Raw genomic sequence first — 57,671 nt, 5'->3', positions numbered from 1 at the left:
ACATCGTATGCCTGCAGCCATTTGCGTGCCTGCCGAATCATGTAACGGGAAAGGGCATGATGAAAGCACTCAGAAAGATGAATCCAAAGGCTAATATTGCTGCTATCGACTACGATCCGGGCGCCAGTGATGTAAATCAGCTGAACCGGATTAAGCTGATGATGGCGACGGCTCATAAGAATATGGAAAAGTAGATATAACGAGAGTAACAAGAAGTGTCTGCTAAGTGGTGATTCTGCTGGGCAGACACTTTAGCGTAAAAGCTTTATATAAGAGTTTTAAAAGAAAAGGACATAGAATCAAGATGAATCTCATATGCTTGATCCTATGTCTTTTTTTATTTAGAATTAATTTTTGGAAGGTACGTAGTTTTACTGCATCATTATTCAATGCAATTTTATATTTAATTAATATATGTGATTTATTTGTGATTTTTAGAATGAAAGTTTGACAATCAGAAAATAAACGGTTAAAGTATAAGGGAGAAATATTAGAAAAGCCTAAAATTAACAAAAATTTTAGGCGGCAGGATTAAAGTTAATTGGACTGCTTCGGGAACAGTAATAGACGGGATTCTTACACAATTAAAGGTAAGAAACATTCCGGTAGTTTATGTAGATCGTTTTAACAATCCTTCAGGGAGTGGAACGACCGATCATGATATTGTAGTATATGGTTATGACAGCAATAATAATCTAATTGCGCATTTTGGATGGGATGGAAAAACTCATATAAAATGTAGCAGTCCTGCAGCAGCAGCATTTATTGCCTCGGCTTGTGCAATTACATATTATTGAGGGCTTTAGAAAATGGATAAATTAAATGCAAGACGCATTATCGCCATCGTATTATCACCTTTTATTATTTGGGGTGCACTACGGCTTGGCGAAAAAGGTTTGGAGTATCTGGGAAGACCCAGCGGATTATCAGAGCGTGAAGTTGTGGAGTACAGTCCGTTTTTGATTGGAAAGCAGATTCAGTTTCCTTTAGAGAATTTTCAAATTACATGTTGCCCGTCAGAGTATCATTTTGGTGCAGATGCAGGCATCGATGAAGTAATTGGGCTAATCAGGAAGCAGCCTCATGTGATAGATGTTGCCTCCTTAGGCAGCTGGAATGATGGCTCTAATCGATACCTGATTACAATGCAGTGCTTGGGTGGAGTGACTTATTTGGAACTCATCGATTTTCAGAAGTCTGTTGATATGGGGGAGTGGTATCATCCTTACCGCAGCAAGCATAGTTATGCCCTCTTTGATTGTTCTGTGACATTAGAGAAAGATGAAGAATATTATTACATTTTGTTTCCGCAAATTCGCAAGAATGAAAGCGGGGATGATTTGCTAAGTGGTGCGGATTTGAAAGTGGATACAGCTTGCTTGATACAAAAACCTGAAAATTCTTCTGAGCAGAGTTTGTTTGATTTTCTCTTGCAGTTCTATAAGGATTCCGCCCTTTATGAGGTTTCCTCATACACTGATGATGAAATCATTGTTAGTTTTGATGAGAATGCGCTGAAAAATAATCCGAGTACGATACCGGAACAAGATAGTACAATGGATTCTGTTTATAAAGGCGCTTTTAAAATATCTGTGGATGAGGTAGTGGAAAAAATTACCATAACATTATTATAAAGAGAATAGTAAGATATTTTCGAAAAAAACAGATCTAATAACTTTTCAGGGATTTAACCTTTGTGTTAGGCATAAACTTAATGGAGATCTTAGATGGAAAAAAAGGTATAGAGCTAAGCGGTATATCATATGCTTGACTCTATATCTTTTCTTTGTATAAGGAAAGCCATCAGATAAGCAAGTGGTTTATTATTTGTAGAATTCTTTTTCTGAATCTGACAAAATGAAACCACCATTTAGTTTAGAGCGTTTTTGTTTTACCTTCATCAAATGGAAGGGCGTGTCTGTACCCTCTTAAGAAATTTAAAGAGCAGACACTTTTTTTAGTTTGAATTCATATGTTGAAAGGAAGACATTATCTTAGGAGGACAGAGATGGAAGAAAGTTTGAAACAGCACTATCCCTTTGTAAATCCGCCGCTACCTTACGCCTATGATGCACTGGAACCTTTTATTGATGAAGAAACCATGCGTCTGCATCACGACGCACATTTACAGACCTACGTGGATCATCTCAATATCATCATCAAACAGTATCCTGCGCTGCACAATTGGACTCTGGAACAGCTAATCAAATGGAATGACAATTTACCCATAGAAATTCAGGACAGCGTGCGCAATAATGCGGGCGGCGTTTACAATCACATTCTGTATTTCAGTCGTCTAGCACCGCCGGAAACAGCAGTCTGGCCCAGCGGAGAGTTTCTTTTGCTGCTGGAAAGAAGGTTCGGTGGCTTTCAGCAGTTTAAAGAGGCGTTTAAGAAAGCTGCAATGTCGGTATTCGGTTCGGGTTATGCATTTCTTGTAGCGAATCGAGACGGTCTGCTTGAGATTGTCACCACTGCCAATCAGGATAATCCGTTGGAAATAGGCTATTATCCTATTCTTGTACTGGATGTTTGGGAACATGCTTACTATCTGAAGCATCATAATAAAAGGGATGGGTATATAGATGATTGGTTCAATCGTCTTAGCTTTTAACTCCTTGCGGCAGCAGCAATAGGGAGATAAATTTCAAAAATGCGTTGAAAATCCTTTTATAGTGTAGTATACTGTTTAAGTTGAAAATTTCTAAAGATAAAGATAGGAGGTGTCTCCATGGGAAGACACGGTACAATTGCCGGAAGAAAGGCGGCACAGGATTCTAAGCGAGCAGCTATGTTCACCAAATATGCTAAGGCTATTACAGTAGCAGCAAAAGACGGTGGAGATCCTGAATACAATGCAGGTCTTAGAGTGGCAATCGAAAAAGCAAAGGCAATCAGTATGCCTAATGATAATATCCAGAGAGCGATTAAAAAGGGTACAGGAGAACTGGGCGGCGCTTCTTACGAAGAACTTTCCTTTGAAGGCTACGGTCCCGGTGGTGTAGCAATCATTGTTGATTGTCTGACTGACAACACCAACCGTTCCACTTCCTTTGTTCGTTCCACATTTGATAAGCACGGTGGAAATTTAGGTACTCCAGGCTGTGTATCTTACATGTTCTCAAGAAAAGGCGTTCTTATTATCGAAAAAACAGACGGAATCGACGAAGACGCTCTGATGGAAGCAGCATTAGAAGCTGGTGCAGACGACATGGTAACAGAAGAAGACAGCTTTACTGTTTACACTGAACCATCTGCATACGCAGACGTATATCAGGCATTGGCAAGCGCAGGCTATGAATTTGTAGAATCTGACGTAGAATTTGTTCCATCTATGGAAAGCGCGCCGACCGAAGAGCACGATATCAAGAAGCTGAGAAAGCTTATCGACATCTTAGAAGATAACGATGACGTACAGAAGGTACATACCAACTGCGGTATTGATTTGTACGAAGAATAAACGAATAGAATGTAGAAAAACCCTCTTTGCATGTGCAGAGGGTTTTTCTTGTAAATGCCGTATGTAGCATTTATTGCGTATGGCGACTCTTAACCTAAATTACGTTGTTTTTCAAAAAATGTATAAGAAATTTTTTTGTGAATAATGTGCGACTTGCATTATGCGTAAGATTAAAGGTAAACATTGAAAAAACATACGTAAAATGCAAGAATCTCTGTTGGATTCAGAGATAAAGAACGGTTATAGATCGCTTGAGAAGTGTGATATGGAATTCACTTATACACTTTTTTAGCATTTTCTAATTTTGGGTTAAGATTTCGAGATTTTCTTATACATTTTTTTGCCCTAAATTGATTTTAAGTTAAGTTACTGTGCTTTTAGGCGAAAACCTGGTAAATCTGCGAAAAACATCTTGCCCCCACATTGCATTCCGTTTAAAATATTACTATCACCAGATAGAGAGGAACGTGAAGTCAGCGTTATGAATAAAGAAGAAATCAGAACTTTTGCGATAGAGGAATATCATAGATGGCAGCAGGCGGCTGAGCACTTCGGCGATATAGAGCTTCTTTCGGAGCTTGCACAGCTTGCAGAAGAAGAGGAAGAAGTCATTGACTCCTTTTGTGCCAGCCTTCGTTTTGGAACATCTGGCATTCGGGGCATACTGGGAGCAGGCACTAACCGTATGAATGAGTATGTGGTGCGAAGGGCTACCCAAGGGCTTTCCAATTATTTGAATAAAGTCACTGAACGCCCTAAAGTGGTCATCGCCTATGACACCAGAAGAAAATCCAGAATTTTTGCGGAGGAAACCGCAAAAGTTCTTAGAGGAAACGGCATAGAGGTGTGGCTTTTTTCGGAGCTTGCAACGGTGTCGCTGCTTTCCTATACCATTAAAGAACTGGGCTGCACTATGGGAATTATGATTACAGCCAGTCACAATCCGAAAATTTTCAATGGTTATAAGGTATATAACAGCAACGGTTATCAGATTGTGGGCAGCGTGCCCGAAGAGATTTTGAGAGAAATCGATAAACTGGATTATTTCGGTGAAATTGCTTCGTCAGACGAAGGCATTCAGCTGGTGCCCAGAAGGGTATCAGAAAGCTTTATTGAAAAAATCATTTCCATGTGCCCAGCTGATATTGAAGAAATTAAGGAAAGTGATCTGAAACTTGTTTATACGCCGCTCAACGGCACAGGCAATGTTTACGTCAGGAAGGTACTGCAGGCCATCGGGCAGAAAGATACCGTCATTGTAGCGGCGCAGGAAATGCCTGATGAGAATTTTACCACCTGTCCGGCGCCGAATCCGGAGAAAATCACCGCTTATTCGGAAGGCTTCAGAACCATGGATCAGGTTGGCGGTGATTTGATTGTAGCAACAGATCCTGATTGTGATCGAGTAGGTGTTTGCATCTACCATGATGGCATGAAGGTGCTGCTGACGGGAAATCAGCTGGGGGTTTTAATGCTAGATTATCTTTGCAGCGTAAAACCGCCGAAAGCAGGACAGTTTATCATCAAGAGCATTGTGACGACGCCGCTTGCTGAGCGAGTTGCAGAAAAACATGGACTGAAAGTGATTAACACCTTGACTGGTTTTAAGTATATCGGAGAGATTATTACAAAGCTGGAGCAGGAGGGCAGAACAGAGGACTATTATTTCGGTTTTGAAGAAAGCAATGGCTACCTGATGGATCCTTTTATCAGAGATAAAGATGGCGTCAGCAGCGCTATGCTTTGTGCCTGTCTGGCCGCCTATTATAAAAAGCAAGGACTTGATCTTGTAGACAGGCTCCATCAGATTTATGAGGAACATGGGCTCTGCATCGACAAGACTGTCAATTATTTCTTTGAGGGGCCTTATGGGAAGCTTTCCATGGAACAGGTCATGGAGTATTTTCGCACTGAGATAGGGGATACTATCGCAGGATACAGAATCAAAGAAAAGATAGATTTCCTTGGAGAAACAGGACTGCCAAAATCCAATGTGATCCGTTTCTGTTTAGAAAATGGAACCCAGTGTATCATCAGACCTTCTGGTACAGAAGCCAAGATAAAAGTTTACTATTTTGAGACCGGGCAGGCTGCTGAACTGGAAAAGTATATAAAAAACACCGTAGAAAGTTTCAAAGACCGCTAAATCAATGGACAAACGGGTTGTTTTATGATAAAATAATTGAATGTTCAAGGAAATATTAATTCATCAAGGAGTAAATATACATGGAAAAACTAGGTTTAAATCAAATCAGACAGATGTTCAGAGATTTTTATGTAAGCAAGGGTCACTATGCAGCAGGCAGTGCGTCACTGATTCCGAAGAACGATAAATCACTTTTAATTATCAACTCCGGTATGGCGCCGCTGAAGCCTTACTTTGCAGGAGTGGAAACACCTCCCTCCAAGAGAATGACCACTTGTCAGAAATGTATCAGAACTGGCGATATTGATAACGTAGGCATTACTTCCAGACATGGTACATTCTTTGAAATGCTGGGGAACTTTTCCTTCGGCGACTATTTCAAAGAAGAATCCCTGCATTGGGGCTGGGAGTTCATCACAGAACATTTAAAAATGCCGGTTGACAGAATCTGGGCAACCGTTTATCAGGATGATGACCAGGCTGTAGAGATTTGGAAGAAAATCGGTGTTCCGGAAGAAAGAATCGTCCGTCTTGGCAAGGAAGACAACTTCTGGGAAATCGGATTGGGACCATGTGGACCTTGCTCCGAGATTTATTTTGATAGAGGAGAGGAATACGGCTGCGGTAAGCCCGACTGCAAACCAGGCTGTGACTGCGACAGATATCTGGAATTCTGGAATCATGTATTTACACAGTTTTCTAAAGAAGAAGACGGCAGTTACAGCGATCTGGAACATCCGAATATCGATACCGGCATGGGGCTTGAGAGAATGGCATGTATTATGCAGGGTGTAGATTCCATCTTTGATGTAGATACGATCCGCCACATCTTAAACGGCGTTGTAGAAAAGTCCGGCGTCAAGTACGAGGACGGTGCTGCAAAGACTGACGTTTCCATTCGTATCATTACAGACCACCTCCGCTCCATGGTATTTATGATTGCTGACGGAATTATTCCTTCTAACGAAGGCAGAGGATATGTGCTGAGAAGACTCATCAGAAGAGCAGCAAGACATGGTAAGATTTTGGGAATCGAAGGCAAGTTCCTCGTGGAGCTTTCAAACAGAGTTATCGAAGTGTCCGGCGAGGCCTATCCGGAGCTTGTAGAAAAGAAAGACTATATCCAGAAGATTATTTCTGTAGAAGAAGAAAAATTTGCTTCTACCATTGACCAGGGAACCTCAATTATCCTGGAATACGTGGAAGAATTAAAGAAAGAAAATAAAACAGTTTTAGAAGGCGAGAAGGTATTTAAACTTTACGATACTTTTGGATTCCCATTGGAACTGACTGAAGAAATTCTGGCGGAAGCTGGCTGCACAGCTGATGTGGATGGCTTTAACGCAAACATGAAGAAACAGAAAGAAATGGCAAGAGCCGGCAGAAAATCCACCGAGGAAGAAGCGTGGAAAGAAGCCGAAGCTGCTGTAAACGTGCCGGAAACAGTATTTACCGGCTACACAGAAACAGAAGACGAAGCAAAGGTTCTTGCAATCTATATAGACGGCAAAGAAGCTCAAACCGCCGAAACCTACCAGAATGCGGTGGTATATTTGGACAAAACACCGTTCTATGCTGAAGGCGGCGGACAGGCTTCCGATAACGGAATTATGTCAACCGATAAATGCTGCGCAAAAGTGACTGCTGTTGAAAAATCACAAGGCATTTTTGCACATAAGGTGCTCATCGAGGGCGGGAGCCTTTCCAAAGGAGATACTGTTTCCTGCGGTGTTAATGTGTTTAAGCGTAATGCAACGGCTAGAAACCACACTGCAACACATCTGCTGCAGAAAGCACTCAGAGATGTGGTTGGAGCCCATGTAGAACAGGCAGGCTCCTCCGTCAATGAAAACGCGCTTCGTTTTGACTTTACGCACTTTGAGGGAGTAACACCTGAACAGCTTGCGCAGGTTGAGCTGTTAGTCAACGAAAGGATTACCGAATTTCTGCCTGTGACGACTGTGGAAACTTCTATGAAAGAGGCACAGGAAATGGGTGCAATGGCGCTGTTCGGCGAGAAATATGGCGATAAAGTCAGAGTGGTAAACTGCGGTGACTTTAGCATTGAGCTTTGTGGCGGCACTCACGTTGCAAATACCGGACAGATCGGCGTGTTTAAGATCGTCAGTGAAACAGGCGTAGCCTCAGGTGTTCGCAGAATCGAAGCCGTAACTGGTACAGGTGTTCTCTTAAAAGCTATGGAAGCCGAAGAAACCGTAAAACAAATTGCCGAGAACCTAAAGTCAAATCCAGCAGCTGTGGTACAGAAATCAGCTTCCATTATAGAAGAACTGAAGGACACCAAGAAGGAGTTGGAAGACTTCAAGAAAGCTGCCATGGGCAGTGAAGTTGATGATATGGTAAAAGAAGCTAAAGAAATCGGCGGTATAAAACTGGTAACCAAAGAATTCAAAGATTATAACATCAACGATTTGAGAAATCTGTCTGACGATATCAAAGCGCAGCACAAGGGCATTGTTATGGTATTCGCCACAGTCAATGGTCCGAAAGTTACCTTCCTGGTATCCATTACCGACGACTTGCTTGCGAAAGGACTTCACGCCGGCAATATGATTAAACAGATTGCGGCAGCCTGCGGCGGAGGTGGCGGCGGTAAAGCCGACATGGCGCAGGCGGGAGCAAAAGATCCGACAAAAATTTCTGCTGCATTTAAGGTTGCAGAAGAACTTTTATCATAGTATACTATAAGTACGAGCCGTACTAGCCACATGAAGGAGGTCATAATTCATGGAAAGAAAGACAATTATGTTTGACGCAGCAAAGACTCAGCAGAGAACTACCAAAGAAGTACTGGAGACGGTTTATGCTGCTTTAGAAGAGAGAGGGTATAATGGAATCGACCAGATGGTTGGATACATTCTTTCTGGTGACCCATCCTACATTACAAGTCACAATAATGCGAGAACCATGATCAGCCGCATTGACAGAGATGACTTGGTAGAAGAGATTCTGAGAGACTACTTGAGAAAGTAATATAGAAGCATCGGCAGGATTATTTTCCCTGCCGATGTTCCTTTTGAGAGGTAAATCACATGAGAAAAATAGCCCTTGATGTGGGAGATAAGACAGTAGGTATTGCATTAAGCGACGCCCTTGGTATTACAGCGCAGGGTCTGATGACCTTGGAGAGGGTAGGCATTCGCAAGGACACCGGCAAAATTTTAGATTTAGTAAAAGAGTATGAGTGCGACACCATCGTCATCGGACTGCCGAAGAAGCTTGACGGTACCGACAGCATTCAGACAGAAAAAGTTTACGAGTTTCGTACCATGCTGGAGAATAAAATGCGCAGCACCGGAATGAAGAATATACAGGTCGTGTGGCAAGACGAAAGACTGACTACGGTCATGGCAGAAAAAGTCTTAATCGAGGCGGACGTTAGCCGCAGCAAGAGAAAAAAGGTCATTGATAAACAGGCTGCAGTGATTATTATGCAGAGTTATCTTGACCGTCTTGCAACAGAAAAGCGATTAGAAGAAAATGATAACAATTCTTTTGGAGGTTAAAATACATGAAAAAAATCGGAATCATCATGGGAAGCGACAGCGATCTTCCTGTAGTTGAGAAAGCAATGACGACTTTGGACGAATTTGATGTGCCTTACGAAGTTCACGTATATTCCGCCCATAGAACGCCGTCAGAAGTCAAAGAGTTTACGCAAAATGCCAGATCAAACGGATTTGGCGCAATTATTGCAGCAGCAGGAAAGGCAGCTCATCTGGCAGGCGCCATTGCAGCCAGCACAACCCTTCCTGTTATCGGAATTCCGGTAAAGTCATCTACACTGGACGGACTGGATGCACTCCTGTCTACGGTACAGATGCCGGGTGGTATTCCTGTTGCAACCGTAGCTATTGATGGTGCCCAGAATGCGGCACTTCTTGCTATTCAAATGCTTGGCATAGAGGATAGTGAAATTGCAGCAAAGCTTGACATCCAAAGAAAAGAAGCTGCTAATAAGGTTCTTTCTAAAAATGCAGCAATTGAAGAAAAGTATAATAAATAATGAATTTTAGATAGGAAGAAGATGAAACAAATGACAATTGAAAAAAAAGAACAGCTCTATGAAGGAAAAGCAAAAAAAGTATTTGCAACCAATGATGAAAATCTTTGCATTGTATCCTACAAAGACGATGCTACCGCTTTTAACGGACTAAAAAAAGGCACCATTACAGGAAAAGGTGCTATTAACAATAGAATGTCCAATTTCCTGATGAAAATGTTAGAGGAAAAGGGCATTCCGACCCACTTTGTAGAAGAATTAAGTGATAGAGAAACCGTTGTAAAGAAGGTTTCTATCGTACCCCTTGAAGTCATCGCAAGAAACATTGCGGCAGGCTCTCTTGCAAAAAGACTCGGCGTTGAAGAAGGCTATCCAATGAAACGCACAGTCTTAGAGTTCAGCTATAAGAACGACGATCTGGGCGATCCAATGGTAAACGACTATCACATTCTCGCTATGGAGTTTGCTACAGAGGAAGAACTTGAAACCATCAAGAAAATGGCCCTCGACATCAACGCTATTTTGAGAGAATATCTGGCAGCGGACGGAATCGATTTAATCGACTTCAAGCTGGAATTTGGTAAAACAGCAGATGGCTCCATCGTACTTGCCGATGAGATTTCACCGGATACTTGTAGATTCTGGGACAGCAAAACCCACGAAAAGCTGGATAAAGATAGATTTAGAAGAGATATGGGCGGCGTTGAAGACGCTTACCAGGAAGTATTTAAGAGAATTTTAGAGGAGAAATAAGAATGGGAAAAAGTTTCAGCGAAAGCTACAAAGAAGCCGGTGTTGATATTACTGCGGGTTACAAAGCAGTAGAACTGATGAAAGAGCATGTGGCGAAGACCATGGTATTTGGCAATGTACCCGATGATATTGGCGGTTTTGGCGGCCTCTTTGAACTGGACGTGAAAGGAATGGAGCGCCCGGTGCTGGTAAGCGGTACTGACGGTGTAGGTACCAAACTGAAGATGGCATTTTTGATGGACAAACACGACACAGTGGGCATTGACTGTGTTGCAATGTGTGTCAACGATATTCTTTGCGTTGGTGCAAAACCTCTGTTCTTCCTTGATTATATTGCAGTTGGAAAGAATTATCCGGAAAAGGTTGCGCAGATTGTAAGCGGCGTTGCAGAAGGCTGCATACAGTCGGAGGCAGCCCTTATCGGCGGTGAAACTGCTGAGATGCCGGGCTTTTATCCGGAAGACGAATACGATCTTGCCGGTTTTGCCGTAGGCGTTGTGGACAAGTCAAAGGTACTGAAAAAAGAAACCGTAGAAGAGGGCGATGTCATTATCGGACTTCCTTCCTCTGGCGTGCATTCTAATGGATTTTCTCTGGTAAGAAAAGTGCTGGATGTAGAGAATGAAGATATTAAGACTCCGGTTGCTGAACTTGGCGGCAAGTCCATCGGCGAGACCCTTCTGACACCGACCAAAATTTATGTAAAGCCAATGCTGAAGCTTTTTGATGAAGTGACCGTAAAGGCTGCTGCCCACATCACTGGCGGCGGATTCTACGAAAACATTCCAAGAAGTCTGCCGAAAGGTTATGGCGCCAAGATAAAAAAGGAAAATGTAAGAGTTCTGCCAATTTTCAAGCTCATCGCAGAAAAGGGCAGCATTCCTGAAAGAGATATGTTCAACACCTTTAATATGGGCGTGGGCATGACTGTTATCGTTTCTGCAAAGGACGCAGACAAAGCGCTGGAAGTGCTGCACGCTGCAGGTGAAGACGCATATATCCTCGGCGAGGTTGTAAAGAGTGAGGAAGGCGTAGAATTATGCTAAAGACAAAGATTGCTGTGCTGGTTTCTGGCGGCGGCACCAATCTGCAAGCTTTGATAGATGCTCAGAAAAGCGGCATTTTACACAGCGGTGAAATTGTGCTGGTCGCCAGCAACAAAGAAAACGCATATGCCCTAAAACGTGCACAGGAAAACGGGATTAAGGCGGTTTTTGCGATAGACGAGGAAGCGCTTCTCAAAATCATGGAAGCTGAAGGCATTGAACTGGTCATTCTTGCAGGATTTTTAAAGATCCTCAGCAGCGAATTTATTTCTGCTTATGAAAATAGAATCATCAATATTCATCCGTCATTGATTCCCTCGTTTTGCGGTAAAGGCGCTTATGGTCTGCATGTCCATGAAATGGCGCTTTCCTACGGTGTAAAACTTACAGGTGCTACGGTGCATTTTGTCAATGAAGTGCCTGACGGCGGTCAGATTATTGCCCAAAAAGCGGTTGAGATTCTGGAGGGTGATACGCCGGAGATTTTGCAAAGACGTGTTATGGAACAGGCGGAATGGGTGCTGCTTCCACAAGCAGCCGAAATGATTAGTGAAAAAATAGCGAAAGGAAAGAAATAGATGAACGTTTACGAAACTAAAACCATGAAAGCTGCTGTCAAAGGGAATTCCTATGTTGGCAGAGGCATCGTTCTCGGAAAGTCTAAAGATGGAAAAAAGGCTGTCAGCGCTTATTTCATCATGGGAAGAAGTGAAAACAGCAGAAACAGAATCTTCCTTGACGAAGGGGAAAATGTGATGATTAAACCCTTTGATGAATCTAAGGTGGAAGACCCGTCTCTGATTATTTATTATCCGATGCGTAAACATGAGAACAAGCTGATTGTAACTAATGGTGATCAGACCGACACGATTTACGAATTTTTAAAAGAGGGCAAATCCTTTGAGGAAGCACTGGATACCAGATGTTTTGAGCCGGACGGTCCAAACTGGACGCCGAGAATCAGTGGTATGTTTACATTTGGCGAAAAACTGACTTATAAGATGAGTATTTTAAAGAGCGCAGATGCTGAAGGCTCAGCTTGTAACCGCTATTATTTCAACTATGACGCTCTTTGCGGTTTGGGACATTTTATCCATACATATGTGCAGGACGGAAATCCGATTCCAACTTTCCAGGGAGAGCCTGAACGCGTTGAAATTCCAGATGATATCGACGCATTTACAAAGGAAATCTGGGATAACCTTGATGAAAATAATAAAATTTCCCTTTATGTAAGATATATTGATCTTGAAACTGGTGCAGCTGAAAACCGCATGATCAACAAAAACGCATAACCCTTTTAGAACAGATAGATAGAATGGAGCAATTGCAATGAAAGAATTTGAACTGAAATATGGATGTAATCCCAACCAGAAGCCTGCAAAGATTTACATGGCTGACGGAAGTGAACTGCCTCTTGAAATTTTAAACGGCAGACCGGGATATATCAATTTTTTAGATGCTTTTAACAGCTGGCAGCTTGTGAAGGAACTGAAGGAAGCCCTGGGTATGCCGGCAGCTACCTCTTTTAAACATGTCAGCCCTACATCTGCTGCTGTAGGCGTTCCGATGAGTGAAACGCTGAAAAAAGCCTGCTTTGTAGATGATATTGAAGGACTTGACGATTCACCTATTGCAACAGCCTATGCAAGAGCGAGGGGTACCGACAGAATGTCCTCCTTCGGCGACTGGGTTGCTTTAAGTGATACCTGCGATGCTGTGACTGCAACGATTTTAAAGAGAGAGGTTTCCGATGGAATTATTGCGCCGGATTATACAGAAGAAGCGCTAGAAATTCTAAAAGGTAAGAAGAAGGGCGCTTACAATATCATCAAAATTGATTCTGATTATGTACCGGCACAGCAGGAAACCAAACAGGTCTACGGTGTAACCTTTGAGCAGGGCAGAAACGATTACAAGATTACGCCGGAGCAGTTGACAAATATTGTTACTGAAAATAAGACTTTAACCGAGGAAGCAAAGCGCGACCTTATTATCGCGCTGATTACGCTAAAATATACTCAGTCCAATTCCGTAGCCTATGCAAAAGATGGACAGGCAATCGGTGTTGGCGCAGGTCAGCAGTCCAGAATCCACTGCACCAGACTTGCAGGGAACAAAGCTGATTTCTGGCATCTAAGGCAGGCTGACAAGGTAATCAACCTGCCGTTCCGTGAAGATGTAGGCAGAGCTGTTCGTGACAACACCATTGACGTATATCTGGGAGATGAATACGAAGATGTGCTGGCAGATGGCGCTTGGGAAACCCTCTTCACTGAAAAGCCAGAACCATTTACAAAGAAAGAGCAGCGTGCTTATCTTGACACTGTTACAGGAGTAGCCCTCGGCAGTGACGCATTCTTCCCGTTCGGAGATAATATCGAGCGAGCAAAGAAGAGCGGCGTATCCTATATCGCAGAACCGGGCGGCAGCGTTCGTGACGATCAAGTTATCGAAACCTGCGACAAATACGGCATGGTTACCGTATTCACTGGCATGAGACTGTTTCATCACTAATGGTTCTGCCCCGCAAGTGTATGTGGATACATGCACGAGTGGCAAGGCAGACCTTATGCTGGCGTTCTCCGGCTTTAGCCGGCTAAGAACGCGTCGTATAATGGAGTTGCTCCAATTTACGGAGTAAATTGATGAGAACTCCTTATGCTTTAAATCCCCAAGAGAACGAGCAAATTGCGAAGTTCGATTGGAAGGATTTAGTCGTATAATGGAGTTATACCCAGAAAGGACAAGGTATCAAATAATGAAAGTTATGGTTGTTGGCGGCGGCGGAAGAGAGCACGCCATCATCAAAAAAATAAAAAAGAGTCCAAAAGTATCCGAAATTTATGCGCTGCCGGGTAATGGCGGTATTGCGTCCGATGCGACGTGCGTAGATATCGGTGCTAAAGATCTTGAAAATATAGTAAAATTCGCAAAGGAAAATGCCATTGAATTTGCTGTGGTTGCGCCGGATGACCCGCTGGTTTTAGGTCTTGTAGACCTTTTAAAGGCAGAAGGCATTCCTTGCTTTGGACCTGATAAAAAAGCAGCTATCATCGAAGGCAGCAAGGCTTTTTCCAAGGATTTAATGAAGAAATATCAGATTCCAACCGCTGCTTATGAAACCTTTACAGAGATGGAAAATGCCCTTGCATATCTGAACACCTGCAAGATTCCAGTGGTTGTAAAGGCGGACGGTCTGGCGCTGGGCAAAGGCGTTATTATTGCTGAAACCTTGGAAACAGCAAAACAGGCAGTCAAAGACATGATGGAAGATAAAGTCTTCGGCGACAGCGGCAATAAGGTTGTCATTGAAGAATTTCTTACAGGTCCTGAAGTTTCTGTCCTTTCCTTCACAGACGGCAAAACACTGGTTCCTATGGTATCTTCCATGGACCACAAGAGAGCCTTAGACGGCGATAAAGGACTGAATACCGGCGGTATGGGAACCGTAGCGCCGAATCCTTATTATACCGAAGAAATCGCAGAGCGCTGCATGAAAGAAATTTTCCTGCCGACCATGGAAGCGATGAACAAAGAGGGAAGATCTTTCAGCGGCTGCCTTTATTTCGGTCTGATGATTACAGAAGATGGACCGAAGGTCATCGAATACAACTGCCGCTTTGGCGATCCTGAAACCCAAGTTGTGCTGCCGCTTCTCGATAGTGACCTATTTGAGATTATGGAACATGTTGCTGCAGGAACTTTGGCAGAGGCAAATGTCAACTTTGCAGACGATGCGGCATGCTGTGTGGTTATGGCGTCGGAAGGCTATCCTGTCAGCTATGAGAAAGGCTTTGAGATTAAAATCGACGATGTAGAGGATGTTTACATTGCCGGCGCAAAGCTGTCTGCGGATGGCAGACTACTTACAAACGGCGGACGTGTTCTGGGTGTTACCGAAAGAGGCGCAGACATTGCAGAAGCCATCGAAAAAGCATATAACTCCGTAAAAAGAGTTACCTTTGACAATGCGTTTTATAGAAACGATATCGGCGCAAAGGCGTTGGCTGCATTAAATGAAAAATAGTAAAACAAAGTAGGGAGAATTATGGTTTATAGAATATATGTTGAAAAGAAAAAAGCTTTCGCCCATGAAGCAGCGTCTTTAAAAAACGATATCGTAAAACTGCTGCAGATTCAGAATTTGCAGGATTTGCGGATTGTAAACCGCTATGACGTTGAAAACTTGGACAGAGAACTATTTGACTATGCTGTAAGCACTGTGTTTTCTGAGCCGCAGGTAGACGACACCTTTGAAACCTTGGATTTTGCAGGGGCGGATCATGTTTTCGCGGTAGAATTCCTGCCGGGACAGTTTGACCAGAGAGCAAATTCTGCTGCGGAATGTATCCAGATTATTTCAAAAGGCGAAAGACCGGCAGTCAGAACCGCTAAAGTGTACCTGCTGCAAGGTTCTTTGACCGAGGCAGAACTTGCTGAAATTAAGAAGTATGTCATCAACCCGGTGGAAGCGAGAGAAGCGACCTTGGAAAACTTTGACACCCTGAAAGTGGACTACGAAATTCCGACAGAAGTTGCGGTTTTAAACGGCTTCAATGAACTTGACGAAGCTGGACTTTTGGAATTTCTAAAAGACTACGGACTTGCCATGGATTTGGGCGATTTAAAATTCTGTCAGGAGTACTTTAAAAGTGAAGACAGAAATCCGACTATTACGGAAATCAGGGTAATCGATACTTACTGGTCCGATCACTGCAGACATACCACCTTCAACACAACGATTGACAGTGTCAAGTTTGAAGATCCTGCAGTGCAGGAAACCTATGAAGAATACATCAAAACCCGTGAGGAACTAGGCAGAACCAAGCCGATTAATCTGATGGATATCGGCACTATTGCCGCAAAATACCTGAAAAAGCACGGCTTACTGGATAAACTGGACGAATCTGAAGAAATCAACGCCTGCACCGTAAAGATCGATGTAGATGTCGACGGCGGAACAGAAAAGTGGCTGCTTTTATTTAAGAACGAAACTCACAACCATCCGACTGAGATCGAGCCTTTTGGCGGTGCTGCAACCTGTGTTGGCGGTGCCATCAGAGACCCGCTTTCAGGAAGAAGCTATGTATATTCTGCTATGCGTGTTACTGGTGCAGCTGACCCGTTAAAGCCAGTTTCTGAAACTATGGAAGGAAAACTTCCGCAGAGAAAGATCGTAACAACTGCTGCCAACGGATACAGTTCCTACGGCAACCAGATTGGGCTTGCTACAGGGCAGGTAGATGAACTTTATCACCCAGGCTACGTGGCTAAGAGAATGGAAATCGGTGCAGTAATTGCTGCAGCGCCTGCTGAAAACGTACGCAGAGAGAGACCTGTTGATACTGACAGAGTTATTCTCTTGGGCGGAAAAACCGGTCGTGACGGCTGCGGTGGTGCAACCGGCTCCTCCAAGTCCCACACAACTGAATCTTTGGAAAGCTGCGGCGCTGAGGTACAGAAGGGTAATGCACCGGAAGAAAGAAAGCTGCAGAGACTCTTTAGAAATCCGGAGGCTTCCAAACTGATTAAGCGCTGTAACGACTTTGGCGCAGGTGGAGTATCTGTTGCTATCGGAGAACTGGCTGATGGTCTTGAGATTAACCTGAACGCAGTGCCGAAGAAATACGATGGTCTTGACGGAACTGAGCTTGCCATCAGTGAATCTCAGGAAAGAATGGCTGTTGTCGTTGCTGAAAGTGATGTAGAGCGTTTCTGTGAACTGGCTGTTTCTGAAAATCTGGAAGCCACAGTTGTAGCAGAGGTAAAGGAAAATCCATATTTAAAGATTTTCTGGAACGATAAGCCGATTGTAAATATTTCCAGAGCTTTTCTTGACACCAACGGTGCAGAAAAACACATTGATATTGAAATCCCAATGCACGAGAACTTTGAAAAAAAAGTCAGCGGTGACTTTGTGCAAACATATAAGGCTCTGGCAGGAGACTTAAACGTCTGCTCTAAAAGAGGCTTATCCGAGCGTTTTGACTCCACCATCGGCGCAGGCACTGTCTTAATGCCCTTTGGCGGTATTAGACAAAGAACGCCGAATCAGGCAATGGTAAACTTGATTTCTGTAGAAAAGGGACACACTGACACCTGCTCACTGATGTCCTGGGGCTATAACCCGTATATTGCAGAGGCAAGCCCTTATCACAGTGCGTATCTGGCAGTGGTGGAATCCGTATCCAAACTGATTGCTGCTGGCGCATCCTTTGAGGATGTATACCTTTCCTTCCAGGAATACTTTGAAAAGCCGATGAGAGATGCGATGCGGTGGGGCAAACCGATGGCTGCAGTTCTGGGCGCATTCAAAGCGCAGAAGGAGCTGGGCGTGGCGGCGATTGGCGGTAAAGACTCCATGAGCGGAACCTTTGAAAACATCGACGTTCCACCAACGCTAGTATCTTTTGCAGTTACTACAGGTAATGTTAAAACGATAATTTCTCCGGAGTTCAAACAGGTAGACAATAATATTATTATGTTTACTCCGGAAAAAGACAAAGAAGGTCTCCCAAAGGCTGAAAGTCTGAAAGAAATTTACGAAACGGTCCACAGACTTATCTCAGACGGTAAAATTGTCAGCGCTTACACACCAGGATTTGGTGGTGTTGCGGAAGCCATATTGAAAATGGCTATGGGTAATGATATCGGTTTTGCCTATGATTCTGTGGATATGGAAACCATCTTCGGCTATCAGTACGGCGGCTTTGTTGCCGAACTGGAAGGAGAAGTTGAAATCTCTGCAGACGGATTTTCTGTGATTACCCTTGGTAAAACGACAGCAGAAAAGACCATCACTTATGGCGCTGAATCTCTTGCGCTTACTGATCTTTGTAAGATTTATGAGGATAAGCTGGAGTCTATTTACACTTGCAACATTGAAACTGAAAGCAGCAAGCTTGAAACTTTCCGTTATGAGGCTACAGAAAGACCTCATGCTAAGGTAAAGGTTGATGTGCCAAAGGTATTGATTCCGGTATTTCCAGGCACCAACTGTGAATATGACTCTGCAAAGGCATTCCGTGACGCTGGCGCAGAGGCTGAGATTTTCGTTGTAAACAACCTGACTGCTGCTTCTATTGCAAAATCCGTAGAAGATTTCGCCGCAAAGGTGCGTGAATCCCAGATTATCTTTATTCCGGGCGGTTTCTCCGGCGGCGATGAACCGGACGGTTCCGGAAAGTTTATCACTGCATTCTTTAGAAATCAGGAAGTAAAGGAGGCCGTGACCGATTTACTGAACAACAGAGACGGTTTAATGCTGGGTATCTGCAATGGATTCCAGGCGCTAATCAAACTGGGACTTGTACCTTATGGCAAAATCATCGATACCGATGAAAACTGCCCGACACTGACTTTCAACGAAATCAGCCGCCACCAGTCTAAACTGGTCAGAACAAGAATTGCTTCCAATAAGTCTCCATGGCTTGCAAATACAACACCTGATCAGATTTATACCGTTCCGATTTCCCACGGTGAGGGAAGATTTATCGCTTCAGAAACGCTAATTCGTGACCTTGCTGAAAACGGTCAGATTATCACCCAGTATGTGGATCTTGAAGGAAACGTTACTTCGGATATTCAGTACAATCCAAATGGTTCTTACTTCGCTATCGAAGGTATCACTTCACCTGACGGCAGAGTACTGGGCAAGATGGGACACTCCGAAAGAATCGGTGCAAATCTTTACAAAAACGTGCCGGGTGACTTCGACATGGGTATGTTCTGCGCTGCTGTAGAATATTTTAAGTAAAATATGAATAGGTTAAATTAGAGTTAGAATTAGCCTCCGCCTGCCAAAAGCTTTCGGAGGCTGATTTTTATAAAGAAAGAGAGGTTTTATATATGGATACAAGGTATCAAGTTGTTATGAGCCAAGTTATGCTGCCGCATCAAGCCAATGTAGCAGGCAATGTACACGGTGGTGAAATTATGAAATTTATGGATACAGCAGCAGGAGCTTGCGCTATGAAATATGCAAGAAGTAACTGTGTTACAGCTAGAGTGGACGAACTGATTTTCCACCTGCCGATTTTTGTCGGGGCACTGGTAACCTGCACTGCAACCATTGCATACGTAGGAAACACTTCTATGGACGTTTACGTGCGCGTAGATTCTGAAGACATGGAATCCGGAAATGGTCCAGAAAAAGCTCTGTGTGCTCATTTTACTATGGTTTCCATGAACAAAGCCGGAAGACCTCAGAAAGTGCCTGCATACATACCGGAAACGGAAGAAGAAAAAATACTTTGGGAAGAAGCCGCAGCGAAAGTGAAGGCTAGAAAAAGATAAAATCTCATACGCAAATTTTAATCATATTTGCCTGTCCTACTCATATAGTATTAGAGAAAGGACAGGTATTTTTTATGAATCATTTTGAGAAAGTGTTTCAATGCTTTCCTGTAGAAGTCCAGCGGCAGATTGGCGGGCTTGCATCGGAAATACAGGAGGAAATCAACGAAATTCGAGTGTACCGGGGAAAACCGGTACAGCTTTACGCAGGGAAAAATCAGTACTTGCTGAAGGGCTATATCACCGGCGGACAAATTCACAGTCTCTTAAATAATCTGATGAAATTTTCCTATTATGCTTACGAAGATGATATCGCAAAAGGCTTCATTACTATTGATGGCGGACATCGGGTGGGTCTTTGCGGCAAAGCAGTGGTGGAGGATGGGAAGGTTACTCTGATTCGTGATATCAGTTCTCTCAACATTCGTTATTCCAGAGAGATTATAGGCTGCAGCGACAAAATCATGCCTTACGTCTTTAATGAACAGGGGAATCTTTGCAATCTGCTCATTGTCTCGCCTCCAGGCTGTGGTAAGACTACATTGCTCCGGGATTTAGCAAGAAATATCAGTCTGCAGGGTATTAAGGTCGGTATTTGTGATGAGCGCTCTGAAATTGCTGGTATGTCCGGCGGCATCAGCGCTTATACTTTTGGAAATGCGGTGGATGTGCTGGATGGCTGTCCAAAGGCATCGGCTATGCAGATGATGGTTCGTGCCATGTCTCCTCAGCTTCTCATTACAGATGAAATCGGAACAAAGGCAGACGCAGACGCAATCAGAAGCTGCAGCGGAAGCGGTGTAAAGGTAATCTGTTCCATGCACGGAAGCTGCATGGAGGATTTGAAAAAAACAGGAGTTTGGGAAATTGTTGAAGGGAATTCTTTTGATTACATTATATTTCTCACAGATCAGCCAGTTATCGGAACAGTAAAGGAGATTTGCCATGGTTAAGATAATTGGACTATTTCTGGGCGTCATAGGCTGTGGTGCAATCGGACTGTTAAAAGCACGAGATATCAAAGATCGAAAACAGCTGCTTCTTGAATTCAAAAGCCTGCTTCTCCACATTTCCACAGAAATCAGCTATTTTAAGGAACCGCTTCCGCAGATTTTTGAGCGTCTGTCGGCGGAAAACGAAGGCGCATGTGGGCTCCTTCTGAGAAATTGCCTGACCAGCTATTTGACAAGCGGCAGAGACATGGGAGAACTTTGGAAAGATTCGGTGGATTTCGTATATGAAAGTCTTCCTGTTACTGAGCAGGATGTAGTACTCATGAAGAAATGCGCAGATTTTCTTGGACAAAGCGATTTCAAGAGGCAGCAGGAGCACTTTCTGCTTTTACACAGGCAGCTTGATGAGCAGATTGAGGAGGCGCAGAGGTGGATTGATTCTAAAGGGAAAATGTATGAAAGACTGGGTTTTTCGGCAGGTCTTGTAATCGCCATTGCACTGATATAGATATAAAACAAAGGGGGAAAAGACATTGGAAATCAGTATTATTTTCAAAATTGCAGGTATCGGCATTTGTATAGCGCTGGTGAATCAGATTCTGGTTAAGGCAGGAAAGGATGAAATGGCAATGATGACAACGCTTGCTGGTGTAATCATTGTGCTGGTAATTATCGTCAAAATGCTGGCAGAATTCTTTGAAACGATGAAAGTCTTTATGGAATTTTAGTGATGGAAATATTAAAAATTGCCATGCTTGCGCTTCTTGCAGTGGCACTGATTACACTGGTAAAGAGCTATAAGCCGGAGTTTGGGATTTACGTGGTCATCGCATGCAGTATTTTGATTCTCTATTTTATGATTGACAGCTTGAAATATGCTGTGGCGTATGTATCGGGGCTGTACGAGAAACTGGAATACGGAAAAGGATATTTTCCCATTATTATAAAGGTTCTCGTCATTGCTTACGTTACCGAATTCACTTCGCAGCTTTGCAAAGATGCGGGGGAGACATCGATCGGCGCAAAGGTAGAACTGGCGGGAAAGGTGATTATCTTTTGTGTTGCGATTCCGGTATTTGTGTCGATTATCAGTCTGGTGGAGGAACTGTTATAAACTATGGAATTTGATGAAATTTTAAAGGAACAGATGAAAAAAATCGTCGATGAGAAGCAGACTGACTCGCTTTCTGATTATGCCAGCGGTCTATCCGGGGGAATTTCTGATTACTTTACGCTGGATAAAATCGTAGACGCAACACTAAATGGGGAGAGCATTTTTAGTTCAGAGGATATGATTTCCAGTTTAAAGGCGCTGTTTCTCTATGAATTAAAGGCGGCACTGGTGGTGGGTGTGGAAATACTGACCGTCTGCATCGTCATCGGTCTTCTTAAAAATCTATCTGGCTCCTTTGGAAAAAAAGGTGTCACGGAGATTGCAAGTCTTGTCTGCAGCATCGTCATCATCGGTCTTGCTGTCAGCAATTTTCAGACCATCTACCAGATGACCATTGACGCGATTGCAACGATTACATACACGATGGAGCTTTTGCTCCCAGTGCTCATAACCATACTCATTTCCATGGGACAGGTGACGGGTGGAACAATTATGAGTCCGTTGATATTGACTGCGATTACGATTTTTGAATCGATTCTAAAGAACATCGTGCTGCCGGCACTGTTTCTATCGACGGTACTCAGTTTGCTCAATTGTTTAACAGAAAAAGATTACGTAAACCATTTATCTAAATTTCTGAGACAGGCGGCGCTCTTTGTGACCGGACTGGTGCTGACGCTAATGTCGGGAATTGTCGCTGTGCAGGGGCTTATTACACAGACTTCGGACAGCCTGATTATGGGAACGGCAAAATATTCCTTGGATGCGTTTATTCCCATCGTCGGTGGGTTTACTGCAGACACTGTGGAGCTTTTTATCAAGTGCATGGGATCAATTAAAGGAATTGTAGGGATTTTTGGAATTCTCCTCATTGTATCCCTTATGCTGATTCCTATACTAAAAATCATGGCAATTTCTGTCATATATAAAGTGACGGCGCTGCTGATTGAACCGGTCGCCTCAAAGAAAATTGCCGCAGGGGTTTCAGACATTGGCACGTGTCTTGTTACCATGGGCGCTATCGTGTTCTTTGCATCACTTTTGTTTATCATTTTTATTACATCCATTATTCGTCTCGGAGGCAGCATATGAGCGTGATTACAGCATGGGTCAAAGACATTTTCATCGTAATTTTAGCGATTACCTTTCTGGAGATTTTGCTGCCAGAAAGTTCCATGGCAAAGTATCTGAAGTTTATTTTTTCTATCATCGTACTGGCGACAATTTTATCACCGCTGGCAAGTTTTTTGGAATAAATAGACAGATAAAAAATATTTTTTAAGAGAGGGTATTATGTTTGAGAAGCTAAAAATCACAAAAGATACCATAGTCAAGATCATTACGCTTTTGCTTATCGCCTCGGTATTTCTTTTGACTATGAGCGTTTTAACTGATGACAACGACAGCAGAAAGCAGGTGACCGATGACGATGGCGCCACAGAAACCATGCTGTGCAGCTTTTTATCGGAAATCAAAGGAGTGGGTGATGTCAATGTGATGATGGAGTACGATGAGAATCGTGCGGTAACCGGAGTGATCGTAACTGCTGAGGGTGCAAGTGACCCCGTAGTAAAAAATGATATTGTAAAAGGGGTAGCAACCTTATTTGATTTGCCGGTTTCCAGCGTAATGGTATTTGAAAAAAGTCAGGAGGATTGAGAAAGATGAAAAAGAAATTTAAACTAGATTTAAAAGGATTTTTTAATAAGAAAGAAAATGTGGCAGTTGCCGCTTTAGCCTTGGTATTTTGTGCAGGACTTGTTGTGACGGAAGTCAAAGCCAACAATATTCCACTTCACGACGGAGATGTTCTTGTGGACAGCCGCAACATTGCACAGGTTGAGGAGGATTCAAGTTCTGAAAGCAGTACTGATGGAGACAGTGAAAAGACTGAAAAAACTGCAGGGGATGACGTGAATGAGGAAGATGGCGAAGGAGATGCCGCTACAAAGGGCAATACCTTTGCGGAAAAAAGAGCAAAACTAGATCTTGAAAGAAATGAACTGATTGCAGGCTATGACAGCACCATCAAGAATTCCACTAACGACGCAGAGAAGAATAACGCGGTGGCAAACAAAGAAAAACTGACCAAATATATGGAACAGGAGGTTTCTATTGAAAGTCTGATTAGCAGCAAAAATCTGCCGGAATGCCTTGTTATCATCACAGAAAGCACCATCACCGTTACTGTCGATGAGCAGGAACTGACACAAAACACTGTAGCGAAAATCTGCAATATTGTCATGGCAGAAACAGGCAGAGGTGCCGATAAGATTATTATTCAAAGTAACTACTAAAGCATTTTCCAAATAATAGCAAATACTTATATAAATAATATAAATAAAATCAAAAAGCCACACCAAGACAATGTGGCTTTTTTACATAGCTGAATCCATAAGATGTGTTTGAGAGAGGCAAATCATTTGGGTAGGCAAAAAAGGATTTTAACCTGCCTTAAGATTTTCCTTCAAAAATGTATAAATCTATAGTCAATATCGTTGGTGTAACTTGCATAATCCGCAAGATATGTGAATTTGCATACGGTAATTTTACGTAAATGGAAAGTTTTATCACTAAAATGGGCTCAATTGACCCGATTATCACAACAAACTTATACATTTTTCTCAGATTCTTAGATTTTCGGTTAAGTTTTAAAGAATTTCTTATACATTTTTCTAATGTAATTCTCGTATAAGTTAAACCCTGCTATTTTCATCTAAAGCGCATGCAAACCAGGGGGTTTGTGCAATCTTAATTTCGCAAGTATGCCTGTGGTTTTCTTTCCCCGAAACATTGCGAAGGTCTCTGAATAATGATATAATGAATGCAGAGATTTATACCGGCGCTGCCGATGACAAATTTTGAATGAATAGAGGTTACGTATGCAGGAAGAAAATATTGGCACCGTTAAGATTTCTGACGATGTGATTACAGCTTGTGCGGCCAGCGCCGCTTTGCAGATTGAAGGCGTATGTCAGCTTGCCGGAGGTTTTACAGATAATCTTTCCATCAATATTTTGGGAAAAGAGCCGGAAGGCAAAGGGATTAAGCTGTCCCGCGACGAAGAAGGAATTTCTCTGGACGTTTACGTCATCGTAGCGTACAGAGTCAAGATACCTCAGCTTGCCTGGGATATTCAGAGCCATGTCAAGAGCGAGATTGAATCAGTCACAGGTCTGAAAGTAAAAGAAGTAAACATACATGTACAGGGCGTGAGCCTGCCCGGAGAGGAAGATAAGAACTAGATGACAAGAACAGAAGCCAGAGAATTTATGATGCAGGTTTTTTTTCAGATGGAAGCCTGTGGAGATTTTGATGTAAACAGTAGAACTGATTTCATGAGTCAGGAGAAGATCAGAGACCAGAAGGAATACTGCAATGAGCTACATTCGCTGCTATGCAACAAAAAAGACGAAGTTGACGATTTACTTAGAAAGTACAGCACAAAATGGAAAATCGAAAGAATGCCAAAGACCGACCTTGCGGTGCTGCGTCTTGCAGTATGCGAGATGCGCTATGGTAAAGTTCCTGCGGCAGTATCCATCAATGAGGCTGTAGACTTAGCGAAAAAATATGGAACCGATGATTCAGGAAAATATGTCAACGGCATTTTGGGAAGAATTGCAGAGGAACTGGCAGCAGAACCTGCTGCAGTGTCTTACGAGGAAGAACATGCGTAAGCTGTCTCTTGGCATTGACACCAGCAATTATAAGACTTCTGTAGCCCTGACAGACCATAGCGGCGAAATTTTATCCAATCTGCAGCAGTATCTGACTGTAAAGAAAGGTGAGCGGGGGCTGAGGCAGTCGGCGGCGCTTTTTCAGCATGTGCAGAATCTGCCGCATCTCCTTGAAGAAACCTTTGAAACTTTAGCAAAGCTGCGCCGGGAAGAAGAAGCAGAAATTGCCTGCATCAGCGTGTCGGAAAAGCCAAGACCTGTAGATGGCTCCTATATGCCTTGCTTTTTGGCGGGGCTTTCTACAGCAAAATCCATCGCAGCGGCTCTTGGCGTGCCGTGTTATACCTTTTCCCATCAGGAAGGGCATATCGAAGCAGCGCGCTGGCGTTCGCCGCTTGCAGAGGCGAATCGCTTTATTTCTTTTCATTTTTCCGGCGGCACCACGGAGGCGCTGCTGGTGAGCGAAGATGGAATTTCCATCGTAGGTGGTTCAAAGGATTTAGCCTTTGGGCAAGTGCTGGACAGGGTAGGCGTTGCACTGGGCATGGAATTTCCATGTGGTCAGTCTTTGGACGAAATAGCAGTGGCAGCACAGGCTGCCGACGGACAGGTTAAGGATAATTTCCTGCCTAAAATCAAATGTGAAGAAGGATATATCAATCTTTCGGGCATAGAGACAAGATGCCAGAGAAGCCTTACAGAAACAGCGCCGGAAGTTCTGATTCCTATGTTGTTTCAAAGAATTTCTGAGGCGATTTGTGATATGAGTCTATATCTTGTAAACACCTATCAGACGGAAAGCATTCTCTTTGCTGGCGGTGTTTCAGCAAGCAGTCTGATACGAAAAAATTTAGAAACAAAGCTTTCAAAGATGCAGATTCACTTCGGTGAACCAGCGCTTTGTACCGACAATGCGGCAGGCATTGCGCTCCTTGGAGGAAAGAAACAATGGCTTTAAAACCGGTAACTGTTTCACAACTGAATGAATATATTTCCCGGGTAATCGGCACGGATCCGCTTCTTGGCGCTGTAGTAGTGAAAGGTGAAATTTCCAATTTGAAGTATCACGGCAGCGGACATGTGTACTTTTCCATTATAGACGCGACGAGCAAAATCAACTGTTTTTTACCACGGGATTACGCCATGAGCTTGCATTATCCACTGGAAGACGGCATGGAAGTGACCTTGACCGGCAGTGTCAGTGTCTTTAAAAAGAATGGCACTTATTCTCTCTACGTAAAAATCGTGGAGGTTTCAGGGGAGGGAAACCTTGCTATCGCCTTTGAAAAGATGAAAGAAAAGCTGAGCAAGGAAGGACTCTTTGACCAGTCCCACAAGAAACCTATACCAAAGTATCCGAACAAAATCGGCATTGTAACTTCTGCCACGGGAGCGGCGGTCAAGGATATTCTCAAAATCTTAAAAGGCCGCAATCACCTTGTCGATGTGATGATCTTTCCGGTGCTTGTGCAGGGAGAGGCGGCTTCTGCGGATATTGCCGCTATGCTTGACTATATCAATGAGAATTTTGATGATATCGATACACTGATTGTAGGAAGGGGCGGCGGCTCTGCCGATGACCTTTGGGCATTTAACGAGGAAAACGTGGCGAGAGCCATTTATCGCTCGGAAATTCCTATTATCTCTGCTGTGGGACACGAAATAGACTTCACCATAGCTGATCTTGTGGCGGATTTGCGGGCTGAGACTCCGACCGCAGCGGCGCAGCTTGTTGTACCCGATACGGAGCAAATGCGAAAGCAAATGGAAGATTTAAAGGAACATCTCTACATTCAGCTTTCCAACAAGCTGATGTATCACAGGCTGCTCATCGACAATCTGGCAAAGGAGATGAAAAACTGCTTAAATGGGCAGATTGCCAAGCTGGAGAATGAGCTTACACAGTCCAAACTGCTTCTTGAGGAGAACAATCCAACGCAGATTCTGGAAAATGGCTACAGCGTCCTTACAGATGAGGATGGTAAAGTCATTTCCGCAATCAGCCAGCTTTGCGAAAAGCAAGAATATAAAATTACCCTGCAGGACGGTTTTGCCAAATGCAGGATTACAGAAATAGGAGGAAACCAGCGATGAATCAGGGGAATTTTGAAAAGGCGTTGCGTGAACTGCAGACTATGGCAGAAAAAATCAAATCTCAAGAGACAAGCCTTGAAGAAGCCATTTCCTGTTATGAGGAAGGCATGAAGTATTACAAAACCTGCAGCGATATTTTGGAACAAGCGAAACAGAAAATCGAAACCTTTGAAGGAGAGGTGTAACCCATGATGCGAGAAAATTATGATGAATACAAAGAAATGATTAACGAGTACCTATTGGATTTTATGCCGAGCATTGACACCAAGAGCAGCGTTCTCTATGACTCAATGAAGTATTCCTTGATGGCTGGCGGAAAGCGGATACGGTCTGTGCTGCTTTTAGCTGCCTGTGAGTTTGCAGGTGGAAACGCAAAAGACGCATTGCCTTATGCCTGCGCTATCGAGTACATTCACACCTATTCCTTAATTCATGACGATTTGCCGGCTATGGATAACGATGATTTACGCCGCGGCATTCCGACCAATCACAAGGTCTTTGGCGACGGCATTGCGGTACTTGCCGGGGACGGTCTTCTGACCACTGCTTTTGAAATTATGAGCAAGGACATGTTCTTGTTCTTTGATAATATGAAGGAGTTAAAAAAACGTATCAACGCATCCTACACCATCGTCAAGCACTCCGGCGTGCAGGGCATGGTCGCAGGGCAGGCTTCGGATATAGACTCCGAACACAAACAATGCTCCAACGAAATGCTGGAATACATTCACATCAATAAAACAGGAGCCCTGATTGTAGCAGCCATCAGAGCAGGACTTTACCTTGGCGGCGCTGACGAAGAGATGATGAAAGATTTGACCTGCTATGCGGAGAATCTGGGGCTTGCTTACCAGATTGCCGACGATATTTTAGACATCAAAGGCAATGTAGAAGAACTGGGCAAAAACACCGGAAAAGACGCAGAATGTGAAAAAATTACCTATGTTGCCTTAAACGGCATGGAGGCTTCAGAGCAGCGCCTCAAAGAATTGACCATAAACGCTGTGGAATCCATTGAAAAATATTACGACAATGCGGAGTTTTTCAGAGATTTGGTTTTGAGACTGGAAAACCGCACAAAATAAAGGATAAAACGGAGAATTTGAATGAGTAATGAACTGGAACAGTATCAGTTTCCGGACGACCTGAAAAAGATGGACAAGGATGAGCTGTCTCTTTTGAGTTATGCTATACGGGATTTTTTATTAGATAAGGTATCAAAGACGGGAGGCCATTTGGCCTCCAATCTTGGCGTAGTGGAACTAACGATTGCTTTGCACAAGGTCTTTGACAGCCCGAAGGACAAAATTATTTGGGATGTAGGGCACCAGTCCTACGTACACAAAATTTTAACCGGACGCGCCTCAGAATTCGACCATTTGCGCCAGATGGGCGGAATCAGCGGATTTCCAAAGACTAAGGAAAGTGTTCACGACGTGTATGAGACTGGACATTCCAGTACCTCGATTTCCGCTGCTGCGGGCATGGCTGCTGCGAGAGATCTAAAAGGCGAAGACCATGAAGTCATTGCAGTCATCGGTGATGGTTCTCTCACCGGCGGTATGGCATATGAAGCATTGAACAATGTAGGAGCTTCTAAGTCCAAAATGATTGTGGTGCTCAACGACAACGGCATGTCTATTTCAAGAAACATTGGCGGCGTATCGCAGCATCTGTCGAAGCTTCGGACCTCTAACAGTTATCTTCATGCAAAAAAAGCTATCAAGAAAGCACTGGGCAGCATTCCTGTCATCGGAAACGATATCAGTTCCAATTTGGCGCATGCAAAGGACAGGGTAAAATATGCGTTGCTGTCAGGGGGCGTCATCTTTGAAGAACTGGGATTTACCTATTTGGGACCGGTGGACGGACATAATCTGGAGGAACTTTTAGATGTACTGCAGATCGCAAAGAATATTGACGGCCCAGTTTTCATCCATATTATAACAAAAAAAGGAAAAGGCTATCGGACGGCGGAAATTAATCCCAATAAATTTCACGGAATCGGACCTTTCAATCCGGAAACCGGCGCTGCTCTGCAGCAGGCGGAGCGAACCTACTCCAAAGTCTTTGGCAGTGCTTTAGTGGGGCTTGCTGAGGAAGACGAACGAATTGTTGCTATTTCTGCTGCCATGTGTGATGCTACAGGTCTCGGGGCTTTTGCAAAGCGATATCCGACCAGATTTTTTGATGTAGGTATCGCAGAAGCTCATGGCGTAACCTTTGCAGCAGGTCTTGCAAAAGCCGGTATGAAGCCGGTGGTTGCCATCTATTCCTCTTTCTTGCAAAGAGGGTACGATCAGATTATTGAGGATGTCTGTCTGCAGAAACTGCCAGTAGTCTTTGCCATCGACAGGGCAGGGATTGTAGGCGCGGACGGAGAAACACACCATGGTGTTTTCGACCTTTCATATTTGAGATCGATTCCAAATATGACCGTGTTGACTCCAAGAGACGGTACTCAGCTTTGCACTATGCTGAGTTATGCACTCTCCCTTGGTACACCTGTAGCAATTCGCTATCCGAGAGGCGTCTGCGACTTTGATACTGCAAATCTGATGCCGTATGCCGGAGAAAACCGACGCAAGACAAAAGGTAAAGACGTTGATATCTGGGCAGTGGGGAAGATGACCACTGTTGCAGAGGAGGTCCGGATGGTTCTTTTGGAGAAAGGAATTGAAGCAGGCATCATCGAAGTAGGCTGTGTAAAGCCGATGGATTTGTCTTGCCTTGAAAAGAATAAAACAATTGTAACCTTAGAAGATAATCTCCTTGCCGGAGGCTTTGGCGAAGGATTTCGGGCAGAGACAGGGTGCAGTGATGTACTCAGTTTTGGATGGCCTGCCCAGTTTATAGAACATGGTAGCTGTGACGATTTGTATCATAAGTACGGACTTGATACGGCGTCCATTGCAGAAAGGATTTGTGAACACCTTGAAAGAAAGGCTTGATATTTTATTAGTAAAAAAAGGATATTATCAGTCCCGCGAGCGGGCAAAAGCTGCCATCATGGCAGGGATTGTCTATGTCGATGGACAGCGCAGCGATAAAGCGGGAAATCAGGTAGATACGGGGGCAGAGATTTTCGTAAAAGAGAATCTCTGTCCTTATGTGAGCAGAGGCGGCTTGAAACTTGAAAAGTCTATGGGGCATTTTAATCTGCAGCTTAATGGGGCAGTCTGCATGGACATCGGTGCCTCCACTGGCGGCTTTACCGACTGCATGCTGCAAAACGGTGCTTCCAAAGTTTATGCCATCGATGTGGGCTATGGACAGCTGGACTGGAAACTTCGAAATGACGAGAGAGTCGTCAATATGGAAAAATGTAACGTACGCTATCTGGATACCGATTTGATTGCAGAACCTATCAATTTTATCAGTATTGATGTGTCATTTATTTCTCTGCGGTTAATTTTTCCTGTGGCGGCTGCTGTTCTTGCAGATGACGGGGAGATCGTCTGCCTCGTAAAGCCGCAGTTTGAAGCCGGAAGAGAGCAGGTTGGCAAAAAGGGTATTGTCAGAGATCGAAATGTTCACAGAGAAGTCATCGAAAATGTGATTTCTTATGGGGAAGCTAACGGTTTATATGCCCATGGTTTGACATTTTCTCCGGTTACCGGCGCAAAAGGTAATATAGAATATCTTTTACATCTTTCCAAATCAAGGGAAATGTGTTATAATGTATCATGTATACAAGAAGTGGTTGAAAACTCTCATGCAGAGTTAGAATAAGCACGTATATTTTTTAGGAAAACAAGGAGATCGAGAGAAATGAAATTATCAAACAAAGTGGAAGCAATGCAGTTTTCACCAATCAGAAAATTCAACCCGATTGCACAGAAAGCAAAGGACGCAGGTAAGAAAGTTTATCACCTGAATATCGGTCAGCCGGACGTAGAAACACCGGCATGCTTTATGGATGCAATCAGAGCTTATGAAAACAAAGTAATCGCTTATGCTGAATCCGGCGGTATTACTGAACTGCAGGACGCTGTATCTGATTACTTCAAAACTTACGGTATGGAAATCGGCAGAAACGATATGATCGTTACAACCGGTGGTTCTGAAGCACTGACCATGACTTTCCTGGCACTTCTCAACGAAGGCGACGAAGTTCTCATCGCAGAACCGTTCTATACCAACTACCATACATTTGCTACTTCTGCAGGCGGTAAGGTTGTTCCTATTACTACAAAAGCAGAGGAAGGCTATCATTATGCAAAGAGAGAGCAGATTGAACCGCTGATTACAGAAAAAACTAAGGCTATCTGCTGCATTAACCCAGGCAATCCAACCGGTACTGTACTTACTAAAGAAGAAATGCAGTTGATCGGCGATATCGCAAAGGAACACGACCTGTGGATTATCGCGGACGAAGTATACAGAGAATTTGCTTATGACGGAAGAGAAGCCGTTTCCTTCGGTCAGGTCAAGGACGTAGAAGACAGAGTTATCATCATTGACTCCGTTTCCAAGAGATTCTCCGCTTGCGGCGCAAGAATCGGTCTGCTGGTTTCCAAGAATCAGGAATTTATGCAGAGCGTGATGAAGATTGCACAGGGCAGACTTTGCGTATCCACCGTTGACCAGGTTGGCGCTGCTGCACTGTTTAAACTGCCAGCTTCTTACTACGATGAAGTAAAAGCTGAATACTGCGGAAGAAGAGACGTCGTATACGAAGAACTGATGAAGATTCCTGGCGTTGTTTGCAGAAAGCCTGGCGGCGCATTCTATATGACTGCAAAACTTCCTGTGGACAGTGTAGAAGACTTCCTGATGTTCCTTCTGACTGAGTTTGAAGATAACGGCGAAACTGTTATGTTCGCACCTGCTGAAGGTTTCTATGCAACACCAGGTCTTGGTAAAGATGAAATGCGTATCGCATACGTGCTGAATCAGGCAGATATGAGAAGAGGAGTAGAGCTGATCAGATTGGGAATCGAGGCTTATAACAAGAGATAAGCACTGCGAGAGTACCAAGCTGCAGAATCTGCATAAGCTGTGGAACATTGTAATCCGAGAAGTTTGTGCATCGACTCAGCGGCTGCCTTGACAAAATTGACAAAAAATCATGATTTAGTCAATTCTGTCAAAGAAATCGGGTTAAAACATTGCTAAAATTGACAGATTCTAAGATTCTTGTCAATTCTGTCAAAAACTTCGAGAAAATTGAGGGAAATTGAGGTGTTTTTACCTGATTTATTGACAAAAAACGAAAAATATTTTGATTTTGTCAATGTTGATAAAAAAGATAAGCAAGGGGCATGGATAATTCTGTGTCCCTTTTGTTTTAAATGGAAGGTAGTGTATATAAATGGAAATCAAAACAATTTGCGATAATCCACAGCTTTTAGTCGAAGCTGCCTCTTGGTTTTCGGACAAATGGGGCGTGCCTTTAGAAGCATACATGGAAAGTATGAAAGCATATATTGGTAATCCTGTCGGAATTCCGAAATGGTTTGTTATTTTAGATGAGAAAGAGAGTACTATTGCCGGCGCAGGTATCATCGAAAATGACTTTCATCAGAGAAAGGATTTAACTCCAAACCTGTGCGCGCTGTTTGTTGAACCGTCCTATCGAAAACAAGGTTTAGCGAAAAAGCTGATGAATTTTGCGAAAAAAGAAACCTCAGCAGCTGGGTTTGAAAAGCTATATCTCATCACAGACCATACTAAATTCTACGAAAAATGCGGCTGGACGTTCTATGGAATCATCAAAGAAGACGATGGGGCCGAGATTCGTATGTACGAAACAAAAACCGGATTTTGACTTTTATTATAGCGTGTTTTTTGGTATAATTAAGTATTATAGGAAATGGAGATGAGGAAATGGCGTCTAGAGAAAAAGAACATGACATCAGCCAAGAGGAACTTGAATTTGCTGTATTTTGTGTTGAGAATCTGGAAAAGAAACTAAGTGTAGGCAGCCAGAGGATATTTAAGGCTTTTACGGAAGACAGCGATATTCTTTACAGTTACATTATCCCAAATTATCCGATTCTTCATACCCAGAGCAAAGAATATATTTTAGAAGACATTCTGTCGCTCCTGAACGAAAAAGGAATAAAAATATGATTTTATACCATGGTTCTAATACAGAAATTAAATACCCCGATATTCAGTTTTCTAGATTGAATGTAGATTTTGGAAAAGGGTTTTATACGACACCGATTCTGGCACAGGCTGAAAACTGGTGTCAAAAATTTAAGCGGCGTGACCAGCAGGCCATTCTCAACCAGTATCAGTTTTGTGAGTTAGAAAGTCATCAATTCAAGATATTGAGATTTGAAAGTTACTCTGAATCCTGGTTGGATTTTGTTTTGGCGTGCAGAAACGGTCAGGACAAGACCGACTATGATATGGTAATCGGCGGTGTTGCCAACGATAAAGTATTCAATACGATAGAGCTGTATTTCGATGGTTTAATCGGCAAAACTGAAGCTCTGAAACGGCTGAAATTTGAGGATCCAAACCTGCAAATTTGTTTTAGAAGTCAAGATATGATAGAAAGATGCTTGAAATTTGAAAGGAGTGATTCGATATGAATGCAAATCCAATTTTACTGCAAATGAAATACGCCCGTGTTATCAGCCGCTTTGCAGCACTTTCAAATATAACAAAGCGTGAAGCATTATCGTTTTTTTATCATTCAAAGACTTATGAGCTTCTAAGTGAAGGCGTTTCCGATATGCACTGCATGAGCGATCAGTATTTGGCAGAGGATTTATATTTTGAAAAACTAAATGGATATTCGGAGAAATTTTATGAGTAAGCTATCTTTTCAAACTTTCTGCTCATCGTAGAGATGATTGCAAAGGAATTTCAAATAACTGAGGAGCAGGCGCTAGAACGATTTTATAAGTCTAACACAGGTGCGCTGCTTGCCGACGACGAAACCGGACTGTATGGACAATCTCCTCTATACATTTTCGGACTATTTTTAGAAGAAATGAACTATAAAAAAAGGAGTAATACTTTCATGGCAAAAAACAAGCTATCACCAATGATGCAGCAATATTTAGAAATTAAAGCAGAATATCAGGATTGTATTCTCTTTTTTAGATTGGGCGATTTTTATGAGATGTTCTTCGACGACGCCAAACTTGCGTCCAGAGAACTGGAGCTGACTTTAACCGGCAAAAACTGCGGGCAGGAGGAGCGAGCTCCTATGTGCGGCGTGCCGTTTCACTCTGCTGATACCTATATCGCTCGTCTTGTAGAAAAAGGATACAAAGTAGCCATCTGCGAACAGGTGGAAGATCCTGCTGCCGCTAAAGGTATTGTAAAACGTGAGGTTATACAGATTGTTACACCAGGCACGGTGACTTCACAGACCATGCTGAAGGAAAACGAAAATAACTATCTGGCTTCGGTATATTTGGACAAGAAGGGTATGTCCATTTCTTACTGTGATATTTCAACAGGTGAGCTTTATACAACAGAAGAACTTTCCGGACTAAATTTTGCACAGAATATGCTCAATGAGCTTGCCAAAATCGATGCAAAAGAAATCATGATAAACGAAGGTGCACAGTCCATCATAGACTGTGACGAAATCAAAGCTGTCACTGGCGCTTTTGTCTTTGCAAGGAATGAATCCTACTATGCGCAAAAAGCCGCTGAGGACGCAATTAAGGCTCAATTCAGCCAGGTTTCGCTGACAAGTTTAGGACTTTCGGGAAGAGACTTGTGCGTACTGTCTCTTGGGGCGCTGCTTTCATATCTGCTGGAAACCCAGAAGCAAAACCTTTCACAGCTGACTCAGTGCAGATTTTATGAAATAGGAAAACACATGTCTCTCGACAAGGCGACACTCAGAAACCTTGAAATTACAGAGACATTATACGATAAAAGAGTTCAGGGCTCGCTCCTGGGCGTTTTGGACAAGACGGCAACGGCTATGGGATGCCGTAAACTGAAACAGTGGCTGAGGGAACCTTTGAACAATGCCGCCGAAATCAATCTGCGCCTCGACGCAGTATCGGAACTTTCCGAGCAGCCGATTTTAGAGAATAACCTGCGCGAAGCACTGAAACAGGTCTATGACTTTGAGCGGCTTGCCGGAAGAATTGCGTCAGGAAATGCCAACGGCAAGGACATGATTGCACTGAAAAGCTCGGTCTTTGTGCTGCCTGAAATTAAAGACAGCCTGCAGTACGTAGATTCAGCCTTGTTGCAGCAGCTTTCTGCTCAGATTTATGATTTAGAAGAAATCTATACCCTGATAGAAAGCGCCATCAGAGAAGATGCGCCATTTGCCATCAAAGAAGGTGGGCTGATTAAAGAAGGCTATTCCAAAGAACTTGACGATATCAAGTTTTCCATCAAAGACGGCAAACAGTGGATTGCAAATTTAGAAAATACTGAGAGAGAACGAACGGGCATTCGTACCTTAAAGGTCGGTTTTAATAAGGTTTTCGGTTATTATATTGACGTAACGAAAGCCAATGCTGCGCTGGTTCCCGAGGACTATATCCGCAAACAGACCCTTGTCAATAATGAGCGTTACATCACGCCGGAGCTGAAGGAAATGGAAAATCTGGTTCTCAATGCGGAGACGAAAATTAACCAGCTGGAATATGAACTTTTTACAGAAATCAGAAATAAAATTCAAGCCTTTATCAGAGAAATTCAGCAAACCTCCCAGGCTATTGCGCAGCTGGATGTGCTTTGCAGTTTTGCTAATGTCAGCAATAAGCTGGGCTATGTAAAGCCAATTATCGACGAAAGTTTTGAACTGCAGATCGAAAAAGGCAGACACCCGGTTATCGAACAGATGATTACAGACGGCATGTTTGTATCTAACGATACCTATTTGAACAACACAGACACCAGTATGCTGGTCATCACCGGACCTAATATGGCTGGTAAATCTACTTACATGCGGCAGACCGCACTCATTGTACTGATGGCGCAGGCGGGTTGTTTTGTCCCTTGTGAGTACGCCAGAATCGGTGTCGTAGATAGGATTTTCACTAGAATCGGAGCCTCTGATAATCTGGCACAGGGACAGTCTACATTCTTTGTAGAAATGAGCGAACTCGCCTATATTCTCAGCTGCTCCAAAGAGCGAAGCCTGATTATTCTCGATGAGATCGGCAGGGGAACAAGCACCTACGACGGACTTTCCATCGCTTGGGCTGCTGTGGATTACCTCTGCAATGAAGCCACCCATATTAGAACCCTATTTGCGACCCATTATCACGAGCTGACTGCACTGGAAGAGCAGATACCGGGGGTTTGCAATCTCAATGTGGATGTTTCAGAAGAAAATGGAAACATCGTATTTTTACACAAAATTGTGCGCGGCTCTGCCAGCAGAAGCTATGGCATTCATGTAGCAAAACTAGCAGGGGTACCAAGTCCGCTTCTTGAAAATGCCCAGAAAAAGCTGGAGCAATTGCAAGCAGGCAGCATAGAAATATCCCCATATACATATGTGCAAACCGCTGCAAAAGAGCCTGCGGCAGCTTCTGTTGAGGAACAAATTTCCTTTTTTACCCCAGGACCAAATCCTGTAGTAGACCGGATTCGCAAACTGAATCTGATGGAAATTACGCCTTCGCAAGCTATTGGTATTTTAGAAGAGTTAAAGGAAGCAATCGATGATTAAAGTTTTAGAAAAGAACATCGCTGATAAAATCGCTGCTGGAGAAGTCATCGAAAGACCAGTCTCCATTATTAAAGAACTTGTAGAAAATTCCCTTGATGCAGGCGCTGACTCAATCATAGTGGAGATAAAAAACGGTGGAAAAACCTATATTCGTGTCACTGATAACGGCTGCGGTATACCGCGGGAAGAGGCAGAAACAGCCTTTCTTCGCCATGCAACCAGCAAAATTTCTACAGCAAGAGATCTGGATGCTATCGAAACCCTAGGCTTTCGTGGTGAAGCCCTTGCCAGCATCGCCGCAGTAACCCATACGGAATTTATCACTAAGACAAAGGATGCCAAAATGGGCGTGAAACTATTGATCCACGGCAGCGAAGTCATTGCAAACAGTGGAACTGGCTGTCCTGACGGTACGACCATTATCGTAACAGATCTGTTTTATAATACTCCTGCCAGACGCAAATTCCTTAAATCTGATGGTGCAGAAAGCGGTCAGATTATCGACTTTATGTCCCAGATTGCGCTGGCTTACCCTGCGGTCAAATTTCGTTTCATCAATAATGGTAATATCATATTTTCTACAGTCGGGAAAGGTGATGTGCTGGCTGCTATTCTGGCGGTTTATAAAATCAGTGAATACAAGGATTTAGTTCCTGTTACTTATGAGAAAGACGGTAGTAAGGTCAGCGGCTACATATCAAGACCATCTCTGTCAAGAACCAATCGAAAAAATCAAATTTTCTTTGTCAACGGAAGGGTTGTTTCCAGCAAAGTCATCGAAAGAGGAGTCGCTGCCGGCTATAAAGAAAGACTTTTTGATGGCAGATATCCGGTTGCATTTTTATTTATCAAGACAGATCCTGCAAAGCTGGATGTCAACATTCACCCAAACAAAAAGGAAGTCCGCTTCGATAGGGAGGAAGATATCACTGCTTTGGTGGCGGATGGAATTGTACAGGCGCTCGGAACCAAGGCCGCTGTTACAGAGGTCAAAAACATCTTTAAATCGCCGATAAAAGAGATCGCACGCCCTGTAGAAACTCAAGTTACAATTTCTGAACCTGAGCCGCCGCAAAAATCAAAGGCAGAGCCTGAACAGAAACACGAGCAAAACTCAGAAAATAAATCCGAACCGCGGGTAGACATAAAACAGATATTATCCACCCGTCGAGAAACTTTAAAGGTTGCCGAAGAAAAAGTGTCCTATGATATGCCGCAGGTCTTCCATGAAGCGAACAAACCGTCAGACGAAGTAACCGATGCGTTTTCGGAACCTCCGCAGTCGAAAGCTGAAAATACAGAGTTCGAAAAGCCTGTACTTTCCATTGATACACCTGCAATGCAGCCATTTGATTTTGAGGTTCTTACCTTAACCGGCGCCATATTTGGCACCTATATCACGGCTGTTGACGTCAATTACTTTTATCTGATTGACCAGCACGCAGCTCACGAACGTGTATTCTATGAAAAGCTTGTCGGTGAGTATTTGGAGGAAGAAAAGCTGCGCCAGCCTATTCTGACACCGATACTTCTAGAAGTGCCTCTGGCTGTAAAGGAAAATGAATATGACTGGCTAGACTGCCTTTCTGATATGGGATTTGCTGTCCAGGAATTCGGGCAGAATTCCTATATTATCAAGGAAATTCCAACCTTTATGACTATTTCTGAAGCGGAAGATTTTGTGAAACACTTTATCGACAGCGTCGCTGATGGTACAAAGATTCAAAATACCGTTGTCATAAACAAACTGATTACAAAATCCTGTAAAGCGGCGGTAAAGGCTCACGACAACCTCTCCATGGAGGAGATGAAAGCACTTATCAAACTGCTTTCCGCATGTAAAAATCCGTTTTCATGCCCTCACGGTAGACCGACCTTTATCAGACTTTCAAAATACGAAATAGAGAAGATGTTTAAGAGAGTATAAATGTTATGAACCGGGAAATCATTGTAATCTGCGGACCTACCGCAGTGGGAAAAACAAAATACGCCATAGAGACTGCGCTGCATATGGATGGAGAAGTGGTTTCCTGCGACTCCATGCAGCTTTATAAATACATGGACATCGGCAGCGCCAAGCCTACGGCAGAGGAGCGCAGCCGGATAAAACACTATCTGGTCGATGAAATTGAGCCGACGGAGGCTTTTTCAGCAGCAAGATATCAAAAGCTGGCGAAAGGTGCCATCGAGGAAATCTTTGCAAAAGGCAAAACGCCGGTCATTGCAGGCGGTACGGGTCTTTATCTGAGTGCGCTGCTTTACGATATGGATTTTAGCGCGCCGCCGGGTGACAGCGCATTTCGTGAACAGCTTTATAAGGAAGCTGAAGTTCATGGAGCTGCGTTTCTTCACCAAAAGCTGACAGAAGCAGATCCAAAAGCTGCAGAGCGGATTCATCCTAACAATATTAAGAAAGTCGTTCGCGCAATCGAAGCGGCGACCTTAGGCGAAAAGGTCAAAGACTTTGCGACGGATTTAAAGCCCACAGCTGACTATAGCGCCAGACTCATCGGTCTTTGCAGAGACAGGCAGCAGCTTTACGGTCGGATCAATCAACGAGTGGATTTGCTCATGGAGCAGGGGCTTTGTGATGAGGTAAAAGACCTGATGGAAAGAGGTCTTACAGAAAGCGATATTTCCATGAAGGGCATCGGCTACAAAGAAATTATCGGCTATTTGGAGGGACGCTACGATTTAGCAGAGGCTGTCGATTTAGTCAAGAAAAATACCAGACACTACGCCAAGAGGCAGTTGACCTGGTTTAAACGATATAAGGATATGCAGTGGTTTAACATTTCAGAATATGACAGTGACGAAAGCTGTCTTGAGGAGATCTTTAAATGGCTGGAAAAGAAATAAAAATTCACAATAAAAGTGACAAACCGGATAATATCGTAAAAAAAGAAGCGCAGATTTTTCAAGAGTGCGAAGACATTGAGTCGGAACTTCCCAAGTTTTTACGCGGATTTTTCATCTATCTAAAAGGGAATGTGCTGCCTATGTCCAGACTTGCCTATCTGCACGATATTAAATTCTTCTGCAATTATCTGATTGCTGAAACGGATTTGACAAAGGCGGAGACGACCTCACAGATTACTTTAAAAGAATTTGCCGAAATAAAAGCCGCTGACATCAATATCTATCTGGATTACTGCAGAAAATATAAAGTAGAAACAGAAAAAAACATTTACGTCTATGAAAACAACAATAAGACACTGGCGAGGAAAAAATCTTCTGTCTCAGTAATGTTTAAGCAGCTGTACAGGGATCAGCTCCTCGAAAAGAATATTACCGACGGCTTTGACCCGATTCGCGTACCGAAGGCAGGAGAACGGGAGATTAAAGCGCTGCAGGATGATGAGGTCATGATTATGCTGGACGCTGTGACAAACGGCACAGGCCTAACCAAGCACGCCTATTCCTATTGGCAAAAAACAAAAAAGCGGGATAAGGCCATTTTGATGTTGTTCTTGACCTATGGTCTCAGACTTTCCGAGCTGCAGCAGCTGAATGTCTCGTCTTTTAACTTTTCCCGCGGCGAGTTTAAGATTTATAGAAAGCGCGGTAAGGAATCCATCATGCCTTTAAACCAGTCGGTAACAGCTGTATTGGAGGACTATCTGGCAAATGAAAGACCTGAGGAGGAAACTCTGCTAGAAGACCACCGCGACGCATTATTTCTTTCTCTGCAAGGCACTCGTATGACTGACAGACAGATTCGAGAGCTTGTAAAGAAATATACCGCAATTGCATTAAAGACTTCATCAAAAGCCGGTTACAGCCCTCATAAGCTGAGAGCGACGGCTGCGACCAGCTTAATCGGCAGGGGCAATTCGATTTACGATGTGGCAGCTCTTTTGGATCATGAACAGGTGACGACAACCCAGCTTTACGCACAGCACAAGCAAAATGTAAAACGTGATTTGGTAAGCGGCATGGAATGGGAAAAGGAGAGGACCGAAAAGTGACAGATAAGAATACTTTAAAAGGCGCAGTTTTCCTTCTTGTGGCTGCTTTCATCTGGGGCTTTGCCATGGTTGCCCTAAAAGCAGGTACGGAAAATCTGCAGCCCTTTTCCTTTACCGGTTATCGCTGTCTCTTAGGCGGCATATCTCTGATTCCACTCTGGCTATTTGTGGACAAAAGAAAAAGTCCGGCGCAAAGGGAAGTGGAACGCAATCCGAAAACCCTTGTAATCGGCAGCATTGTGTGCGGCCTCAATCTGATGACTTTTACGATTGCACAGCAGCTGGGGCTTCCGTTTACAACTATTGGAAAAGCAGGTTTTATTACGGCGCTGTATATTATTTTAGTACCCCTTGCCGGTGTTTTTCTGGGGAGAAAAATAGAAAAGACAGTATGGATTGCAGTAGTGGTTGCAATGACAGGTTTTTATTTCATGTGCCTTTACGGCGGCAGTGCCGCTTTTAATCGCGGTGATATGATGATGTTGTTTGCAGCCGTGTTTTATACTGTTTACTTTTATATGGTGGATCACTTTGTGCAGCAATTAGATCCTGTCAAGTTTTCCTCTTGTCAGTTTATTGTGACTGGAATTGTATGTAGCGTAATATCTCTTCTTTTTGAAGATACAAGTCTTGCTGACGTGCAGGCGGCTATAGTTCCGCTTCTTTACGGTGGCATTTGCTCCTGCGGGCTGGGTTACACCTTTCAGGTCATCGGTCAGCGCTATATGGAGCCTGCAAAGGCGTCGCTGCTCCTTTCCAGCGAGACCGTCTTTACCATGATTGCGGGCATGATTTTCTTTCAGGAAAAGCTGGCTTTCAGAGAATATCTCGGTTGCGGACTGATTTTCTGCGCCATCATTCTTTCACAAATGCAACGAAAATCTTAAGGTTTTGTGAAGAATGATGCAGGGGGATTTACAAACCTGAAAAGAGGCTTATAATTTTAATTGTAATATAAATGGAGAATACAGATGAATTACACAGACAAACTACTTATCGAAAAATTTGGTATCAGCCCAAGGGTTCTTAATCTTGTAAACAGGGCAGAGGAGGAGATTGCTGACTCCTACCAGACCCTTGATGATATCATGGCATATAACCAGTATAAAGTACTGTCGGCGCTGCAAAATCACAGAATTGCGGATATGCACTTTGCTTGGAGTACAGGATACGGCTACGATGATCCAGGAAGAGAGGCAGTTGAAAAGGTCTATGCAGAGATTTTTGGAACAGAAGCTGCTTTGGTTCGTCCGACCATCGTAAACGGTACTCACGCTCTAGCGATTACGCTAATGGGCATCCTTCGTCCCGGCGATGAGCTGATTTACTGCAGTGGTGGTCCTTACGACACCCTGGAAGAAGTCATCGGTATTCGCGGTGAAGGCATGGGTTCTCTCAAAGAATATGGCGTAACCTATAAACAGGTAGACTTGCTGCCGGACGGTTCCATTGATCTTGAGACCCTTGGTAAAACCATTTCAGATAAAACCAAAATGGTTTCCATTCAGCGAGCTACCGGATATAGTTGGCGTAATTCAATTACTGTAAACCAAATTGCAGAAGTTGCTGATTTTGTTCATGGCATCAATTCGGATATCGTCTGTATGGCGGACAACTGCTACGGCGAGTTTCTCGATGTGAAAGAGCCTACAAACGTTGGAATTGACGTGATAGCGGGTTCTCTTATCAAGAATCCGGGTGGCGGACTTGCCTTGACCGGCGGGTATGTCTGCGGACGCAGAGATTTGATTGACAAGATTTCTTACCGCATGACCTGTCCGGGAATCGGTGCAGAATGCGGTCTTACCTTCGGACAGACCCGCGCTATTTTGCAGGGACTGTTTATGGCACCAAAGGTTGTAAACGGGGCAGTGAAAGGTGCAATGCTCTGCGCAAAGGCTTATGAAATGCTGGGTTTTGAAATCAGGCCAGGCGTTTCCGACAGTCGCAGCGATATTATTCAGTCTGTGAAACTGGGTTCGCCAGAGGCTGTAGTTGCATTCTGCGAAGGAATTCAGGCGGCTGCACCTATTGACGCTCACGTAACACCTGTGCCTTGGGCTATGCCGGGTTATGAATCTGATGTGGTTATGGCCGCGGGCGCTTTTGTTCAGGGTTCTTCCATTGAGCTCAGCGCCGATGCGCCGATTCGTGAGCCATACATCGTGTATTTCCAAGGGGGACTTACCTACGAGCACTCAAAATTTGGCGTGATTAAGTCAATTCAGCAGCTTTACAAAAAAGGGTTATTAGATATTTAAAAGGGATTTGAGGAATTTATGGACAAAGAAACATGGAAAGAAAATGCGCATAAAACAAAAGATGATGTAAAGGAGAATATCAAAAAGGCGAAGAAAACTAAGCTGATCCTTTCTATTTTAAAGCTGGCGGTGCTTTCTGGCATTGTAATCGGCATCCCTTTATACATTATCTTTTGCCAGAGGGATTTTATCGAGCAGTTCCGTTCTTTTAACGATGTGCTTGCTTATTTGGAGAGATATAAATTTGAAAGTATCTTCATCTACATTGGTATTCAGGTGGTGCAAATCGTCATCAGCGTGATTCCAGGACAGGCATTTCAGTTTGCCGCCGGATATTTGTACGGATTTATCCCAGGGCTGATTTTTTCCATGATAGGTGCTTTTCTCGGCACACTGATTTCCTTCTATTTGGCGAGACTTCTGGGAAAGGACGCAGTACATCTGTTCTTTGGCGAAGAACGAATCAACCATTTTATAGACAGGCTGAACAGCAAAAGGGCATATATCATAGTCTTTCTTTTATACCTGATTCCGGGGCTGCCGAAAGATGTAGTCAGCTACGCTGCTGGTGTTTCCGAGATGAAATTTAAGGCATTTATGGCATTTTCTATGGCAGGAAGAGTCTTCGGCATGGGAGGAAGCCTTTTGATTGGCGCATTCTATTTTAAACAGCATTATATTGGAATGGCTGTAATCGGCGCCTTTGCTGTCATCGCATTTGTTCTCTGCGTCATTTACAGAGATAAAATCAATCAATATCTTGATAAATTTTATGATAAAGTTACTAAATAAATGGAGGTTTTAATGAAAATTGTAGTCTTAACTGGAAGCCCTCATGAAAATGGAACATCTTTTGTTCTTGCAGATTCATTTATAAAGGGCGCAGAAGAAGCCGGCCACAGCATTTATCGCTTTGACGCTGCACAGAAAGAAGTGAATGGCTGTATTGCCTGTAACGCCTGTGGACAAGGAGACGCAGTCTGTGTATTTGAGGATGATATGCAGGAGCTGATTCCGGCTCTGCTTTCTGCGGATATGGTGGTCTTCATATCGCCGGTATATTATTCCGGGTTTACCTCTCAGATAAAAGCTGTCATCGATCGCTTCTACAGTATCGATAAAATGCTCTGCGGTGCTCAAAAATCATCTGCACTGCTGGTTACTGCAGCAGACACAGATGTTCGCACGGCGAGAGGAATTCAGGCTGTTTACGAAGAGGCAATACACTATCTGAAGTGGGAGGATAAAGGGCAAATTTATGCTATAGCCTGTGCAGAGAAAGGGGATATCGAGCAGACCGACTATCCTGAAAAAGCTTATATTCTTGGAAAGTCCTTATAATTTCATAGGGAAAATCAAGCGTTCGCAGCCTGTTTTCAGAGCGAACGTTTTTTGTTATACCATTTTCGAACATTTGTTTATTTTTCTCTTGACAAAGAACATTTATTCTGATAATATATAGAAAACGAACAAATGTTTAGAGAGGTGAGAACACATGACCAAGAAATATAGAGTAGCTTCCAAATTCAGATTTACATTTTTTATGACAGTTTTAATTCTTTGTCTTGTTACTATTGCAGGAACATTACTGGGTTTCAATACAGCAAACAGTTCCTCCAAGGATTTATATAACGTAGTTGAGATTGAAGCCGGCGACACCATCTGGGATATCGCCACAGAATATGGACCGACCAGTTCAGACGCACGCCGAATCGTTGAGGATATCTGTGACATTAACGAAATCACCGCAGATGAACTAACAGCCGGCCAGAAAATCGTCGTCCCGGTATATCAATAAACTTGCTTTTATGAATTTAGACATATTTAGAAAAAACACCATTTTGAGCGAGTTTTTTCGTCGACCAAGATATCGATTACACACGATAAAATCGCTTAAAACGCAAATTAGAGCCTCAGAAATTTTATCCCATAAAGGAATGTCTGCTGCGCCAATTCCTCTTAAGTAGAAGACATTCCGAAACTCAGGACTATATGTGCCTTTACACATAAGTCCTGAGTTTTTTGTCTAAGAAAAAACATAAGTGATTACGTGAGTAGATGTAAACGCAACGCAGAAACTATGAAGGTTTATTTAGAATTAAGTTTTATGAAACAAGATAAGATGAAATAAAAAAATAAAATTATTGATGATTGGAGAACAGATTTTACTGATGTTGAGTTAATAACTTGAGGTGGATTTTGATATGGTTTTGGCAAAGTGTTCATAAACCTCCCATAACTATTCCCAAAATTATGATTTTAGGAATAGTTATTACACTTACGACCAATCACCTTTTATCTTATACCAGCTCCCAGATATTCTTCTAAGGTAATGCCTTGGGACTTGATTTCTCCTGCAGTTTTTTCACCGACATATCTTAAATGCCATGGTTCATAAGCATAGCCAGTAATATCTTCTGTATCTTTTTCGTAGCGAATAATGAAACCGTACTTGTGACAGTTTTCAGCAAGCCATATTCCTTCAGGTGTGCTTCCAAAGCTTTCAAGAAGATCCCAACCGGAAGATTCACAGGATACGTCCAGTGCATAGCCGGTCTGATGTTCACTTCTTCCAGGCTTTGCGCTGAGTCTTAGAGCCAGTTCTTCCCCATCGACTTCACACCAATAAGCAAACAGATATTCCTGTAGTGCGTAATCTCTATATGCAGATACGATTTTGATATCAAAACCGGCTTTTTCTGCGTCATGATACAGTTTTTCATAGGCATCTCGAACAATTTTCTTTGCATCGATGGCTTTCACAGCAAATTCACTGACCGAAACCAGATTTGCCGGTACATAGGTCTCAGAAAGCCAGCAGGATTTATTTACCAGCATTAGCGAATCTTCAGGGTCTTTAGCGATTGAGGGTTCTGCTTTCACAGAAATAATCGAACTTTCGGTATCGCTGTATACCCTGTTTTCACCATCTAAATGATAACTCTTTACCTTGTAAAAATAAGTTTGTCCTACTTTTCTATCGGTATCAAGGTAGTTATAAAAGGCTGTATTTTCGACTTTATCAGTTTCGTACAAACATTGAAACTCACTGTCTTTGCTGTCTGCACGAAAAACACCGTAACCGTCTACATTTTCTACGGTTTCAACAGGTTTCCATGAAATCAGCATTTTTCCTGATCCCGGAAAGCTTTGCACACTGACAGACGGCGCAGCGATTGTTGCCGCAGGTTCTGTATTTTTACAGCTGTACAGCATGAGAAGCGGCAGACATATGAGTAAAAGTTTTGTAGTTCGTTTCATAGCTAAATCCTCCTAATTACTACCAAAACCCTATTAGTTTACAATAAAAAAATTACGAAAAATAAATACACAAAAGACTGCCTCTACTTTCAAGTAAAAACAGTCTTTTCAAAGCCCTGCCTACTACCTGTACTGATACGCAGCTTTAGCAAAGCCCAATTTATTCTTTTTAAATATTGAGGAAAACTCTCTGTTTGGAACGGGTACGCCGCTGATTCCATTTTCGATACATACATAAGGAATTTTATACTCATGCATGATGTAATGCTCAAAATCCCCGTATGTCGCCTTAGTGTAGCTTTCATCAATGGTGCTGTAGCCGGTCATGTCGCGAAACAGTTTTACAAAGCTCCAGCACTTTTTCTTATAGCTTTTGTTGTGATAGCCCCAGTAAATCACCCCTCCCATACTATGGTAGTTGATGACAGCCTGTACATTGGAGCAGTCTTCTAAAGCTGCTAAAATACTCTGGGTTTCATTCTCAGAAAAACGCTTTGGACCCGGATAATACTGACTGGCATAAGTCTTTGTACTTGGATACGTACTGTACATCTTGTAATTTCTATTTAAATCAACCCCTCTTGCATTGGCCTGCCAGTTGGAATAAGCTCCGGTTCTCGGCATTTTCTTGATCTTTTTTCGAAGAGTTGCATTTCTGATAGCGTCAGGTCCAAGGGCACTGATTGCAATACCGTCAGGATTTGCCATAGGGACGATGATGATACTGACTGAATCAAAAAGTTCCTCGTAAGAAACGCCGCAATAAAGACCTGATTTGTAGTTTCTACAATAATACTCAATCATACCCATAACCAGCTGGCTGTTAATGTACTCCCTGCCGTGGATACCGGCGGTCACAAAAATCTGTTTCTCTGCTTTGGGATTCCCAAGAACGACACAGTACAAACTTCTGCGATCAGCCGTTTTACCCAGATAAGTTTTAGAGAGTCTGTCCGGATATTTATCGGTCAGCGCATTCAGATCCTCTATAAAATCACTGTAGGTATATTTGCTATCGCTGGTACTGACGATATCGCTGCTGGCGCTGAAAGTTTCTATAGGAAGTGCAAGAAAAATGCAAAGTATAATGATAAATCGTTTTGCCATGGCAAATAATCCTCACTACTCAAAATTGAACGATTAATCATCCAAGCCCTTTTTCTTATAAATCCTCTGAAACAGAATGACACCTGCGATGATCCATACAATACATACTCCAATTGCAACGAGGTTATCCGCTAGAACAAGGGACTCTCCTGCTGCAACAGACGGATACACTGTATAAAGTGACATCGTAGGAAACAGCTTAGCAATCTTTCCAATGAGTTCGCTAAACTGCCCGAAAATCGGCGGCATTAACATGAGCATCATCAAAGGAGAGCCCAGCGTTCCAGCTGACATTTGGTCTTTTGCCGCAATGCCTACCACTGCACCGAAGCAGATAATCGCAAGGGAGGCTAGAATCATAATAAACAGATACCCGGCAAATCCCGCCATATCGGCGCCACAGACAAAAAATAGAATCACACCCTCTACAATAAGCAGCAGCAAACATACAAGAGCCTTGCTCAAGATAAATTCTGCGCCTGATACATTAGCCATCATCAGTGAACGCAGGGTATGCTTTTCCTTTTCTTCTGCAATCATCGTGGAAAGCGCGGTCAGCGGAATGATAGATAGCTCCATTACACTGCAAAGAAGCAGCACATAATCAGCCGCAAGTCCCGTAATATCTGATAATACATATGTATAAAGCAACGCAAAGACAGCCGGAAGCAGCAGTGTGATTAGAATGCTTCGATTGCCGAAACATCCTTTCATATCCTTTTTGAACAAAGTACGAAGTACATGCATCCTAATTCTCTTTCCCATTATGCTCTCCCCCCTTCTTCTGTCAGCGCTAAGAATACTTCTTTTAGGCTTGGTTCGATAGAATGAATCATCTTGATTTCACCAGCACCGGCAAGATATGCAGAAAGTTTATCCGCTTCCAGCGGTAAAAGCACTTCTTCCGAAGCTGTCGTAACTTTTACTTGTTTTTTAGCATATTTCAGTTTCAGATCATATGGACTTCCACACTCAATAATTTTCCCACAATTGAGAAATGCAATGCGGTCACAGAGTTCATTGGCCTCTTCCATGTTGTGCGTTGTCAAAAATACTGTTGTTCCCTGCTCTTTCATCTGTAAAACCAGACTGCGCACTTCTTCTGCTGTTGCAGGGTCAAGATTCGCTGTAGGTTCATCGAGAAAGAGTATCTCTGGATTATGCAGAATGGTTCTCGCAAAAATAAGCCGCTGACGCATACCCTTTGAAAGTTTTTCAACCGGCTTCTTTACTGCGTCTTCCATACCGATACGCTTTAATACGTCATCGATTTTCTCTCTGGAAACCTGATAAATATCTGCGAATAATTTCAGATTTTCATATACAGTCATCTTATCATAAAGACCACTGTTATCACTCATGATACCAATTCTATCTCGAATTTCAGAATCAAAAGGCGATGTGCCAAATAGCGAAATCTCTCCGCTGTCAGCAGAAAGCTGTCCGCTGAGAAGCTTGATTGTCGTTGTTTTTCCTGCCCCTGAAGGTCCAAGATAACCAAAAATCTCGCCTTTTTTGATTTCAAAGGATACGTCTGATAAGGCAGCAGTATCTTTAAATCGCTTCGATAAATGAGTTACTTTGATTGCCTGTTCCATCTTTTCCACCTCTTTTTGTTCTAAATTTTACATTTAATGTAAATACTCACACCATTTCATTTTACAACAAAAGAAACACCATTTCAAGACATTTATGATAAATGGTGTTTTTTTGCAAATAGATGGTAGTATTTAGAACTTATGCAGGAATTTCTGCCTGATTTCTTCATTGGTATCCATGATATGCATGCGAAGCTCTCTGGCTGACATGCGAAGGGCTCCCTGACCAAATATCATCATCTGCTCTAGTCCATCGGAGGTCGCAACTGTAATTCGCAGCTTTTTCACATGTTCCAGCACAAATTTTTCGATAAACTGGTCTGCAGTCTCGCCTTCTTTCGTGTAGATAATCTGCATATTATGAATAGTCTGGGTGGTGCCGGGATTACCTGGTTTCTTGTAACCATCAAAGACAACGATGATTCGATTCTCTTTGTAGCCCTGATAGTTGCCAAGGATTTCAATCAGTAAATCTCTGGCACTTGCAAGACTCAGTGCAGCCATATCCTTTAACTCTTCCCATGCAAATATCATGTTATATCCATCAATCAACAACACTTCCTCTGCAGAAGCGTTATTATAGGCGCTTTTAATCCGGGGACCGGAAAATCCGCTTTCTGCCGTAATGATTCTGGCACTTTTCTTAAAGCGACTTGTTTCTCTTTTACTTGTACCATAGGTCTGCTTAAATACTGCTTCCAGCTCTTCGTCGCTGTACTGGCGAGATTCACTGCCACCTCGTACAGACCCTTCATTTTTCTGTATTGTTTCAGGCTGCCAGAAAAGAGGCAGATGCATATACTGTTCAACTTCCTGCCAAGGTACACTAACTCCAGAGCCGGATTTACAGAAGATAGAATCGCTAGGATTTTCCAGGTCCCGATCGGCTTCATATCCGACAGCTTGTACGACCTCTTCTTCGTTATGGCATGGAAAATATCCTGCCAAGGTGCAGTAAAGTCTTCCCTGCCCTTTGCTATAGGAAGTAACATCCTTCTGATAGTCCTTCATAGTAGAAACTGGTGCTCTGCCGGTTAAAACGGTGTTTTTTCCAGTCGCAGACGACGGTTCACAGGTTCCGTGCATATTCTGAATATCATTCATGGCTCTTCCAACAAAATCTGTCGGCAGTTCCAGCCGGTAATCATAGTAAGGCTCCAAAAGTCTGCAGCCGGCTTTTCTGAGACCGTGACGAAGTGCTCTGTAGGTTGCCTGACGAAAATCACCACCTTCCGTGTGCTTCACATGGGCGCGACCTGTGGTTAACGTAATTTTCATATCAGTCAAAGGTGAATTTGTCAGAATGCCTGTATGAACTTTCTCCTTCAGATGTGTCATAACCAGTCGCTGCCAGTTTCTGTCCAGTGTGTCCTCACTGCAGGCGGTATCCAGTACGATTCCGCTGCCGGAAGGAAGCGGCGTGAGAAGCAGATGAACCTCCGCGTAGTGGCGAAGGGGCTCAAAATGTCCTACACCTTCGACCGTAGCTACAACGGTTTCCTTGTATAAAACCGTATCTTCTCCAAATTCGATAGACTTTCCGAAGCGCTCAGAGACAAGACTTTTTAAGATTTCTCCTTGAATTTCTCCCATCATACGAATCCGCAGACAGCTGCTTTCTTCGCTCCAAGAGGCATGCAGCTCCGGCAGTTCCTCTGACAGCTGCAAAAATTTCTCATAAGCCTCATGAGGCTCCCAATCGGGCGGCAGCAGCACCTCATAGCTGAGCACAGTATCCAGATACGGCTCAATGCCGGCAGGTTCAAAGCCCAGTCCCTGTCCACAAAAAGTGTCAGCAAAACCTGTCACAGCACAGACCGTACCAGCAGACACTTGCTGCACTGCCTCATATTTTTTACCGTTATAAATTCGAATCTGATGAACCTTGCTTTCTCCAATCTGTTCCTTCACAGAAAGGCTACCGCCGGTTATCTTCATATGCGTTAGGCGATTGCCCTGTTCGTCTCTGCTGATTTTATAAATGATAGCACCAAAATCGCTTCCATAATTTGGAGAGATCGTGTAATTTGCAAGACCTTCAAGAAGTGTATCTACGCCTTGCATTTTCAGTGCAGAGCCGTAATAGCATGGAAACAGCTTTCGCTCTTTGATTAACCCGGCGCATGCGTTTTCTGAAACTTTTCCTGTTTCCAAATACGCTTCCAGCAAAGCTTCATCACACAGCGCAGCCTTTTCATAGAAAGCCTCGCTGCCCGCCAGTACGCATTGCGCACTTAAACGAGCCTGAACCTCCTCCATAATTGCGGATAAATCCATCCCTTGCTGATCCATTTTATTGATAAAAATAAAAGTCGGTACGTGGTAGCGGGAAAGCAGTTCCCATAGGGTCAGCACCTGTCCGGTCACACCGTCAGGACCGCTGATTAAAAGAATAGCATAATCTAGAACCTGCAGGGTTCGTTCCATTTCTGCAGAAAAATCTACATGACCCGGTGTGTCCAGGAGTGTGACCTCCTTATCGCCCAGTGGAAAAATTGCCTGCTTAGAGAAAATAGTAATGCCGCGGTTTTTTTCCAGCACAAACGTATCGAGGAAAGAATCCCCATGGTCCACTCTTCCCATCTGTCTGGTAATGCCGTTTTGATAAAGGACGCCTTCAGACAAAGTTGTCTTTCCGGCGTCCACATGAGCGACAATGCCCATTGTAAGCTTATTGTCCGGGTACAACAAGGTTCCCGGGTACCCACCCGAAGCTTTGCTTTGCGGAAGGGTGGGTTTATTATTCTTCTGATTCATCTTCCGAAATTTCCTTTTCAGGCTCTTCAATGTGCAGCTTTACTTTTTCAATACGACGCTCCTTTACGGAGAGAATCGTAAAGATGTAGTTTTCAAAGACAACCTCCCTGTTTTCATCACCTTCTTCCGGAATTTCTCCCAGAATATCAATGATAAAGCCTCCGATGGTCTCGCTGTTTTCAGATTCCAGATTGATATTGATCTCTTCAGAAAGGTCACTGAGATAAACGTTTCCGTCTAAATAATAATTATTATCGTCTATCTTGTTGATGACGTGCCCCTGTTCATCATATTCGTCTTCGATGTCGCCTACGATTTCTTCGACGATGTCCTCCATGGTTACAATACCGCTGAAGCCGCCGTATTCGTCGATGAGAATGGCGATATGCTGCTTTTCAATCTGCAGTTCAAAAAACAGCGCGTCGATATTCTTTGTTTCAGGGACAAAATACGGTTTGCGCAAAATAGAGCGAATATCCACCTTGTCAAATCCCGTTTCTCTAGCTTTTATGAGATAGTCCTTGATGTGAAAAATACCGATAATGTTGTCTGTATCGTCTTCACATACCGGAATTCTGGAATAGCGTAGTTCCATCAGCTCATCTAAATACTCGTCGGTTGAATCGTTGATGTCGATAAGAAACACATCGGTACGAGGCGTCATAATCTCATAGGCAAGTTCGTCATCAAACTGGAAGATACTATTGATCATCTTCTTACCTTCTTCTTTGATTGCACCGCTCTGTTGCCCTGATTCTAAAATGGACATTACCTGCTCTTCGGAATATCCGCTGTATTCAATCTTCGTTTCCTGTCTGAACATCTTCAGAAAGACATCTGCAATAAAAGTCAATATTACAACAAATGGCTTTAATATGATGACAAAGAACTTCTGCAGTGCGGAAAGCTTCATAGCAATAGATTCACTGTGCTGCTGCGCCAGCTTACGAGTAAAATACTCACTAAAAGTGATGGTCGCTGTTACGTAAACCAGCGCAGAAAGAATTGGGTGCTGAGGCAGTGCCAGTGCAAAATATACGCCGATAACGATAAAAATGTAACTAAGCAGCCGGTTCGTAAACCGATAATCAGTCGGTAAAGCAAGCAAATTTCCAAGACGTATTGCTACTTCATTTTCTTCTGTTGCCATTTGTCTGATTTTGCTTCTGTTTACGCTGTTCATAGCGGTGTTCATCAAAACTGCAATGCCGTTACCAACCATTGCAAGCACCATAAAAGTGACTTTTAACGCAAGCGGCAGGCTACTGGGGTCAGGTGTCATGTTCAATCATCTCCTTATTACTTGGTAATTATTTTTTCTTTCTCAAAATATAGTGAGGTTTCACCGGATGGTCCATCTTCATTTTCAGAAGCTGCTGGGGGTGCGGCGCGCTTTCAAGGTTTTCACCAGTTTGCGCATCAAGCATTTCTGTGATATTCTGCGTAAAGAAATCAATATCAGGACCAAAAATTTCAATTTCCTCGCCGAGGGTCATCTTATTTCGCTGCTCTACCAAAGCAAAACCAGTTTCTTCATCGTATTCTTTTACAAGCCCTACAAAGCTGTACTCTCTGGTATATGCACTGGTCTGATAGTTCTGATCTTTATTTGTCGGCTGATGAAAATAAAATCCTGTCGTAAATTCTCTGTGACTTACCTTTTTCAGTTCATGCATCCAGTCTTCATCAAACTTGTAATGCGCCGGATCTGCAAAATACGCATCAATTGCTTTTCTATAAGCGTGAACTACTGTCGCCACGTAAAAGATACTTTTCATCCTGCCTTCGATTTTCGCAGACATAATGCCTGAGCCAACAATCTCCGGAATATGCTCTATCATACACAAATCCCTAGAATTGAGAATATAAGTGCCTCGTTCATCTTCTTCCACCGGATAATATTCGCCCGGTCTTTTTTCTTCTACTAAGGCATATTTCCAGCGACACGGATGAGCGCACATACCTCTGTTGGCATCGCGTTCAATCATAAAGTTGCTGAGAAGACATCTTCCTGAATAAGATATGCACATTGCCCCATGAACAAAAGCCTCTATTTCCATTTCTGGTGGGATATTCTCACGGATCTGTCTGATTTCCGGCAGTGTCAGTTCCCTGGCTAAAACCAGTCGTTTTACGCCTAATTTATGCCAGAATCCGGCCGTTCTGTAGTTAGTCATATTTGCCTGAGTGCTCAGGTGTATCTCAGCAGCAGGAATCACTTCCTGAATCAGATCTACAATGCCCGGGTCAGACACAATAAAAGCGTCAAGCCCCAAATCTTTAATCTGCTGCAGATAAGAAGTCAACGGCTCAATATCCTCGTTATGGGCAAAGATATTGATGGTAAGATAACAGCGTTTTCCCCTTTCATGGGCGAACGCAATGCCCTCTTTCATTTCTTCAATGGTCAGGTTGCCTGCTCCTGCTCGTAAACTGAACATTTCGCCGCCGAAATACACAGCGTCTGCACCATAAATAATGGCTGTCTTTAATTTTTCCAAATCGCCTGCAGGCGCAAGCAGTTCAAACTGTTCTTTATTCATGTTCTCCTCTGTAAATTGTTACTGCAAGACCATCTCCTATGCTGAGAAGAGACGTCTGCAAGGTATTGTCACTGGTAATATAGGTGAGATATTCTCTCATTCGTCTAATGTTAGTTTTGTGTTTGTTCTGTGGGTCATAAGCATCAGAAGCCGTCATGGCTTTCTGCAGAATATTGTCGGAAACAATAACTGCCCCTTCTCTACATACAGAAAGCGCCGCATCTAAAAACCGCTTATAATGGCTCTTCGCAGCATCGATAAAGACAAAATCAAAGTCACAGCAGCCTTGATCCCGCAGTTTTTCTATCTGCTCCTGCCCGTCACCAAAGAGGCTGTGTATCTGCACAGTCTTTCCTGCGGCTGAAATATTGTGTCTGGCAGCATTCCAAGCAGCTTCATCCTTTTCGATGGTGTAAATTTCAGCCGCTGGACACATTTCGGCATAATATAGCGCTGAATAGCCGATTGCAGTTCCTATCTCCAAAATTTTTTTCGGTCTCGTGAGAGAAAGCAGCGTATTTAGATACATCTCTGTTTCCCGCAAAATGATAGGAACCCGGTCTCTTTCTCCTATTTCCCGAAGTAGTGCAAGCTCTTCGCTTACCGCTCTGTAAAAGCTAGTCAAATATTCTGTTACGATATCATTGGTGATGTTCATATCAGTACCACATGTTTTCCCTTACGACTTTATTATGCTCCTCTAAAGTCTTTGAATAAAGCACTTTTCCGTCCTCAGTTGCAAAGAAATAGAGATAGTCGGATTTTTCGTAGTTTAAAAGATCATCCATAGCAGGCGCAGACGGTGAGCAAACAGGTCCTACAGGGAGTCCTGCGTATTTATAGGTGTTGTATTTTGAATCAACCTCTAAATCTTCATAAGTTACGTCAACCCGCTTTTCCTGCAGGGCATAAAGAACCGTGATATCACTTTGCAGCGTCATATCCTTTGCAAGACGATTGACAAAAACTCCTGCAATAATTGGTCTGTCCTTTTCAAAAAGGGATTCGTTTTCAACAATAGAAGTCAAAGCTAAAAACTCATGAACCGTCATTCCCATTTCAGTAATAGCACCTTTTCTTGCTGTCAGTTCTTCCTCTGTCTTATCCAAAATCATCTCTGTTACCTGTTCGATGGACGGATTTTCATCGCTCACAAAGTAAGTTTCAGGATAGATATATCCTTCGAGCGGAAACATAATGCCGCTTTGCAGAATTTCGTCAGTAAGGAACCAGTATTTTTCGATGAGCTGGCGAAGATATTTCTTGCTGTTCCATTTTTTCAAAACTTCTTCAGCGGTAAAAGGAAGTCCTTCAGCCATCGCTTCTGCAGCCTGCGGCACGGTAGCGCCTTCAATAACTGTAAATGCATTCTTGGACAGATAGGCAAAGTTTCCGGTATTGATAGCATCCATGATTTCCAGTAAGTTCATACTTTTATTAAAGATATAGGTGTTGGCCTGCAATGAATCATACCCTGCTATACGCACGTGAATTTTAGCGCAGGTCTTATTCTTGATTAGACCATTTTCATCCAGAATTTCTACGATTGCAGAAGCCCCGCTGCCCGATGGAATGCTGACAGTAACCGGCTCTGTATCTCCTGGCTTTGCTGCATTGAGACCATTCTGATAAAAAAGATATCCCGCGGCGGCAATAACGATAAGAACTACGGCGATTGCTATAATAATGATTTTGGATTTTTTCAATGTCCCTTACCTCTTTTCGTGCTTCCTGGTGTGATGAAAAAGAAAGGGACGAAAGCTTCGTCCCTTCATCTTTGAATTATGCTTTGCAAATTATTTTGCTCTTCCCAGATACTCTCCGCTTCTGGTATCAATCTGAATCTTTTCACCTTCTTCGATGAAGATTGGAACCTGAACGACTGCGCCTGTTTCTACTGTAGCAGCCTTTGTAACGTTTGTAGCAGTGTTGCCCTTTACACCTGGTTCGGTTTCGGTAACTACCAAATCAACAAAATTCGGTGCTTCTACGATGAACGGTTCGCCTTTATAGAATTTCAATGTTGCTTCATCGTTTTCTCTCATGTACTTGATTGCATCCTCTACCATATCGTAGGCAACAGGAACCTGCTCATAAGTTTCTCCGTCCATGAAGTAATACAAATCTCCATCATTGTACAGGTACTGCATCTTCTTGGTTTCGATAATTGCTTCTTCAAACTTATCGTCAGGATTGAACGCTTCTTCTCTGGTAGCACCAGTAATGATGTTCTTGTACTTGGTTCTTACAAACGCTGCGCCCTTGCCCGGCTTTACGTGCATGAAATCAAGAACTACATGAGGTTCTCCATTAATCTGAAATGTTCTGCCTTTTCTAAAATCACTTGCATAAATCATCGGTCTATTCTCACTTTCTTCAATATAAAACAATTTAATAAAATAAACTCTATTGGTATTATAACAGATTTACTGCATATTGCCAATACCCATTACTTCGCCCAAAATCTTATAGACATCATTCATCATCAGGGAAAAGCGCATCTCCGCCTGCATATACTGAGCCGCCATAGGATCTTTCATGATAATCTGATAGAGATCCTGCACAGACTGCATCATGCCTGACGCACTGTCATCACCCATCATCTGCTTTGCCTGCACTTCAAATTGCTTAGCCTGAAAATCTTTAATCATCGAAGCAAGTTCCTCATTCTGATCAACTACTTTTTTCAGCTGATCGTACTGTTTAAACTCTTCGGACTCTCTGATTGCTTTGGCAAGTCCGTGAGCCTGATCATAAACGTTCATGTGTTACCTCCTTAATACTGCCGCTCTGCTCTTGGGCAGGACCATTATACGACTAGTGACTTTCCAATCAAACTTCGCGTTGCTCGTTCTCTTGGGTCACTAAAGCATAAGGTCTGCCTTTGCCAAGCAAACTTCGCTTCGCTCGTTTTCTTGGGGCAGGACCATTATACGACTAGTGACTTTCCAATCAAACTTCGCGTTGCTCGTTCTCTTGGGTCACTAAAGCATAA

The 57,671-nt window shown here is 43.2% G+C and carries 58 protein-coding genes (1 of these 58 running past the window's edge); 47 read left to right on the top strand and 11 right to left on the bottom strand.

What is annotated here, in order from left to right; genetic code table 11:
• From NFR88_RS12750 to NFR88_RS12520, 47 genes are all read left to right on the top strand, one after another.
• Window positions 1-194 carry the end of a 2-hydroxyacyl-CoA dehydratase gene (locus tag NFR88_RS12750; RefSeq protein ID WP_251616479.1) on the top strand. It extends 4,024 nt beyond the left edge of the window, so the window shows 194 of its 4,218 coding nt (coding positions 4,025-4,218); the start codon falls outside the window, past its left edge; the stop codon is at window positions 192-194.
• A gap of 615 nt (window positions 195-809) precedes the next feature.
• Window positions 810-1,634 (top strand): hypothetical protein, encoded by an 825-nt coding sequence (locus NFR88_RS12745; RefSeq protein ID WP_251616476.1) that lies wholly within the window; start codon window positions 810-812, stop codon window positions 1,632-1,634.
• Window positions 1,635-2,008: 374 nt separating this feature from the next.
• A complete protein-coding gene (locus tag NFR88_RS12740; protein WP_251616474.1) occupies window positions 2,009-2,614 on the top strand; it encodes a superoxide dismutase in 606 nt (201 codons plus the stop codon).
• A 117-nt stretch (window positions 2,615-2,731) separates the two neighbouring features.
• Window positions 2,732-3,460, top strand: coding sequence for a YebC/PmpR family DNA-binding transcriptional regulator (locus tag NFR88_RS12735; RefSeq protein WP_160201402.1), 729 nt, complete (start codon window positions 2,732-2,734; stop codon window positions 3,458-3,460).
• Between the two features lie 481 nt (window positions 3,461-3,941).
• The gene (locus NFR88_RS12730) at window positions 3,942-5,606 is read left to right on the top strand and encodes a phospho-sugar mutase (protein WP_251616472.1); all 1,665 of its coding nucleotides are present in this window, start codon (window positions 3,942-3,944) and stop codon (window positions 5,604-5,606) included.
• Window positions 5,607-5,686: 80 nt separating this feature from the next.
• Window positions 5,687-8,305: an alanine--tRNA ligase gene (gene alaS, locus NFR88_RS12725; protein ID WP_251616470.1), complete on the top strand. Its 2,619-nt coding sequence runs from the start codon at window positions 5,687-5,689 to the stop codon at window positions 8,303-8,305.
• 49 nt (window positions 8,306-8,354) lie between these two features.
• Window positions 8,355-8,600, top strand: a complete 246-nt coding sequence (locus NFR88_RS12720; protein WP_160201405.1) for an IreB family regulatory phosphoprotein — start codon at window positions 8,355-8,357, stop codon at window positions 8,598-8,600.
• Window positions 8,601-8,659: 59 nt separating this feature from the next.
• Complete coding sequence (gene ruvX, locus NFR88_RS12715; protein ID WP_160201406.1) at window positions 8,660-9,133, top strand: Holliday junction resolvase RuvX; 474 nt, start codon at window positions 8,660-8,662, stop codon at window positions 9,131-9,133.
• A 5-nt stretch (window positions 9,134-9,138) separates the two neighbouring features.
• Complete coding sequence (gene purE, locus NFR88_RS12710; protein ID WP_160201407.1) at window positions 9,139-9,633, top strand: 5-(carboxyamino)imidazole ribonucleotide mutase; 495 nt, start codon at window positions 9,139-9,141, stop codon at window positions 9,631-9,633.
• 30 nt (window positions 9,634-9,663) lie between these two features.
• Window positions 9,664-10,383: a phosphoribosylaminoimidazolesuccinocarboxamide synthase gene (gene purC / locus NFR88_RS12705; RefSeq protein WP_201759537.1), complete on the top strand. Its 720-nt coding sequence runs from the start codon at window positions 9,664-9,666 to the stop codon at window positions 10,381-10,383.
• Window positions 10,384-10,385: 2 nt separating this feature from the next.
• Window positions 10,386-11,429, top strand: a complete 1,044-nt coding sequence (purM, locus tag NFR88_RS12700) for a phosphoribosylformylglycinamidine cyclo-ligase (RefSeq protein ID WP_251616468.1) — start codon at window positions 10,386-10,388, stop codon at window positions 11,427-11,429.
• On the top strand, window positions 11,423-12,007 hold the full coding sequence (gene purN, locus NFR88_RS12695; RefSeq protein ID WP_251616467.1) for a phosphoribosylglycinamide formyltransferase: 585 nt from the start codon (window positions 11,423-11,425) through the stop codon (window positions 12,005-12,007). Before purM ends, purN begins: the two co-directional genes overlap by 7 nt.
• Window positions 12,008-12,724, top strand: a complete 717-nt coding sequence (locus NFR88_RS12690) for an IMP cyclohydrolase (RefSeq protein WP_160201410.1) — start codon at window positions 12,008-12,010, stop codon at window positions 12,722-12,724. It abuts the gene before it with no gap.
• A gap of 37 nt (window positions 12,725-12,761) precedes the next feature.
• The gene (locus tag NFR88_RS12685) at window positions 12,762-13,946 is read left to right on the top strand and encodes a phosphoribosylaminoimidazolecarboxamide formyltransferase (protein ID WP_251616455.1); all 1,185 of its coding nucleotides are present in this window, start codon (window positions 12,762-12,764) and stop codon (window positions 13,944-13,946) included.
• Between the two features lie 244 nt (window positions 13,947-14,190).
• Entirely contained in the window at window positions 14,191-15,459 is a 1,269-nt protein-coding gene (gene purD, locus NFR88_RS12680) for a phosphoribosylamine--glycine ligase (protein WP_251616452.1), read from the top strand.
• 21 nt (window positions 15,460-15,480) lie between these two features.
• The gene (locus NFR88_RS12675) at window positions 15,481-19,188 is read left to right on the top strand and encodes a phosphoribosylformylglycinamidine synthase (protein WP_251616449.1); all 3,708 of its coding nucleotides are present in this window, start codon (window positions 15,481-15,483) and stop codon (window positions 19,186-19,188) included.
• A 92-nt stretch (window positions 19,189-19,280) separates the two neighbouring features.
• Complete coding sequence (locus tag NFR88_RS12670) at window positions 19,281-19,727, top strand: acyl-CoA thioesterase (RefSeq protein WP_161908497.1); 447 nt, start codon at window positions 19,281-19,283, stop codon at window positions 19,725-19,727.
• 74 nt (window positions 19,728-19,801) lie between these two features.
• Entirely contained in the window at window positions 19,802-20,680 is an 879-nt protein-coding gene (gene spoIIIAA, locus NFR88_RS12665) for a stage III sporulation protein AA (protein WP_251616445.1), read from the top strand.
• Window positions 20,673-21,188 (top strand): stage III sporulation protein AB, encoded by a 516-nt coding sequence (locus NFR88_RS12660; protein ID WP_160201416.1) that lies wholly within the window; start codon window positions 20,673-20,675, stop codon window positions 21,186-21,188. The genes spoIIIAA and NFR88_RS12660 overlap by 8 nt, the downstream gene beginning before the upstream one ends.
• Before the next feature lie 25 nt (window positions 21,189-21,213).
• A complete protein-coding gene (gene spoIIIAC / locus NFR88_RS12655; protein WP_160201417.1) occupies window positions 21,214-21,408 on the top strand; it encodes a stage III sporulation protein AC in 195 nt (64 codons plus the stop codon).
• Window positions 21,409-21,410: 2 nt separating this feature from the next.
• Window positions 21,411-21,794 (top strand): SpoIIIAC/SpoIIIAD family protein, encoded by a 384-nt coding sequence (locus tag NFR88_RS12650; protein ID WP_160201418.1) that lies wholly within the window; start codon window positions 21,411-21,413, stop codon window positions 21,792-21,794.
• Window positions 21,795-21,797: 3 nt separating this feature from the next.
• Window positions 21,798-22,886, top strand: coding sequence for a stage III sporulation protein AE (locus NFR88_RS12645; RefSeq protein ID WP_160201419.1), 1,089 nt, complete (start codon window positions 21,798-21,800; stop codon window positions 22,884-22,886).
• Window positions 22,883-23,050, top strand: coding sequence for a stage III sporulation protein AF (locus tag NFR88_RS12640; protein WP_160201420.1), 168 nt, complete (start codon window positions 22,883-22,885; stop codon window positions 23,048-23,050). Before NFR88_RS12645 ends, NFR88_RS12640 begins: the two co-directional genes overlap by 4 nt.
• A 37-nt stretch (window positions 23,051-23,087) precedes the next feature.
• Window positions 23,088-23,453: a hypothetical protein gene (locus NFR88_RS12635; protein ID WP_160201421.1), complete on the top strand. Its 366-nt coding sequence runs from the start codon at window positions 23,088-23,090 to the stop codon at window positions 23,451-23,453.
• Between the two features lie 5 nt (window positions 23,454-23,458).
• Window positions 23,459-24,091, top strand: coding sequence for a SpoIIIAH-like family protein (locus NFR88_RS12630; RefSeq protein WP_251616442.1), 633 nt, complete (start codon window positions 23,459-23,461; stop codon window positions 24,089-24,091).
• A gap of 585 nt (window positions 24,092-24,676) precedes the next feature.
• Window positions 24,677-25,039 (top strand): Asp23/Gls24 family envelope stress response protein, encoded by a 363-nt coding sequence (locus NFR88_RS12625; protein WP_160201424.1) that lies wholly within the window; start codon window positions 24,677-24,679, stop codon window positions 25,037-25,039.
• Window positions 25,040-25,474 carry a transcription antitermination factor NusB gene (gene nusB / locus NFR88_RS12620; protein ID WP_161908500.1) on the top strand — a complete coding sequence of 145 codons (435 nt, stop codon included), beginning with the start codon at window positions 25,040-25,042 and terminating at the stop codon, window positions 25,472-25,474.
• A complete protein-coding gene (locus tag NFR88_RS12615) occupies window positions 25,467-26,432 on the top strand; it encodes a tRNA (adenosine(37)-N6)-threonylcarbamoyltransferase complex transferase subunit TsaD (protein WP_161908501.1) in 966 nt (321 codons plus the stop codon). The genes nusB and NFR88_RS12615 overlap by 8 nt, the downstream gene beginning before the upstream one ends.
• Window positions 26,423-27,568 (top strand): exodeoxyribonuclease VII large subunit, encoded by a 1,146-nt coding sequence (xseA, locus tag NFR88_RS12610; RefSeq protein ID WP_161908502.1) that lies wholly within the window; start codon window positions 26,423-26,425, stop codon window positions 27,566-27,568. The genes NFR88_RS12615 and xseA overlap by 10 nt, the downstream gene beginning before the upstream one ends.
• Window positions 27,565-27,753, top strand: coding sequence for an exodeoxyribonuclease VII small subunit (xseB, locus tag NFR88_RS12605; protein ID WP_161908503.1), 189 nt, complete (start codon window positions 27,565-27,567; stop codon window positions 27,751-27,753). The genes xseA and xseB overlap by 4 nt, the downstream gene beginning before the upstream one ends.
• 3 nt (window positions 27,754-27,756) lie before the next feature.
• Window positions 27,757-28,653, top strand: coding sequence for a polyprenyl synthetase family protein (locus tag NFR88_RS12600; protein ID WP_243151181.1), 897 nt, complete (start codon window positions 27,757-27,759; stop codon window positions 28,651-28,653).
• Between the two features lie 21 nt (window positions 28,654-28,674).
• The gene (gene dxs / locus NFR88_RS12595; RefSeq protein WP_251616439.1) at window positions 28,675-30,519 is read left to right on the top strand and encodes a 1-deoxy-D-xylulose-5-phosphate synthase; all 1,845 of its coding nucleotides are present in this window, start codon (window positions 28,675-28,677) and stop codon (window positions 30,517-30,519) included.
• Window positions 30,503-31,300: a TlyA family RNA methyltransferase gene (locus tag NFR88_RS12590; protein WP_251616488.1), complete on the top strand. Its 798-nt coding sequence runs from the start codon at window positions 30,503-30,505 to the stop codon at window positions 31,298-31,300. Before dxs ends, NFR88_RS12590 begins: the two co-directional genes overlap by 17 nt.
• Window positions 31,301-31,339: 39 nt before the next feature.
• Window positions 31,340-32,530, top strand: a complete 1,191-nt coding sequence (locus NFR88_RS12585; RefSeq protein WP_160201431.1) for a pyridoxal phosphate-dependent aminotransferase — start codon at window positions 31,340-31,342, stop codon at window positions 32,528-32,530.
• A 352-nt stretch (window positions 32,531-32,882) separates the two neighbouring features.
• On the top strand, window positions 32,883-33,338 hold the full coding sequence (locus tag NFR88_RS12580) for a GNAT family N-acetyltransferase (RefSeq protein ID WP_251616429.1): 456 nt from the start codon (window positions 32,883-32,885) through the stop codon (window positions 33,336-33,338).
• Window positions 33,339-33,397: 59 nt separating this feature from the next.
• On the top strand, window positions 33,398-33,643 hold the full coding sequence (locus tag NFR88_RS12575; protein ID WP_160201433.1) for a DUF3791 domain-containing protein: 246 nt from the start codon (window positions 33,398-33,400) through the stop codon (window positions 33,641-33,643).
• Window positions 33,640-34,113, top strand: coding sequence for a DUF3990 domain-containing protein (locus tag NFR88_RS12570; protein WP_251616426.1), 474 nt, complete (start codon window positions 33,640-33,642; stop codon window positions 34,111-34,113). The genes NFR88_RS12575 and NFR88_RS12570 overlap by 4 nt, the downstream gene beginning before the upstream one ends.
• A complete protein-coding gene (locus NFR88_RS12565) occupies window positions 34,110-34,340 on the top strand; it encodes a DUF3791 domain-containing protein (protein ID WP_160201435.1) in 231 nt (76 codons plus the stop codon). The genes NFR88_RS12570 and NFR88_RS12565 overlap by 4 nt, the downstream gene beginning before the upstream one ends.
• Before the next feature lie 207 nt (window positions 34,341-34,547).
• Window positions 34,548-37,181 (top strand): DNA mismatch repair protein MutS, encoded by a 2,634-nt coding sequence (gene mutS / locus NFR88_RS12560; protein WP_251616425.1) that lies wholly within the window; start codon window positions 34,548-34,550, stop codon window positions 37,179-37,181.
• On the top strand, window positions 37,174-39,108 hold the full coding sequence (gene mutL, locus NFR88_RS12555; protein WP_251616424.1) for a DNA mismatch repair endonuclease MutL: 1,935 nt from the start codon (window positions 37,174-37,176) through the stop codon (window positions 39,106-39,108). The genes mutS and mutL overlap by 8 nt, the downstream gene beginning before the upstream one ends.
• A gap of 5 nt (window positions 39,109-39,113) precedes the next feature.
• Window positions 39,114-40,040 carry a tRNA (adenosine(37)-N6)-dimethylallyltransferase MiaA gene (miaA, locus tag NFR88_RS12550; RefSeq protein WP_251616410.1) on the top strand — a complete coding sequence of 309 codons (927 nt, stop codon included), beginning with the start codon at window positions 39,114-39,116 and terminating at the stop codon, window positions 40,038-40,040.
• Window positions 40,022-41,149: a tyrosine-type recombinase/integrase gene (locus tag NFR88_RS12545; protein WP_160201438.1), complete on the top strand. Its 1,128-nt coding sequence runs from the start codon at window positions 40,022-40,024 to the stop codon at window positions 41,147-41,149. The genes miaA and NFR88_RS12545 overlap by 19 nt, the downstream gene beginning before the upstream one ends.
• On the top strand, window positions 41,122-42,036 hold the full coding sequence (locus NFR88_RS12540) for a DMT family transporter (RefSeq protein ID WP_207709515.1): 915 nt from the start codon (window positions 41,122-41,124) through the stop codon (window positions 42,034-42,036). The genes NFR88_RS12545 and NFR88_RS12540 overlap by 28 nt, the downstream gene beginning before the upstream one ends.
• 84 nt (window positions 42,037-42,120) lie before the next feature.
• Window positions 42,121-43,410, top strand: coding sequence for a methionine gamma-lyase family protein (locus NFR88_RS12535; protein ID WP_251616408.1), 1,290 nt, complete (start codon window positions 42,121-42,123; stop codon window positions 43,408-43,410).
• An 18-nt stretch (window positions 43,411-43,428) separates the two neighbouring features.
• Entirely contained in the window at window positions 43,429-44,202 is a 774-nt protein-coding gene (locus tag NFR88_RS12530; RefSeq protein WP_160201441.1) for a TVP38/TMEM64 family protein, read from the top strand.
• A gap of 12 nt (window positions 44,203-44,214) precedes the next feature.
• The gene (locus NFR88_RS12525) at window positions 44,215-44,751 is read left to right on the top strand and encodes a flavodoxin family protein (protein ID WP_160201442.1); all 537 of its coding nucleotides are present in this window, start codon (window positions 44,215-44,217) and stop codon (window positions 44,749-44,751) included.
• 202 nt (window positions 44,752-44,953) lie between these two features.
• The gene (locus NFR88_RS12520; RefSeq protein ID WP_160201443.1) at window positions 44,954-45,208 is read left to right on the top strand and encodes a LysM peptidoglycan-binding domain-containing protein; all 255 of its coding nucleotides are present in this window, start codon (window positions 44,954-44,956) and stop codon (window positions 45,206-45,208) included.
• Between the two features lie 497 nt (window positions 45,209-45,705).
• Here NFR88_RS12520 and NFR88_RS12515 read toward each other — a convergent pair whose 3' ends face one another.
• The 11 genes from NFR88_RS12515 to NFR88_RS12465 form a co-directional block, all read right to left on the bottom strand.
• Window positions 45,706-46,671 (bottom strand): M15 family metallopeptidase, encoded by a 966-nt coding sequence (locus tag NFR88_RS12515; RefSeq protein WP_251616407.1) that lies wholly within the window; start codon window positions 46,669-46,671, stop codon window positions 45,706-45,708.
• A 123-nt stretch (window positions 46,672-46,794) separates the two neighbouring features.
• A complete protein-coding gene (locus NFR88_RS12510) occupies window positions 46,795-47,778 on the bottom strand; it encodes a M14 family zinc carboxypeptidase (RefSeq protein ID WP_161908510.1) in 984 nt (327 codons plus the stop codon).
• 33 nt (window positions 47,779-47,811) lie between these two features.
• Window positions 47,812-48,543: an ABC transporter permease gene (locus NFR88_RS12505; RefSeq protein ID WP_251616406.1), complete on the bottom strand. Its 732-nt coding sequence runs from the start codon at window positions 48,541-48,543 to the stop codon at window positions 47,812-47,814.
• Window positions 48,543-49,376, bottom strand: a complete 834-nt coding sequence (locus NFR88_RS12500; RefSeq protein WP_160201446.1) for an ABC transporter ATP-binding protein — start codon at window positions 49,374-49,376, stop codon at window positions 48,543-48,545. The genes NFR88_RS12505 and NFR88_RS12500 overlap by 1 nt, the downstream gene beginning before the upstream one ends.
• Before the next feature lie 132 nt (window positions 49,377-49,508).
• The gene (locus NFR88_RS12495; RefSeq protein WP_251616399.1) at window positions 49,509-52,133 is read right to left on the bottom strand and encodes a translation factor GTPase family protein; all 2,625 of its coding nucleotides are present in this window, start codon (window positions 52,131-52,133) and stop codon (window positions 49,509-49,511) included.
• On the bottom strand, window positions 52,117-53,415 hold the full coding sequence (locus NFR88_RS12490; protein WP_251616396.1) for a hemolysin family protein: 1,299 nt from the start codon (window positions 53,413-53,415) through the stop codon (window positions 52,117-52,119). The genes NFR88_RS12495 and NFR88_RS12490 overlap by 17 nt, the downstream gene beginning before the upstream one ends.
• Before the next feature lie 28 nt (window positions 53,416-53,443).
• On the bottom strand, window positions 53,444-54,676 hold the full coding sequence (locus tag NFR88_RS12485; protein ID WP_251616393.1) for a peptidase U32 family protein: 1,233 nt from the start codon (window positions 54,674-54,676) through the stop codon (window positions 53,444-53,446).
• On the bottom strand, window positions 54,669-55,334 hold the full coding sequence (locus NFR88_RS12480; protein ID WP_160201450.1) for an O-methyltransferase: 666 nt from the start codon (window positions 55,332-55,334) through the stop codon (window positions 54,669-54,671). Before NFR88_RS12480 ends, NFR88_RS12485 begins: the two co-directional genes overlap by 8 nt.
• A 1-nt stretch (window position 55,335) precedes the next feature.
• A complete protein-coding gene (gene mltG, locus NFR88_RS12475) occupies window positions 55,336-56,382 on the bottom strand; it encodes an endolytic transglycosylase MltG (protein WP_160201451.1) in 1,047 nt (348 codons plus the stop codon).
• A gap of 90 nt (window positions 56,383-56,472) precedes the next feature.
• Window positions 56,473-57,033: an elongation factor P gene (gene efp / locus NFR88_RS12470; protein WP_160201462.1), complete on the bottom strand. Its 561-nt coding sequence runs from the start codon at window positions 57,031-57,033 to the stop codon at window positions 56,473-56,475.
• Window positions 57,034-57,102: 69 nt separating this feature from the next.
• Window positions 57,103-57,441 carry a YlbF/YmcA family competence regulator gene (locus NFR88_RS12465; RefSeq protein ID WP_160201452.1) on the bottom strand — a complete coding sequence of 113 codons (339 nt, stop codon included), beginning with the start codon at window positions 57,439-57,441 and terminating at the stop codon, window positions 57,103-57,105.
• Window positions 57,442-57,671 lie beyond the last annotated feature (230 nt).

This window comes from Senimuribacter intestinalis (assembly GCF_943192965.1).
Classification (GTDB): Bacteria; Bacillota; Clostridia; order Peptostreptococcales; family Anaerovoracaceae; genus Senimuribacter; species Senimuribacter intestinalis.
This window is presented reverse-complemented; position numbering and strand designations above follow the sequence as displayed.

Coding starts and splice junctions, on each gene's coding strand:
- NFR88_RS12745 (WP_251616476.1), top strand. CDS start 810: ATGGATAAATTAAATGCAAGACGCATTATCGCCATCGTATTATCACCT.
- NFR88_RS12740 (WP_251616474.1), top strand. CDS start 2,009: ATGGAAGAAAGTTTGAAACAGCACTATCCCTTTGTAAATCCGCCGCTA.
- NFR88_RS12735 (WP_160201402.1), top strand. CDS start 2,732: ATGGGAAGACACGGTACAATTGCCGGAAGAAAGGCGGCACAGGATTCT.
- NFR88_RS12730 (WP_251616472.1), top strand. CDS start 3,942: ATGAATAAAGAAGAAATCAGAACTTTTGCGATAGAGGAATATCATAGA.
- alaS (WP_251616470.1), top strand. CDS start 5,687: ATGGAAAAACTAGGTTTAAATCAAATCAGACAGATGTTCAGAGATTTT.
- NFR88_RS12720 (WP_160201405.1), top strand. CDS start 8,355: ATGGAAAGAAAGACAATTATGTTTGACGCAGCAAAGACTCAGCAGAGA.
- ruvX (WP_160201406.1), top strand. CDS start 8,660: ATGAGAAAAATAGCCCTTGATGTGGGAGATAAGACAGTAGGTATTGCA.
- purE (WP_160201407.1), top strand. CDS start 9,139: ATGAAAAAAATCGGAATCATCATGGGAAGCGACAGCGATCTTCCTGTA.
- purC (WP_201759537.1), top strand. CDS start 9,664: ATGACAATTGAAAAAAAAGAACAGCTCTATGAAGGAAAAGCAAAAAAA.
- purM (WP_251616468.1), top strand. CDS start 10,386: ATGGGAAAAAGTTTCAGCGAAAGCTACAAAGAAGCCGGTGTTGATATT.
- purN (WP_251616467.1), top strand. CDS start 11,423: ATGCTAAAGACAAAGATTGCTGTGCTGGTTTCTGGCGGCGGCACCAAT.
- NFR88_RS12690 (WP_160201410.1), top strand. CDS start 12,008: ATGAACGTTTACGAAACTAAAACCATGAAAGCTGCTGTCAAAGGGAAT.
- NFR88_RS12685 (WP_251616455.1), top strand. CDS start 12,762: ATGAAAGAATTTGAACTGAAATATGGATGTAATCCCAACCAGAAGCCT.
- purD (WP_251616452.1), top strand. CDS start 14,191: ATGAAAGTTATGGTTGTTGGCGGCGGCGGAAGAGAGCACGCCATCATC.
- NFR88_RS12675 (WP_251616449.1), top strand. CDS start 15,481: ATGGTTTATAGAATATATGTTGAAAAGAAAAAAGCTTTCGCCCATGAA.
- NFR88_RS12670 (WP_161908497.1), top strand. CDS start 19,281: ATGGATACAAGGTATCAAGTTGTTATGAGCCAAGTTATGCTGCCGCAT.
- spoIIIAA (WP_251616445.1), top strand. CDS start 19,802: ATGAATCATTTTGAGAAAGTGTTTCAATGCTTTCCTGTAGAAGTCCAG.
- NFR88_RS12660 (WP_160201416.1), top strand. CDS start 20,673: ATGGTTAAGATAATTGGACTATTTCTGGGCGTCATAGGCTGTGGTGCA.
- NFR88_RS12650 (WP_160201418.1), top strand. CDS start 21,411: ATGGAAATATTAAAAATTGCCATGCTTGCGCTTCTTGCAGTGGCACTG.
- NFR88_RS12645 (WP_160201419.1), top strand. CDS start 21,798: ATGGAATTTGATGAAATTTTAAAGGAACAGATGAAAAAAATCGTCGAT.
- NFR88_RS12640 (WP_160201420.1), top strand. CDS start 22,883: ATGAGCGTGATTACAGCATGGGTCAAAGACATTTTCATCGTAATTTTA.
- NFR88_RS12635 (WP_160201421.1), top strand. CDS start 23,088: ATGTTTGAGAAGCTAAAAATCACAAAAGATACCATAGTCAAGATCATT.
- NFR88_RS12630 (WP_251616442.1), top strand. CDS start 23,459: ATGAAAAAGAAATTTAAACTAGATTTAAAAGGATTTTTTAATAAGAAA.
- NFR88_RS12625 (WP_160201424.1), top strand. CDS start 24,677: ATGCAGGAAGAAAATATTGGCACCGTTAAGATTTCTGACGATGTGATT.
- nusB (WP_161908500.1), top strand. CDS start 25,040: ATGACAAGAACAGAAGCCAGAGAATTTATGATGCAGGTTTTTTTTCAG.
- NFR88_RS12615 (WP_161908501.1), top strand. CDS start 25,467: ATGCGTAAGCTGTCTCTTGGCATTGACACCAGCAATTATAAGACTTCT.
- xseA (WP_161908502.1), top strand. CDS start 26,423: ATGGCTTTAAAACCGGTAACTGTTTCACAACTGAATGAATATATTTCC.
- xseB (WP_161908503.1), top strand. CDS start 27,565: ATGAATCAGGGGAATTTTGAAAAGGCGTTGCGTGAACTGCAGACTATG.
- NFR88_RS12600 (WP_243151181.1), top strand. CDS start 27,757: ATGATGCGAGAAAATTATGATGAATACAAAGAAATGATTAACGAGTAC.
- dxs (WP_251616439.1), top strand. CDS start 28,675: ATGAGTAATGAACTGGAACAGTATCAGTTTCCGGACGACCTGAAAAAG.
- NFR88_RS12585 (WP_160201431.1), top strand. CDS start 31,340: ATGAAATTATCAAACAAAGTGGAAGCAATGCAGTTTTCACCAATCAGA.
- NFR88_RS12580 (WP_251616429.1), top strand. CDS start 32,883: ATGGAAATCAAAACAATTTGCGATAATCCACAGCTTTTAGTCGAAGCT.
- NFR88_RS12575 (WP_160201433.1), top strand. CDS start 33,398: ATGGCGTCTAGAGAAAAAGAACATGACATCAGCCAAGAGGAACTTGAA.
- NFR88_RS12570 (WP_251616426.1), top strand. CDS start 33,640: ATGATTTTATACCATGGTTCTAATACAGAAATTAAATACCCCGATATT.
- NFR88_RS12565 (WP_160201435.1), top strand. CDS start 34,110: ATGAATGCAAATCCAATTTTACTGCAAATGAAATACGCCCGTGTTATC.
- mutS (WP_251616425.1), top strand. CDS start 34,548: ATGGCAAAAAACAAGCTATCACCAATGATGCAGCAATATTTAGAAATT.
- mutL (WP_251616424.1), top strand. CDS start 37,174: ATGATTAAAGTTTTAGAAAAGAACATCGCTGATAAAATCGCTGCTGGA.
- miaA (WP_251616410.1), top strand. CDS start 39,114: ATGAACCGGGAAATCATTGTAATCTGCGGACCTACCGCAGTGGGAAAA.
- NFR88_RS12545 (WP_160201438.1), top strand. CDS start 40,022: ATGGCTGGAAAAGAAATAAAAATTCACAATAAAAGTGACAAACCGGAT.
- NFR88_RS12540 (WP_207709515.1), top strand. CDS start 41,122: ATGGGAAAAGGAGAGGACCGAAAAGTGACAGATAAGAATACTTTAAAA.
- NFR88_RS12535 (WP_251616408.1), top strand. CDS start 42,121: ATGAATTACACAGACAAACTACTTATCGAAAAATTTGGTATCAGCCCA.
- NFR88_RS12530 (WP_160201441.1), top strand. CDS start 43,429: ATGGACAAAGAAACATGGAAAGAAAATGCGCATAAAACAAAAGATGAT.
- NFR88_RS12525 (WP_160201442.1), top strand. CDS start 44,215: ATGAAAATTGTAGTCTTAACTGGAAGCCCTCATGAAAATGGAACATCT.
- NFR88_RS12520 (WP_160201443.1), top strand. CDS start 44,954: ATGACAGTTTTAATTCTTTGTCTTGTTACTATTGCAGGAACATTACTG.
- NFR88_RS12515 (WP_251616407.1), bottom strand. CDS start 46,671: ATGAAACGAACTACAAAACTTTTACTCATATGTCTGCCGCTTCTCATG.
- NFR88_RS12510 (WP_161908510.1), bottom strand. CDS start 47,778: ATGGCAAAACGATTTATCATTATACTTTGCATTTTTCTTGCACTTCCT.
- NFR88_RS12505 (WP_251616406.1), bottom strand. CDS start 48,543: ATGGGAAAGAGAATTAGGATGCATGTACTTCGTACTTTGTTCAAAAAG.
- NFR88_RS12500 (WP_160201446.1), bottom strand. CDS start 49,376: ATGGAACAGGCAATCAAAGTAACTCATTTATCGAAGCGATTTAAAGAT.
- NFR88_RS12495 (WP_251616399.1), bottom strand. CDS start 52,133: ATGAATCAGAAGAATAATAAACCCACCCTTCCGCAAAGCAAAGCTTCG.
- NFR88_RS12490 (WP_251616396.1), bottom strand. CDS start 53,415: ATGACACCTGACCCCAGTAGCCTGCCGCTTGCGTTAAAAGTCACTTTT.
- NFR88_RS12485 (WP_251616393.1), bottom strand. CDS start 54,676: ATGAATAAAGAACAGTTTGAACTGCTTGCGCCTGCAGGCGATTTGGAA.
- NFR88_RS12480 (WP_160201450.1), bottom strand. CDS start 55,334: ATGAACATCACCAATGATATCGTAACAGAATATTTGACTAGCTTTTAC.
- efp (WP_160201462.1), bottom strand. CDS start 57,033: ATGATTTATGCAAGTGATTTTAGAAAAGGCAGAACATTTCAGATTAAT.
- NFR88_RS12465 (WP_160201452.1), bottom strand. CDS start 57,441: ATGAACGTTTATGATCAGGCTCACGGACTTGCCAAAGCAATCAGAGAG.